This is a genomic window from Legionella spiritensis (genome assembly GCF_900186965.1).
In the GTDB taxonomy this organism is placed as follows: domain Bacteria; phylum Pseudomonadota; class Gammaproteobacteria; order Legionellales; family Legionellaceae; genus Legionella_C; species Legionella_C spiritensis.
This window is the reverse complement of the sequence record NZ_LT906457.1, coordinates 1-57,671: the sequence shown is the minus strand read 5'-3', so window position 1 is coordinate 57,671 and position 57,671 is coordinate 1. Positions and strand designations below refer to the sequence as shown.

The window sequence follows — 57,671 nt, the reverse complement described above, 5'->3', positions numbered from 1 at the left end:
GCTTTGCGTATTGCTCTGGCCAGTTTTCTCGCATATATTCTGGGTCAACTGGGAGATATTGCCCTGTTTCAAAAACTTCGCCGGAAAAAGCAATGGTGGATAGCGCCTTCCGCGGCCAACGTCTTCGGCAACATTCTCGATACCTATTTCTTCTTTTTTGTGGCGTTTTTTCATGGCAGCAACGCGTTTTTAAGCCGGCACTGGCTGGAAATCGCCAGCGTGGATCTGATATTCAAATTATTGATTAGCCAGATATCATTCATTCCACTCTACGGTTTGATCCTGGGCTGGATTCTGCGCCGTCAGCAAGGTGCTTGCACGGCAACAACCGCTTAATGCGTCATGGCCGCCAGGGCAAGGCATCCTTTTCCGGCATGCAATCCTATGCCGGTGGATACAGGTTCAATAAAGGCGGGTTCATGGCCAAACGCTTCCGTGGTCATGATCGCAAATTCCCGCGCTTTTTCAGGAACTCCGGCATGAACGATGCAATAATTATCCAGCCCGTCCGGTTGCGACAAATCACGAACGGCTTGCACCATTGCTACAAGCGCTTTGGTTTCGCTAAACGTCTTGTCGTAGATAATGACTCGTCCGTCAGGGTCAAGGGAAAGAATCGGTTTGACTTGCGAGAACTGGGCGATTTTACCTTTTAACTTACTGACCCGCCCCGAACGGATCAGGGAGTCGAATTGATTAACCATGACAAACATATGTGTTTTGCTCCGTTTAGCCTGCAACGCTTCTTTGATTGCCTCAATGGAATAACCGTCGGCAATCAATTCGGCAGCGTGATTCAATAAAAGTCCCTGGGCACCTGACACATGCCGGGAATTGATGACATGCACGTTGGAGAAAGAACGGGTCGCCTGCACAATAGCATCATGTGTCCCGCTTAAAGCCTGGGCGACACTGACAATAAGCACATGCTCATAATGCCGGGAAAGAATACGAAGTTTTTCGGTAATGATGCCAGGCGACGGGGAAGACGTGGTCGGATAGACGGGCAACCCGGCCAGGTTTTCATATAATAATTCGCTATCCAGACCATATCTGTCCAATAAATCGTGGCCATTTACCTGAATATTAAAGGGAATGAAATGAATCTGGTAATGATCGGCAATATCCTGGGGAATATTCGCACCGGTATCGGTAACCAGCGCTATCGGGTGTTTACGCTGATGCAGTGTTTCATACTGGCGCAGCATATCATCCACTTTCGGGTATTGGATTTTACCTGCGGCATCCAGTGCTGAAAAAACCTGCCACGGCTTGTTGCAATGTATATGCAGCCGGCACAAACGGGCGTTGGCGGTAAGTACAATACTGTCGCCATGCGCCTGAACAAGACTGGTAACGGCGGATTTATCCAGGTTTTCCCCGGCAATCATGGCTTCGGTGCAATAACGCATTTGGGGCGGCTCACTGCTGACGATCTCGTCATCATGATGAGGTTCAAACGCCGGAAAATCCGCTTTTTCAACATGCGGCCTGGGATCATTCAAAAATTCGGCAAATCCCTTCACAAAAAAGGTAAAACCCAGGGCGCCGGCATCCACAACATTCGCTTCCTTTAAAAGGCTCAACGTGTTGACTGTCGATTGCAACGCCTCATCCAGAATGTGGATGGATTGCTTCATAAGCTGATTGAAACAGCCAACCTGTCCGGCCAGTTGTTGCAAACTGGCCGCCCAGGCTTCCATGACTGTAAGAATCGTGCCTTCTACCGGATTGGCTATGGCGGCTCGCACACTTGTTGACGCATTGGCTATCATGCTGGCGAACTCGCGTGTGGATAACGTGAAGGGAAGCGTGATCTTATCGGTAAGGCCATTGAAAAACTGCGAAAAAATCATGCCTGAATTGCCATGCGCCCCCAGAATACCGGCATCGGCAATCGATTTGCAGGTATCTTCCAGGGTCTCTTGCCGGGAAGAATAGGTAATAATAGCTTTTGCGGTAGCAGCCATATTATTTCCGGTGTCGCCGTCAGCCACCGGAAAGACATTGATGGCATTTAAGGTTTCACGGTTTTTGACCAATTCATAACAGGCATGCACTACAGCGGAATGGAGTAATCCCGAGTCGAGTTGCAGTAACGCCATTTTTCTTAATTATTCCGGTAACCATGTTCTTTAGCATACACGCTCTTGCCTTTGTGTTCATCTCCTATTTACATGCGTGAGATAATGACGCTGCAAACTTTACTTGACATCTTACGGAGGTCAACAGAACATAAACCATTTGAATTCCTCTCAAAAATAGGGAAGCAGGGAATGAGGATAATAAAACAAGGGATATTGTTCGCCGCCATCTATGGTCTGTCGGTTGCCGCGTTCGCCGGCGGCGGGGGGCCTGTTTATGCAACAAACGGTGAAAAAATTATAACGCTGAGCGTGGGCCCTGCCTGGTATGCTACGTCATCCGAACAAACACTTGCCTTGCAGCCGGATGTCGTTAAAACGTATATCAATGACGGAGACCCGAGAGCCCTGACCAGTGCCGAGCTGTTTTTTGCCTTGCAGTGCCAGATTGCCAGACAACTGTATGGTCAGCTGGGTATCGCGGTGGCTTACAGTGGTACTGTCCATCTCAATGGCGATATTCTCGAGGACAATGATCCCAATTTCAACAATTATTACTACCATTTCAATGTGAACCACGGACACGTCGGGCTAAAGGGAAAACTCCTGGGTGATTTCGGTTATCGCATTCAACCCTATCTCTCCGCCAGCGTCGCACTCTCCTTCAACCATGCCTATGGCTTTACGATAACGCCGAAAATTATTGAAGAAGTTCCGGCGCCACCTTTCTCTTCCGAAACGTTAACAACCGCCGCATTTACCGTAGGGGCAGGCGGACAAATGGCCATTAACCGGCATTGGCAGGTAGGCGTCGGATATGAATTCGCTTACTGGGGTAAAACCCAGCTAGGCCCGGCTTTTGGCCAGACGATAAACAGGGGCATAGAGTTTACACCGCCCATGACGCAACAGTTGCAATTTAGTTTAAGTTACACCGTTTAAGGAGAATTGCAGTGAATCGACATCATAATATGCTCCGGGTCATTTCAGGCGTGTTGTTTGTCTTGCTTGCGTTTACGGCACAGGCCGGCAGTCAGCCTAAATTTTCCATCATTCCCGTTCTGACACCGCCCACGGAAATCACCATCAATCAGACGGTCAACGCCGCCTATCAGATCACCAATAATACCTTGTTGTTGCGCACCCTGACGATGGTTCCGATTACAGGCGTCACCCAATTGACCAACTTGCCCGGCGTCTGTCCGTCGCCGTTTGTTTTAAACACCGGACAATCCTGTATTCTGGTGCTTGAAATAACAGGCAACGCCATAGGCACAGGCGTTACAACAGGGCCCGAAATCTGTAAAACCCTGCTCTCCGACAACAAGACACCGGATCGATTCCTCTGCTCACAGCCCAATCTTGCTGATATGCTGAACGTTCGAGTCGTGTAAACGGATCTGTCGCGACAAGCCGTCATCAAATGACGGTTTGCTTTCGGTGTTGATATTGATTTCTCTGGATCAGAAAATTAATAACAACGGTGATACCTGCCGTATAGAGAGGAACCGTCAGGATCAAGTGCCACGGCGGACTGAAGGGAATGTTCAACACCACCTCGGCTAAATAGCGGTTAACAAGAATGGCGGTGATGGATGCCAGCAATCCGGCATAAACACCAAGGATAAACGCCTCGCTGGTCCGGATCCACAATAAGGCGTACTGGCGCATGCCCAATACCTTAAGCAACCGGGTTTCCTGCTGTTTGGTACTGCTGAAAGATAAAATAGCCAGCGCCACAATGATCAACCCCGCCAGCAAGGCAAAAAAAGTAATAAAACTAATTGCGTTACCGGCGTCGGTTAAGACGCTTCGAACCTTGTTAATGGCTTGAGTAATATCAATCAGGGTAATATTGGGAAATTGCCGGGTCATTTCAATCAGGATCTCCTGACGGCTCGGGGGGACATACATGCTGGTCAACATCGTCCGGGGAGCATCATCGAGAAAACCGGGTTTGAATAACATAAAAAAATTCGGATTAAACGAACTCCAGTCCACGCGACGAATACTGGTCACCTCCGCCGTCAGTTGCCCGTCACCAAATTGAAAACCAACAAGATCACCCAGTTTCAAACCCAATCTTTCCGCCACGCCTTTCTCCACAGAAACCCAGTTTTTATGCGGATCCCTGACCTGCCAGCGTCCCGCGGTGATCTCATTGCCGGGCGGAAGTTTGTCCGTCCAGGATAAATTGAGTTCCCGGCGCAAGGCGTTGATATTTTTAGCCTCCTCACCAAATCGTTGTTGAACGGATTGATGATTAATAGCGGTCAAACGGGCACGGACTATCGGGTAAAAAGCCGCGTGTTGAATACGATTGGCCGACAACAACCGGTTTATGTCACCGATCTGATCCGGCGCAATATTGATCATAAAAAAATTGGCGGCATCGGGAGGTAACTGGCGCTGCCAGTCTCGCAACAAATCATTCTTGACTATAGTTAAACTCAACATGGCCGTTAACGCCAGACCAATACCAATGATCTGTAAAGCACTGTTTTCCAGATTGCGTCCTATGTTGACGAACCCGAAACGCCAGTTGAGCGGCAAGCGTTGTTTCTGGCCCATAAGCAGCCCGAACACCAGCCATAAACTGCCGACAACCATCGCAATGAAAGCAACACAGGCAAACAGGACGAAACCCGTGATCATCCATGATCCGGTATAAATGAGAGCCAGTACGCCCAGTAATAATAAAGCAAATCCATAGGTGACATAGGTACTGTTTTGCCAAACCACTTGTTGTTGACGAAACATCGTGATAGCGCTTATCTTGCGTAATTGCCAGACATGCCCCGCGGAAAACCCCAGTAAGAGCGTCATCCCGGCAGCCAGGCTGAAAAACAGCGGCGCGAACGTAACGTGCCGCGACACAGGGGGAAGCAAACCGCCTAACCAGTTCAGCAAAACCGGCTGGAGTGCATACCCGATGGCAGCTCCAATAAGACAGGCAGTACTGCCCAGCAAGAACAGACTACCGAGATAGATCCCGAGGATCTGTGATTGTGACGCTCCGAAACAACGTAATAACGCCACCTGTCCGATATGACGCTGGCAATAGCGCAAGGTTGCCATACTAATGGCCACACCGGCTAAAACCAGACTCATTAAAGTACCAAGATGAAGATAACTCAGTGTGCGCTCCGTCGCTCGCACGACGGTCGGATTGTTATTTTGGCTATCGGTCCATTCCTGATGGCTGGTCAGCTTATTGTGCAAATCCTTTTTTAACGCGCTTACGTTTTTTTTCGCCCCGCGAAGCAACCAGGAATAGGTCACTCGGCTGCCGCGCTGAATCACTTTGGTTTTGGCTATGTCTTGCTGATTCATGATGATACGTGGAGAAATGGTAAACCAGTTACCCATTTGCCCGGGTTGTTCAAGAATAACTCCGGCGATTCGCAATCTCGCGGCGCCAATGGTGATGTATTGACCGATGTCGGCGGAAAGCAGGGACAATAACCTGGGTTCCAGCCAGACGTTTCCGGCCGCAGGGATTTGAGCGGGGTGACCGGTCTTATCGGAAATTCTGTCGGCGACCCTCACGGTTCCCCGTAACGGATAGGGAGCGGATACGCTATGAATTTGCGCCAATTGCAAGTGGCCATGATATTCCACCATGCTTAAAAATGTGACACTTGTCGTCTGAGTCAGAGCCAGGCGTGCCGCTTCGTCTCGCCACCGGGAAGGAATGGGAACGCTGCTGACTACAACCGCATCCGCTCCCAGAAGATTAGCCGTACTTTGTTCAAGCTGGCGGTTGATGAGCGTGGTAAAATTGCTGATCGCCGTAACGCAGGCTACGGCGATAATCAACGCCATCAGCAAGAGCGTCAGCTCCCCGCTCTTCCAGTCTCGCAGGGTGGCTTTCAGGGTCAGGGGCAAATTTAACATTTGACCGTTCCGTCAATCAAAGGCCAATGCTCGACACATCGTTTGGCCAGTGCCTCATCATGGGTCACAATAACCAGCGTAGTCTGGTGAAGGCGATTTAAATCAAACAACAAATCGGCAATGATTTTTCCTGTCCGGTTATCCAGATTTCCGGTTGGCTCATCGGCAAACAGGACGGAAGGCGAGATGGCGAACGCTCTGGCTATGGCAACCCGTTGTTGTTCTCCGCCTGATAATTGCAAGGGATAGTGACTGGCTCGTTGCTTAAGACCCACTTTATCCAGCCAGGATAACGCCTCCGTCAGCGCGTCGGCCTGTTGATTGATTTCCAGTGGTAATAACACGTTTTCCAGGGCGGTGAGATTGGGAAGTAACTGGAAGGATTGAAAAATAAATCCGATTTTTCGTGCCCTTAACTGTGCCCGCCGATCTTCATCGGCCAGGGTGATGTCCTCCTCCCCATAAAAAATTTGTCCGGACGTGGGGAGCTCAAGGCCGGCCATTAAATGAAGGAGTGAACTTTTTCCCGAACCGGACGCCCCTGTAATTGCGATACTGGCCCCGGACTTGATAGCAAGATTGATATCTTTCAATATAGGTAATAATTGTTCACCACTTTGTACCGTATAATAGACATCCTGAAGTGTCATCATAACATTATGGAGCGCCATGAAATTCCGTGCTTTATTTCTATTGTTTTTTTTCAGCATAGCATCCTTGCAGGCAAAAACCATTATTGTCCTGGGAGACAGTCTGAGTGCCGGTTATGGTATTGATATTCAAAAGAGCTGGGTTAACCTGCTGAAAGAACGCCTCAACAACCAATACCCTGACTATCGGTTGATCAATCTCAGCACGAGCGGTGATACCACCAGCAATGGCTTGCAGAAGCTTAAAATGGCCATACCAAAATATGATCCTGAAATCATTATCATCGAACTGGGCGCTAACGATGGTCTGCGCGGGCTGCCTGTGGCCGCAATGAAACAAAACCTGGCTAAAATGCTCGACATGAGCCGACAGGCAGGGGCAAAAGCGTTGTTGTTAGGAACCTATCTTCCGCCCAATTATGGCCCTGCCTATCGCAAATTATTCGACAATGTCTATGCACAACTGGCCAGGCAGTACCATGCAGCACTGGTACCCATGTTTCTGGAAGGCGTCGCCGGCCATAATCAATTCATGCAACAGGACGGCCTGCATCCTAACGAACAGGCTCAGCAGCGAATTCTCGACAACATATGGCCTCATTTAACGTCTATACTACAGAAATAATCCAGAATGTTAAAATTAAAGCGCAGCAATGTTTTTGCCGATGCAGGGCTATATGGGACCTGAACATGTTTATTTTTTAATAAAAAACTGGTTAAAGCGACTTTAAAGCCAGAAAAAATAATAAGGGGAATGTTATGATTAAATTACGATTCAGCCTCGCGATCCCGTTGCTATTGATATTAGCGCCTCTTGCGGCGGCCAATCAGCAAAGCTGGCAAAGCTGGGTGGCCGAAGTCCGGCGGGAAGCGATTGGACAAGGTATATCCCCGGCCTTGTTTGACGAAGCGTTCGCAGGCATTCATGAACCAAGCCGCCGCGTGAAGGGCCTGGCTCGCTCGCAGCCGGAACACCGTTTGACCTACCAAAAATACCTGCGCACACGCGCCGACAATTATCGGATCCTGATGGGGCGTAAGAATTACGCGAGAAATAAAGCGTTGATCGATGAAGTGGCTGCGCAATTCGGCGTGGATCCCTGTTTCATTGTTTCATTCTGGGGCATGGAAACGAGCTATGGAACATATATGGGTAATTTTCCAGTGATTAAATCGCTGGCCACGCTGGCATACGATTCCAGGCGCAGTGATTTCTTCCGCAAACAACTGTTTATGGCTCTCCATATTGTCAATGACGGCCATGTGTCCCTGCAAAAATTCAAAGGAGAATGGGCCGGCGCATCAGGACAACCGCAATTTTTGCCGTCGAGCTGGATGAAATATGCGGTAGACTATAACGGCGACGGCCGCAAGGATATTTGGGACACCAAAGCCGATGTGTTTGCCTCCATTGCCAATTATATGAAGCAAAACGGTTGGCGTACAGGCGAACCATGGGCCATCCATGTGAAACTTCCCCGTCACTTCAATATGGATCTGGAAGGCAAGAATATCGTCAAACCGGTCAGCGAGTGGAATGCCATGGGCATACGCACAGTAGACGGGCGCCCCCTACCATACCAGAATCTCAATGCCAGCATCGTGCAACCGTACGGCGGCCCGGTATTTCTGGCTTACCCGAACTACAAAATGATTTTGCGCTACAATAATTCTATCTATTATGCAGGAGCCATTGGTTACATGGCCGATAAAATATGTAACCGTATTAAATAACCGCGGACGCTATCAGGAGAATTCCGTGACGACTTATCTGGATAAAACCGCGAGCCTGACCCCTCTGGCTCGCAAAATCATTTGTGACAAGGCAACGGAATATCCCCATAGCGGTCAATACAACGAACCCTCCGCAAAGGGCAGTTATTTGTGCCGGCGATGCGGCCTGGCGCTTTTTCGCGCAGCCAGTCAATTCCATTCCGGATGCGGCTGGCCAAGCTTTGACGATGACATTGTTCAGGCTGTCAGACAACAACCGGATCCCGACGGGTTACGCACGGAAATTATCTGTGGTCGTTGCGATGCGCATCTTGGCCATGTATTCACCGGAGAACAGTACACAACCAGAAATCTTCGTCACTGCGTGAATTCCGCATCCATTGATTTTGTCCCGGACAGCGAGGTGCTGGATACGGAAGAAGCCATCGTAGCGGGGGGCTGTTTCTGGGGAGTAGACCATTTCCTGCGTCTCATGCCAGGCATTTTAAACGTTGAAGTCGGCTACACCGGCGGCCATGTTCCTGATCCGACCTACGAACAGGTTTGTCAGGGCAACACCGGCCATTATGAAGCGGCCAGAGTGGTATTTGACGTCGGCAAACTGGATTATTACGCCGTTTTGAAACGTTTTTTTGAGATTCATGACCCAACCCAGCGCACGGGACAAGGCCCCGACATTGGACAGCAATATCAAAGCGCGGTTTTTTATTATAACCCGGAACAAAAAGCGGACACACAAGCGTTGTTGAAATTATTACGTGCGCGTGGCTATGATGTGGCCACGAAATTGCTGGAAGTCGGTCCTTTCTGGCCGGCGGAAGGGTATCACCAGAATTATTATGCCAAACACGCCAAGGCGCCCTATTGCCATCGACCTGAACCGAGATTTGGTTAATTGGTTAAAGTGAGGTTCGATAGTATTCTTGCTACGGTTCTGGTATATAAAGTGGATGCCTCTTCAACCGCTTCAGGCTTCTTAATACGAGTTAAGCATGCACACCGCGATTGTTTAAATCTGGCTTCCTTGCTTTTTGTGTTAGCCGAGCAAGAAATACTATCTATGCTTTTAAATTAACCCATATAACCACTGAATGCAAAGAGTGAATTGTTAAATTTGCGAAAAACCAGAGAAAATAAAAGACATATTGTTGATTTTTATAATATTTATATCCGATGCGCCACTGGGAGCTAACGGAGAACTATTATTGATTTTGAATCCCTTTATCAACATTAACCGGTAACCAGTCGGTACCGCCAAGTGCTCTTTCCAGGGTTTTATTACTGGTAATCAATTCGTTCATGATCCGCAGGTATTTTTCGTATTCTTCAGGGTTATGCTCTGCAAAATCGGTCGGAATGGAAAGCTCGCTCAATAAACCCTTTACATCATCGATATAACCGTCAAGTTTGTCACTGATCCCTGATTTATCTTTTAAAAATTCATACATGACTACCGCAAATATACGCCAGGAAGGAGACGATTCTTCATCAACGGCGTCATATAAAAAATTGGATAATATTTCAAAGTGATCAATGTCCTCTGATTTGACTTCCGACGCCTTGATCTCGCCCCTCTCCTTTTTTAACGACGGTAAACCAAGGAAACCGCGAGTATTTAAGTACGTGGATTCCTCACCAAGCTTTAAGCCGGCGGATTCTCGGAATTTATAATTAATAATGGTGTCTTCCTGAATCAGCTTTCGGGCATGAAACTCTTTAATCAGATTGAAGAATTGCTTTATTTTTGGCCCGTAATGTCCGCTGTAATCATCAATATATTTAAGCTGTCCCTTTTCAACCTCCATGGTTCCTCCGTACGCTACAAATCCGCCACGTTCAAAGCTGGAATGATGAAACCGCTTCTCTTCCGTGCTGCCTGCAAATAACTCACCCTGTGGATTAAGCACAAAAATGGCACGGCCATTATCGCGACCATGGGCAATACAATGCCCGGTATCAAAGGGTACTATTTCAAGAGGACTGTCTTCATCCGAGGGTTGACGCAAAGTCCACAGTGCACCATCGGCCGGGAAAATACGGAAAGCCTCTTTTTCAAGATCGCTTAGCATGGTCACGCCATGCAATTCATCCTGCCTTTTATCTTCTTTATTCACCTTTAGTAAATTTTTTTGTTTTAAAGCAAGAAGATGCTCAAGCAGCCTTTGTTTAACCAGATGTTTTCGTTGCACACCGTCCTCTTCCGATGCCAGCTTGAAGGGACGAAGATGTCTGAGAGCTGTATTCGGTAAAAAAACAGGCCACAATTCACGTAAATTTTTCCTTTGCTCAATGACGCCCGCCACGTCTCTGGTATTGGTAATCATGGCGATAAACGCAGTTGTTTGCCGCTTTAACTCATCAACCGCCTCGTTGGCAGGTTGTTGTTTTGCGCAGGCTTCATACAATGCGATCAGAGAATCCAGACGCTCATAAATAGTTGAATTTTTATAAACATTGCTCATTTCATCTGCAATGACGGTGTTTTTTATTCCCTTTGCGCCCCACTCCTTAATCGTGAATAATTTTGGCATAATGATCTAAATTCTTGCCTACATGATCAAATTATACACAAATATGGCGTTATGTAAAAAAATACTTCTATATGTAATATAAAAAAACACATTCCGCATACCGCACAAGATAACCCGTTTGGTGATAGTTATTGACGTCATGAATATTTGTTTGCAATACTATTGTGAGCAAAAATAGGCCGCCAAGGCAAATTACGATGCAAAACGATAATGATGAACTCTGTACTGAAGAAATTACAAGCTACTTGAGTCAGCAACCGGAAGATTATATTAATACGCTGCTCAGTCATTTTCTTGCTTTTGACAACAAAAGTGAAAACGAACTGACGGATCTGTTAAAACAGACGTCGTGTTCCTATATCGAGATTTTCACCGCCATCCTGCAACGATGCAGTGATAATTCCTTTTCCCGGCATTTACCCCTGGAGGAAAAAACCCTGGGTCAATTCGCTCATACACTGCTCAAAAAACTGAGTGGCGGCAAACTCGTTCTCGCGGATATCGATCTGACCACCATTAGCCGGGAACAGTGGCATTTGCTGGGCTGTATCGCTTATTGCAAGGATATTAACCTACTTGATTTATCGAATTGCCGGCTTCACGCCCTGACCGATATCCACTTTAACTATTTTTGCGAATTATTGCTTGTTCTGCAATCAAAAGAACTCTCCCTGGGCAGCAACTGTTTCAGTAAACTTTCCTCGCAACAACTACAATCCTTTTTAACAGCGCTCGGCACAAATTCGCCGGAGCGGCTCAATTTGGCCGATAATTTTTTAGGAAAGCTGTCTCATGAGCAATTGCAGGTCGTTTGTGAATTTTTGCCCCGCACCCAAATAAAATATCTCAACCTGGCTATGAATAACCTGCATCAGCTGTCTGCGGAAAACATCCATAGTTTATTCATGGCCATCGCCAAAAGCGACATCCGGGAACTTCACTTGACAGGAAACCCCCTTGAAAAACTGGATGAAGCACAGTGGCAGGCGCTTCTTGCCGCTTTGAAAACAAGCAAAATCACCAAACTTACCTATCCGCTCAAAAAACTTGACCAGACTCGAATCACTGAACTTGAAGCATCGCTGACCATCAATTTACAACGCTCCTTTGTAGAATCATGGGGCGCCGGCTTACGCGGGCTCGTATTACACTCTCTGGCAAACAAAGGGAAAACCCCGGGCGAACTTCTTAGTGAAGTGGAACCACAATCTAGTCCGGAAGGAGAATACGACTCGAATCACTCGTTATTCGCTTTATTTTCCCAAATCGATAACTATCACAACCTCGGGATCCATCCTCCCGGAAATCAGGGCGGAGCGTCTATTTAGGGTGTGTACTAATCGCGTTCACTGGTAATGTGACAATGAACACGGTTACGTCCGGCACGTTTCCCCTTAAGCAGGGCAATTTCGGCATGGGCAAGCAGGAGATCCGGGTGGGTTATTTCAGGATCAAAGCCGGTATAGCCCAGTGTCGCGCTTAATTCGATCTTTCCATGAGAGCTATCCAGCGAGAGTCCCGCCAAATTCTCGTATATTCTATCAACCACACCTTTAATATTGACGATGGAATCCGTATGAACAAGCACTATAAAATCAGAAAAATCCCCTCGCGCAATCGTGTCTTCGCTGCGACAGGTTCTCATCAAAACTCTGGAGAGGGTTTTTAAAAGCTCATCACCGACTTCAACACCGTATTGTTCATTAATCCGTGTTAAATGATCAATGTCCACAGCCAGTAATCCGAAACCGACACCGCTCTCAATACTTTCCGCAAGTTGAAAAGCCAGTATCTTTCTGAAGCCCGCGACATTCCAGACCCGGGTTTTCTGATCGGTAAAACCAAGACGTTCTTTATAGTCAACTTCTTTTAGTAATAGTTTTTGCGCTTTGGATAAACGGCAATTATTAATTTCCATCTCGATCAATTTAATAATTTCATTCAAATTACTTAAATCGCTCAGACAAAATGATCGCGGTTCGCTGTCCAGTAAAATAATCGCCCCTGTTTTTTGCCTTTTTTTACCATAGATAGGACAGCTTACATAAAAACGCATTTCCACGTCGTCGAGAAATAAGGGGGTTTTCTCAAAACGCAAATCCTTGCGGGTATCCTCAATAATTAGCACATCGTCATTAATGTACAGATCAAAGCCCAAGAGATCCCTTTTATTGCCAAAAAAATCACAGGTATTCAGCAAGCTGAATTTTTGTCTCTTTTCATCAAACATGCTGATAGCAACAACGGGAACAGCAAACGTATGCCTGGTGAGCGCAACCAGCCGCGTCAGGCTTTCCTCGATGGGCGTATCAATAATTTGACTGAGTTGCTGCGTAATTATATGCAAATCCGAGGTAAGACTTCGTTGCCCCATAGTATCCTCTGACTCAAACCTGTTACTAGCAACTATAGCACGGTGTTTCATGGAAAACGGTATGGCCTGGGCATTGTTGTCTATCATGGAACAACCCCGGTTTCATACAGAAGAGCCTGCGCAACGCGTCTGGATGGGCGTTAACCCCTTTAAAAAACGACAACCAGGAAGCGTTAAATTAAATCAAAATGACGCAATATTAGTCTTGACGGCGCAAAATTTCTGGCTGATTATTAAAGTATATGGCGTCAGCAAACGATATAACAATAAATGGTGATGTAGTGGTTCTACCCTGGAGATAAGAGTCATGCAGAACTTTTCTTTATCGGATATGCTGTGTGAACGCATGCAAAGCGTGGAAAACGAGCTTGGATTCGTAGAGCGGATCATTCAACTTGACTGCTCGGAAATTGACACTTGGGAATTCAGGGACAGGAAACCTTTTGAAATCGGCAACATTGATGAACTGGCTTTAAGCATCAAACACAAAGGCCAATGCCAACCGATTGTCGTGGTCAAAACCTCTGATGAATTCAAACCAAAAAGCGACGCCAAGGCCAAATACATTGTCATTGCAGGATTTCGCCGCTGGTCTGCATGTAAGAAACACGCAATTCCCATCAAAGCCATTCTCAGGGATTTGACGTTCAATCAAGCCGTTTCCGTTCTGGTATCTGAAAACGAAAAGGAAAATGTTTCCGACTATTCCAAGGGCATGTTTTATAATACGCTGCTACAAACGGAAAAAATAAATCAGGAACAATTAAGTGAGAAATTAGGGATCAGCGCCACGACATTAAGTAATTTTCTGGCATTTTCACAAGTTCCCGAGGAAATCTGGACGGCGGTTGGTGATTTGTCCCACGTATCCGCAAAATCGGCCTCAATTATTCGCGCCATCGCCAATAAAGGAACGATTTATACCCAGGTACTTTTGGAGATCGCGGATAAAATAGCGAAAGGATATGGTGAAAAACGCATTAAAGCGGCGGTGGAGGAAAGGCTGGATAAAAAGCTGAAACGCTCTTTGGATACGTTTAATAATCACCGGTTCACCCATCATGGCAAGCAACTCATGCACCTTCATCGCGGTCAGATTAAACTGAGCGCATCTCTGGTTCAGCATGAACGCTATGAGGAAGTCGTCGCCGGCATCGAAAAAGTACTCGCTGATTTTGCTGATTTCTATTTTAGGAAATAGGTTGTTTTTCCTGTCGCCGGTCATGAAGGTGAAGCCGCAATGCGGGAAAACGTTCACCCGGATACTCACCTGTTCTCCCATACATAAAACCCGCAATACGGCCGCAGGCCTCCTTACGGGCTACTGTTTTTTCCATTGCCAGGACATTTCCTAAGGCTTGTCATGATTATAAAGGGCATCGGCTTGTTCTGCCTTGCGGGTATTGTCCTGTAGCTGCTGTTCATTGAGCTGCTCCTGCCAGAAATCAGCGAGTCGATTCCGGCAACGATTAAGAATACGAAAGAGCTTTCCCATATGCGTTGCGAGCATGGGTAATTTATTGGGGCCAAATACAATGAGCGCGACGAACAAGGTCAATAATAACTCACCGGCGCTCATGGTTTCGGATCATCCTCTTCATTCAGCGAACGTCTAAAATTCTTAATGGCGTTACCTAAATCCGAGCCGATATTTTTCAGTTTACTGCCGCCGAACAGTGCGACGATAATCAGTAAAATAAGCAATAATGACAACGGGCTGACACCGCTTAGTCCCATATCAACTCCTTTTTGTTTTATTGATAAACGTAATCAGGCCACCAATCAACGCAACGCCAATGGCCAGCGGTGTTAATCGATCCGGTTTGATAAGTTCCAGGTAATTAAAAACACCTAACGCCATCATAGCGGTAAAAACACCGACACCCAAACCCCTGATCCAGTAATTCCGGTTATTTTGATTACCATCATCTTGCTCAGTGTGCGACAAGTCGCGCATTTTCTGTTCCTTGGACAAAATGAGGATGTCGTTCAACAGGCGCGGCATGTGTGGTAATTGTTCCGTGAAAAAAGGCAGATTGTCATGTAATTGTTTGACAAAGGCCCGTGGACCAATTTGCTCTTTTATCCATTTCTCCAGAAACGGCTTCGCGGTTGTCCAGAGATCCAGTTCGGGATAAAGCTGACGCCCAAGTCCCTCTATGGCCAACAGGGTTTTTTGCAGCAACACCAACTGCGGCTGCACTTCCATGTGAAAACGCCTGGCCACCTGAAACAATCGCATCACAACCTGACCAAAGGAAATATCTTTCAACGGCTTTTCAAAAATTGGTTCACAGACAGTACGGATGGCGCTCTCAAATTCGGTGACCCGGGTTGTACGGGCAACCCATCCCGACTCGACATGCAATTGCGCGACACGGCGGTAATCACGATTGAAAAAGGCATACAGGTTTTCAGCCAGATAACGTTTATCTTTGTCACTCAACGTTCCTATGATGCCAAAATCAATGCAAATGTATTGGGGATTATCAGGGTGTTTGGTCGAGACAAAAATATTACCGGGGTGCATGTCCGCATGAAAAAAACAGTCTCGAAACACTTGGGTGAAAAAAATCTCGACGCCTCGTTCCGCCAGCTTTTTAATATCGACCCCATAATCACGCAACGTTTCTATATCAGCGACCGGCACGCCATAAACGCGTTCCATCACCATGACGTTTTCACGAGTATAATCCCAATAGATTTCCGGAACGTATAGCAAGTGAGAATTGTTAAAATTGCGACGGAGTTGTCCGGCATTGGCGGCTTCCCGCTGTAAATCGAGTTCATCAAGCAAATTCTGTTCAAATTCCGCGACAATTTCCTTGGGTTTTAACCGCTTGCTCTCTGACCAGTAGCGATCTGCCAGATACGCGATAGTGTGCATGATACTTAAGTCCTGCTTAATGATTTTAAGCATGTTGGGACGTAAAATTTTAACAACGACTTTTTCGCCGGTTTGCAAAGTGGCCGCGTGGACCTGGGCCATGGAAGCCGAAGCCAGGGGTCTGGTATCAAATTCGGCAAAAATATCAAAAGCGGATTGGCCAAACGCCTCTTCAATAATGGCCAGGGCTTTATCACTGGGAAATGGCGGTACCTTATCCTGTAGCTTGCAGAGTTCCCGGGCGATATCCGGAGGTAAGATATCCGGTCGCGTCGATAACGCCTGACCAAATTTAATGAATATAGGCCCTAACTCTTCCAGCGTTTTTCGTATGGCCTGTCCGCGCGTCAATTGCTCTTTTCGCCACCAGTTCCAGGGATTTAAGTACACAATAAAACGAAAAGGGGAAAAAAGATGAATCGATACAATCAATTGATCAAGGCCATTGCGGGCCAGAACGGTATTGATGTACAAAAGCCGTATTAATTGTCTAATCGATTTCATGGGAAGCCGTTAATAAGTTAATGGTTGCCTGCAGACGTTCAACATCCAGCGCCAATTCATCAATGTCATTAAAAAAATCATTGATTTCCTCGCGGGAAGGAAACAGGCGCGCTTCTTCATGCAAATAATTGGATACATTATGGTGCATGGAATCCATCCATTGATTTTTAAAGGAAATACCCTTGCGAACGATTGATCCGATTTGGTGGGACACCACGTCTCCGGTGAATCGGGCCAAATGACTTTCCCAGTCAATATCCAGTTCATCAAAGAGTTGTTTAACTTCATAACCCAGCTCAGCATCGCCGGACAGTCGAATTTTATCATTAAACAGCGACCGCGCCCTGGAAGCGGGTAAAATACTGAGGCGGATAAGGCCGAGGGGATTGCTGTGAATGATGGTATCAGGATGACCGTCATAACGATCGAGAAGAATGAGCCGCCGCTCATCAAAGGTAATAAAAAAATTGGCCCCTAACGGTGCGATAATGATTTCAAGCACCTTACCTTGCAGGGGATCCAGTTTGGGCGGGCTGGATTCATCCAGTGCCAACGCATGATTTATGGCTTTCTGAAGTAGTTTTAATGAGTATTTTTTTATCATGGTCGCCTCAATATTTATACGCTATGTGCAAGGCAACGATACCGCCACTCAGGTTATGATAGTGACAATCCTCAAACCCCGCGTTTTCAATCATGACTTTCATCGTTTCCTGATCAGGATGACGCCGGATGGATTCGGCCAGATATTGATAACTGGCACTGTCCCCCGCAAACAAAGCGCCAAGTTTGGGTAACACCGTGAAAGAATACCAATCGTAAACCGGTTTTAACCCCGGCATATCAGGCGTTGAAAACTCGAGTATCATCACTTTACCGCCGGGTTTGCAGACGTTATACATGGCGCGCAGCGCCTCGTCCTTATCAGTGACATTGCGAAGACCAAAACCCATAACAATACAATGAAACGTATTATCGGCAAACGGTAACTTCTGGGCGTTAGCCTGGACATACCGGATATTGTTCAGTAATCCCTCATCCAGAAGACGATTTCTACCTACCTCAAGCATGGCCGCGTTAATATCGGCCAGCACCACCATGCCTTTCGGCCCGATTTTCTTACTGATTAAACGGGTCAGATCGCCGCTGCCTCCCGCCAGATCCAGCACAGCCTGTCCGGAACGCACCTGACTTAACTCGATAGTAAATCGTTTCCATAAATGATGGATTCCCAATGACATCAAGTCGTTCATCCGATCATAATTTTCGGCGACGGATTGAAACACGGCGCCGACTTTTTTTTCCTTTTCATCCCAGTTGACTGATTTAAAACCAAAGTGGGTGGTTTTTTGTTCATCACTCATCCGACACCCTTGTGAATAAATAAGTTTTTTAGTTTAACGCAATTATAGAGTAACAATACGTGATTGAGGCAGATTTTTTTATACTACAGAACCTAATATACTGCGCACGCAATATAATAAATTGTTGTTGTCATTTATTTCACAAATTTGGTATAATTTGTCCACTTACATTCGCGGCCCATTTTCAGGTTCGTGCCAACATGCTTGCCTACATTCGGATCACATTCATTCCTCTGCTAAGCCTGTTTATATTTCTTTTGGGCGCCGGTTTTTTTTCAACCCTTCTCGCTTTGAAAATGACGACCAATCACGCCTCTACCATGATGATTGGTTCCATGACCGGAGTATTTTACGCCGGACTGGTTCTGGGTTCTCTACGGGTTGATCGCTTTATTTTGTATTTGGGGCACATTCGAGCCTATGTTCTTTTTTCCTTCCTGCTAGCCGTCACCTGTCTGTTGCACGGCATTTTTTACAACCTGGAATTGTGGCTGTTTTTGCGCTTTGTCGGTGGTTTTGCGACAGCAGGACTGTTTGTGGTCATAGAAAGCTGGCTATTATCCGTCAGCGTCCCCGAAAATCGCGGGCAAGTGCTGTCTTTGTACATGATAAGCCTGTATGGCGCTCAAAGCTTCGGGCAGTTTTTTCTAAATATCGGTGATCCGCAAACCCGGTTACTATTTATTCTGGCGTCCATATTGTGCCTGCTGTCTGTCATTCCTCTTTATGTTTCCTGGGTGGTACCACCCAAATACGACGAACCATCCACTCTGTGTCTTGGTACGATTATGCGACAATCCAAAGCGGGTTTACTGGGTGCGTTAAGCTCGGGCATGATTATGGGTAGCATTTACGGATTAATGCCTACTTATCTGACTCATATTTCAGGAAGCAAAGCGGACGTAGCCAAATATATGTTTGCCATTATTTTCGGGGGCATGCTCTTGCAATACCCTATAGGCAATCTTTCCGACAGGATGGCCCGACGCCTGGTGTTAATGCTTATCTGTCTGGCGACGGTGACCACGTGCCTTGCGGTGATGGCGATCCACAACACCGCCTCACCGGCTTTCTTTTTCCTGATGATCCTGCTGGGCGGCCTGACCTTCACGTTATATCCTGTCAGCGTCAGTTACGCCTGTGATTTTCTGGACCGACGCGATATTGTGGTCGGAACCCAGGGGTTATTACTGGCTTATAGCATAGGCGCGATGATTGGCCCATTTATTGCGCCCATGTTCATGCAAGCGCTCGGACATACCGGTTTGTTTATCTATTTTTGTGCAGTCAGTATTTTGGTCATGCCGTTTTTTATTCCGCGGAGAATCCTGCCGAAAACATCTCTCGACAACGATGAACGGTCTGCCTTACAGGAAGCAAGTTAGGCTCTGTACACTTGTCTTTTACCAGTTGCAAATAATAGTTTCTTGTAGCCCGTCATGAAGGCAAAGCCGTAATGCGGGAACGTTCCCCCGGGTATTCGCCTGATCTCCTGGCACATGAAACCCGCAATACGGCTGAAAGCCTCCTTACGGGCAACTGAGCTTTTGCAAAAAACTTACGGAAAATGGGCGGATTGCGGCTTGTCATGACGCGCAACCGGCTCCATGTCACTTTCAAGCAGCCACTGGATCTGCGCCTGTAAGTCAATGGCGATTTGAGACACCTCCTCCAAATCATGGCTTTCATAGGCGTTTTGCCCGGGATGCGTCTTTTTATATTGTTCCAGGATGTTATCGCGTTGCTGATGCAACCAGGCGATCTGGGGAGCAAACAAATGCAGCATGCCTTCCACCCATTGGTCCAGAATCTGCCAATAGGGATCTTTCAAGGTCATTTTATAGCGACTCACAAATCCCGGAACATGCCGGGCATCGTACCAGACCTCCTGAGAGACCCAACGGTTCACGGTAAACAGACGAATCGGCTGCCCGTAACAATTCAGGGCAATGGCCACAATATGAGTCATGGGATTATTCATGTTTTTATCCCAGTCGGGCAACGGCGTCGGTTTAATGCGCTCGGGGATCCCCTTGTCTCTTAAAAAACAATGGAAATGGCCGTGCTCCATACTGTCAAAATTCTCGCGATGACAGTGGTAGAAATACTGTGCGCCGGTCTGATGATCAATACGATCACCTTTCGGGTAATGGGCCATGGAAACATGCTGTTCCTGATCCTGCAAGGTGTAGTGAAGAATATTTTTTTGCCGCTCAACCATGATAGTGTGCTGAGCCTGTAAAATTCGCCTGGCGTAGCGCAGCATCTTCGTTTTTTTTGTTGGGCTTAATACCGGTAATTTAAAATTCGTTGTCATGGGTAAATATATAATTATTGCTATGAGACAGGGAACGAGTTAATGAAAGCGGCGAATAATTTGCCGCTTTCACAAGAGGTTTAGTTGCCGCTGCAACCGGAACATCCGCTGCAACCAGAGCATCCGCTACAACCGGAGCATCCGCTGCAACCTGCACAGCCTTTACAACCTGCACAGCCCTTGCAACCCTTACAGCCTTTACAACCCTGACAGCCTGCACAGGCAGTTAGCTGGGTATTGGTTGTGCTGGTTGCGTAGGCAGCAGGCACAACAGCAACTGCGGACAATGACGTCAAGAGCGTAGCTACAGCAATAGTTGAATTTTTCATAGCTTTCTTCCTTGCAAAAATTAAGGTTAAGGACATGAATCCAATTTAAGGGTAGCAGAAAATTTCTTTTTTTTCTGTTTTTTAAAAAAAATTAGCAATTAAGTTATTGTTTTAATTTTATAAAAAAAACACACCGCTCAAACCAACCGCTTAATGGCTGCCAGATACGCAACGTCATCGGGAGAACTGTGCTGGCGTTGGGCGTTCCAGAGGCATTCGGCAAACTGATCGATGATGAGATGCTCGACCAACAGGGCGTCCTGGTATTTTTGCAGTAATTGCCGATGCAGATCGGCAATCCCTGTCGGTTTATCGACAGCCAGTTGATCGCGCACGGCCAGATGCAAACCCATGTGCAGAAAGGGATTGGTTTGTCCCATTTCCGGAAAATAGGCCGCCTCGTTATCGGGCATGGGTTTATCCAGCATGGCGTGGTATTCCGGATGATCGAGAATCACGGCAACGATTTGCCGCTCCAGCGGCATTAGAGCTTGTTTTTGCCGATGCTTGTGCCAGCTGGTATAAAAAAACTGCCGGGTATCCCGGATTTGGTCGCCGTAAAACATAAGGAATGAAGTATGCCAAAAGAAACAGTGTAACGCATCCGGCCGATAGCAACAAATGCAATCCGGTAAAACGGTTGACAATTAACCTATTGTTATGAGATAGTCAACCCCGCGAGGTTGGACTTGCTATGTGTCATTCCACTGGGTCAATTGGCGACACACCGATTGGCCCTTTCTATTTCCCCCCATACGAAAAAAAACTTTTTTTTGTTATTATTTTCTTCAATCCGCTTAATAATGTGATTACAATCGAAATTTTGACGTGTTCAATGGAGGGAAGTGTTATGCCTGGAGATAGTGGAGGAGTTGCAAGTAGCGTCCTGAATAGTGCGGTAACATTTTGGAGCTATTGTGTTGGAAGCAATATCTCAGCACCCAAACCGGGGAGAGTCACCCTTCCGGAAGGGGGGTTTGACTATCAATCCGCCAGTCATCTGGAGTTCCTGCAAAATCAGATAAAGCGTTTCTCAGATGCGCAGAAGGCATTACAAAACGTGGATTATCATATCATCGTGTCCGGCGCGGTAAGTGCGGCCGGCTACGTTGGATGCTGGGTTCTTCCCCTGGTCACAGTCACTCTCGCGGCTGGTTGCTGGGCTACCTATAATGCTACGGTTCGCAAACAATACGACAAAGAATATCGCGAAGCTCTGGAAGATTTAACAGTCGTTTATCAGTGGGCGATGGGCAAGGACACCGGCAATCTCTGGTATAAACTGGGCGTCAAGGAAGTATTGGAACTGATAACCACCTTAGGGCCATGGGTAAAAGCCGAAACCATCCATACCTGGAATGAGGACGACTTAAAACCGGGTAAGCTATACTCTCGCGAACATTTCACGAGAGACAAGGAAGTACAATTGCTCCAATTCGCCAGTGGTGTGCAAACGACAAGCTGGTCATACAAATTGTACGGAGAAGACGGCGTCAGGGACGCTCTTGAAACATTGAAAGCCGGCGTGTCCGCGCAGGTTTCAAATGCGTCCGAAGAGGTCATGGAAAGGATTCATGGCAAACGCCTCTGATCTCACCATTGACTGCCAAGCAGTTTCATACTCAAAAAGACCATGAGCAACCCGCTTAACAATTCCACCCGCCGCCATACGGCGGCGCGGGATAACACATCGGAAAAATAGCGGGTGGTTAAGGTCAGTGAACTGAACCAAAGCAGGCTGGACGTCGCCACACCGAGCACGAATGCCTGTCGGTGGCCGGGAAATTGCGCACTGCCGGTGCCGATGATCACCAGACAATCGATGATGGCGTGCGGATTTAACAGGCTGAATCCCAGGGCCAGAAAAATGATTTGCAAGCGGTTACTGGCTTCTGATCCGGCAGCTCCCCGAGTGCTTGCGGCTTGCCAGGCCCGCTTTAACGCCGAACCGCCGTAATATAAAAGAAACGCGACCCCGAACCAGGTTATCCACCGCTGCAAACCGGGATGGCGAGACATAATACCATGCAAACCGGCCACGCTGGCCAATACCAGAATCACATCGCAGAAAAAACAAATGACGGCTGACAGGATCGGGTGGTTACGCATGGCGCCCTGGCGAATCAGGAAAACATTTTGCGGGCCAAGCGCCATGATCAACGATAGTCCCAGTATTAAGCCATTGAGATAGACCAGCATGATTTTCCTGCACGTCGTATAAATTGTGGCAATTATCACCAATTTTGCATTATTATTAAAATTAATAATTTTGATTATCCATAAATTTTACTTATGAAAATTGATCACCGAGGTTTGCAGGCGCTCGACGCCGTTATTCAGACACAAAATTTTGCCGCCGCCGCAAGACTGTTGTTTATCACCCAACCGGCGGTCAGTCTGCGTATCAAGCAGCTGGAGATCGAGATGGGGCAGCCCTTGCTGGTACGAACCCTGCCCTACCACCCCACACCGTTGGGCGAAAAACTGCTTGGCCTGCTGCATCGCATGCAACTGCTTGAATCCCACGTCCTGCAGGAAATCAATCCGGATATCCCGACCCGTTTATCCATCGCCCTTAACCGCGACAGCCTGGAAACCTGGTTTAGCTCTCTTATCGCTGAACTCCGGCTGCTGGAAACCATCAGCCTCGATATCATTACCGACGATCAGGAATTGACCATTGATTATTTTCGTCAGGGAACCGTATCAACGTGCGTAGGCAGTTATGAGAAATCCTTGCCGGGTTGCGAATGTGTGGCATTAGGACACATGGATTATTTGCTCGTGGCCTCACCTTCCTTCATCCGCCGCTTTTTCTCCAATAATAAACCGCTTAAAGACAATATTCGCAAAGCACCCTTACTGGTGTTTGACAGCCGCGATCGCCTGCACGAACAGTATTTTAATCATTTTTTCAACACAACGTGGACACCCGATCGCCACCACATGGTGCCGTCGGTAAGCGCGTTTAAGGAATTCGCCATCCAGGGTTACGGTTTTGGCTTGATACCCGGAATTGATATTCATGATGAGCTGGCCGCCGGTCTTGTTGCGGAAATCTGTCCGGGCAAACGCTGGTTACAGCCTTTGTATTGGCATTACTGGCAACTACCCGCGCCACCCTATCAACGTTTTATTACCCAAATCAGGGAAGGGGCAAAACGGTACCTGATTTGAGGCCGGTTTTATTCCCTGCCGCCCCCGTTATTCCGAATTAAGGAACATCAACTCCTGACGCCGGATATACAACAACCCTCAATGTACAGGCACGGGATGAGAAGGGATCCCATCCATTAGCCCGTGTTGAGAGGATTGAGCCACTTGTCCGGCAATCCCCATTGACGCTTTGGTCAGGTTGTTGGCCGCCTTCAACCCGCTCGTGGTGATCTCTGCCCAGCGACCGATAAAACCCATGGACACGGCCTGAGCGGCAATGCCGCTTAAACCGGCCAGCAGCATGCTGGTTCCTAACAACGCCGTACCTATCACTTCACCAACGGTGGGGGCGGCGCCGAATCGTATCATGTTGTACAGTATGGTACCCATTCTTTTCAAAGCCAGGGGCAATCCAATCATCAGACTCACATGAGCGGCGGTAAACGCAATCACCCCCATGACTGGGGCTAAAGGCGGGATAAAAGACAAGGCCGTGGCTCCAATGGCAATAATGGAAGCGCACAGAGCGACTTTGGATCCGAAATCTTCCAGTTCATTAACCACTTTTGAAAAAGACCTGGATGGTGTTTGAGCGTATTTGAAATTCAAATCATTGACCTGATAATAAAATCCACGCATATGCGACAGATTCCTCAACCACTGATTACGAGCGTCTACAGGGAGATCAGCGGCACGAATTTCTCGCTCTGTTTTTGCCCAGATATCGCTGAATTCCTTGCGGCGGGTCAGTGCGTCAAGACGGGACGATTGAAATGCCACACCTTCTCTTTCGATAATGTCCTGTAATCTTTGAAAATATTGCTGAATAAGCAGGTTACCTGCATTATTCCGTTGACATTGTTCCAGAAAATACCGGCAGGCTGATTGTGCGAACAATATCTGTCCCAGAAGAATCATGCTTTCCAGTCGCTGCTGTTTCTTGTAGCGCTTCTCTTTGTCCTGTTCCTCGTTGATTTGTGCCCTAAGGGTTTTAATGGCGCTTTTTTCCGACTCATTGAAATTGATCGCCGTTTTAGGAGTGGAGATTCTCAGGGGTTGGGCAATAATGGCAGGCCCCATGAAGGCGTTAATGAGCCTCTGGTGCCCTGGAAACAATTCATTAAGTTTTCCGGTGACAATACCGGCAATATCCCGATATTCATTGGTCTTTAATGCAATGGTCATAATAAAAAAATTAGGCAAACTTGTCCAATTTTAGCCATTTACAGCCGGCGGCGCAAGCCCTATAGTTTACAACTAACATGGCTTGGCCACGACGATTCGGCAATATCCGCCCCGGCACTTTTGTCGCGGGAATAATTAACAACCGGAGTTTTTCCGTCGCTAAAGAAAGGGCTGTATCGACTATACGAGCCTTCTATACTTAATGGTTTATCAGAAAAGAATACCGAACAGGTGTGGGGCAACAGTTCAGCAACGCTTTTAGTAGTTCTGAACCTCGAATGGCCATTGACATAACCATGCTCGAGACCCAGGAAAACAAGATAAGGTTTATCACCATGTTCTTTTTCAATAATTTCCGCAGCCAGGCCATTGAAACTTCGCAAACGAACAGACTCTTCATTGTCAAAATAGTTTCGTTTAATCTTGCTCTCCGTTGAAAGAAGACTCGCATAGGAATCCAGGGCAACAACACGAATACCCGCTTTTTTGGCGGCTTTGACTATCTCGGTATAGCCAGAAAAGCAGCACCCGCTTACAACATCCTTATAATGAAGATAGCAAGCCAGTTCCGCGGGAAGTTCGTCGCTTTCACTATTAAAATAGGCGTTCAGTAACGATTGATGCCTGTCATACAGAAGAAATTCAAAGAACAGGGTTTGTATTCCAAGTTTTTTAAAATAATCAAGATTCTCTATGAGGAACTTTTTAGGAAACTGATGATGATGGATTTCATTAACAAATATGCCCTGTCTAACAGGGCATTGCTTTCTTAGCTCTTGCAGGGCATTTTTTATAGCACCTTTTCGTTCCGCACCGGATAAAAAAGCATGATCCTTATCTTTGAATGTCCATATCGAACGGGGATATACCCGACGTTCCGACAAAACTGCAAATTTTTCACATAACCCGTTAATTTCAGCAATATAATGTTCCAATGATCGATAATGCCAAAATTCATAACGATGTCCCTGCCAGGCTTCAGAAAAGGGATACCGGGTATAACTACCCTGTAATTTATTTTCAAACCCGGCATACATAACCAGCGCGTCTATCTCATCCATATGATAATCAAAATGGATCTGACGATTTTCATCATCAAAATAAATACGGATGGATTCTCGCGGGAATCCCTTGTCGATCAAGGCGGTAACAAGGTTTTCATAACACGCTTTGATGCCGGGGTAATCTTCGCTGTCAATGGATTCCGTGTCTTTACCTTTTAAGATACAAATACTCATCTGACGGTCTACTCGTTACAAAAAATGAACCAGGTTGCAGGTTCTTTTCAGAACAATTTTACCCCGATATCCATACCCGGTCTATAATTTAGGCAACAGAGTTCAACATGAGATTGATAATGAAACGGTTTCGCTTCATGATTTTTCTGTGCTGTTGTTTCTGCTACCCGGCTGTAGCCGCCGTTCGCATTGGTATCCCTTTGTTTATTCCACCATACTGCGTTTACGATAAAGTGGAAGGCGCCCGGGGCTTTGATATTGACATCATAAGCGCTATTTGTACCCGGCTAACATGGCAATGCCAATACGTCCCTATGAAAGTCAATAAGTTATTTCCTGCCCTTGCGGCAGGAAAAATTGATTTTGCCATAGGCGGCCTTATCATCACACCGGAGCGACAAAAAGCGTTTCTCTTCAGCCAGCCTTATCTTCCCAGTTATGCCTATTTTCTGGTACTGGTTAATTCTCATGTAAAAAAAATAACCGATCTGGACGGCAAACGGGTAGGCGCGTTACAAGGACGGGAATATATTAATTTTCTCAGGGAGCGCTTCAATAACCGGCTAACCGTTGTTCCCTATAAATTATTTAGCAACCTCGCCCTCGATCTGAAAAACGACAGGGTTGACGCTATTTTTATGAATAACATCACCGCCTTGTTTTTAAAATATCAGCACCCGAATCAAGTGGATATTATTCATCAGAAATTCCAGGTAGGAAATGGCATGGGTATTGCCACCACGCCCGGCAATGAAGAAAAAATGCGCCAGATTAACCGAGTTCTCAATGAAATAGAATCGGATGGAACGTTTGTTCGTATTTATAACTATAATTTCCAGTTTTTCATACCACAATCCACCCGGAAAAAATAATATTTGTCCCGGACAAGCTCCGGGAAGGTTTACGCACAGTAAGGATAAATGAAAGGCGCACCGGATGCTTGCGCAATTTTTTTATTCCAGCCATTTTGTGCATAAAACTTGCTTGAATAATACATTTTTCCAAGCAAACAGGATTTGTAATGAAAACAAAATTATTCGTTCTGTTAGTTAGTCTGCTTACATGGAGCCAGGTTTTCGCCGAGATCCGTGAAATAGCCATAACCATCGATGACTTGCCCTTTGTTGGATCAGCCAACCATGATCCCAGAAAATTACAGCGGGAGCATGATCGGTTCATGAACATCATGCAAGCGTTAATCGATCGCAAGGTGCCCGCTACCGGTTTTATTATCGCAGGCTCCATTGAAAAAGGGCAATGGGAATTGCTGGAAGCGTTTCGCAACCAGGGGTTTGAGCTGGGAAACCATACCTATTCGCATCGCAGTTTAAACAGCGTCAGCGCGGAAAAATACATTGAGGACGTCGCGAAAGCCGACGACATTCTGACCCCCCTGATGACGAGCCCCAAATATTTTCGCTACCCATATCTTGCGGAAAGCAAAGGGGAACGCCGTGATAAAGTTTATGAATTTCTGGCAGACAGCGGTTACATCATTGCTCCGGTAACCGTCGACAGCAAGGATTTCCGCTTTAACAGCCAACTGTTTGCCATTCCTTACCGCCAGAGACCACAACGCCTCAATTATCTGAAAAAACGCTATTTGAATTTTATCTGGCAGCAAACCTTGCGGGCAGAGGCCAAAGCTGAAAAAAAACATCCGGGAGTCAGCCGCCAGATTTTACTGATTCACGCCAATTTACTAAACAGCCATTTCATGGGTGACATCATTGATATGTATCAGGAAAAAGGGTATCGCATCGTACGTCTTGATCAGATTCTGGCTCATACGGAAACCGGTGAGGAAACGGAAAACGGGGACAACGATAAACCGGCGGCCGGTTCCGTCAGCGATGTCGTCAATGATATCTTTCAATGATCACGCTTTCAGCGACCAGGTTTCGTGAACAGGATTTTCTGGCGCCATTTTTTTACAAAAAAACCGTAGCCCGCAAGGAGGCCTGCGGCCGTATTGCGGGGATCATGCTCCAATATTTTGCCAGTAGAACAGGTAAGTAACCGGGGGAGCGTTATCACATTGCGAAAAGTTGGTACGCCGGGTTAGGCACAGAAAATCCAACCTCAAATTTTCGGCTCACGAAACCTATTGTTTGTCAGGATCAAAATGATCAAAATCACCATCAGCCAAAGGATTATATTCCTCTGTCTCGACTATTTTTTGTTGAAGTAAATCACGCAGCGATGATTCATCAAGCGATTGTTCTGATTTTTTGGACTTATCTTTATCGTCCGTTTTTTTCAGACGTTTTAATACACCTTTATTAAATTCCGGCATGACAGTTATCCATAAATACTCTACTTACCTTGAATTGTAGTACGTCATGAAACAATATTCCGCTTCAAACCTCCTCCCAATCACGTTAACATAAGGCTAAAATTCATACGTTAAACCATATCATGCCCATTTATAATCTGGTTGATCGCGTACTCGGAGAGTTTGATACCGCCCTGCGTACCATGCTGCCGCCGCCTCATCGTGAGAGCACCCGCCCTGTACCGGGAGAAACAGTCGACGAGAAGTACACGCTGACCGAGCGGGAAAAAAAAGAGGTTGCCGGATTAATGCGCGTAAACCATGCCGGAGAAGTCTGTGCCCAGGCTCTTTACCAGGGACAAGCGTTAACCGCGAAACTTACCTGCGTGAAAGAACAAATGACCCAGGCCGCTGAAGAAGAAATCGAGCACCTGGCCTGGTGTGAACAGCGCTTGCGGGAACTGGACAGCCGCCCCAGCGTATTAAATCCGTTCTGGTATATCGGTTCACTCCTGATAGGCGCGGCGGCAGGCATCGCGGGTGATCGCTGGAGTCTGGGGTTCGTCGCCGAAACGGAGAGGCAGGTCAGTACCCATTTGCGGCGCCATATGGAAAAAATTCCAGAGCAGGATGAAAGAACCCGCCATATCCTGGAGCAGATGCACGAAGATGAAACACATCATGCCGAAGCAGCTAAAAACGCCGGCGCGGCAGAGTTGCCCAAGGCACTTAAAAATCTGATGGGAATGGTTTCAAAATTGATGACTAAAACGAGCTACTACCTGTGACCCTATTTAATCTGATGCTGATTTTCTTCGGCATGATACTGGTTTTACTCAACGGCTTTTTCGTAGCCGCCGAGTTTGGCATGGTCAAATTACGAAACACCCGGGTCGCATTGATTACCGAACAATATCCTTTGCGAGGGGCTATTCTTGCCAGGATTCATCAACAGCTGGATGCTTATTTATCCGCCTGTCAACTGGGCATTACCCTGGCGTCCCTGGGGCTGGGATGGATTGGTGAACCCGCCTTTGCCCGTCTGCTAAGCCCCCTGTTACCTGTCTTTGGGATCACGAACTCCGCTCTCATTGAGTTTATCTCGTTTCTTTTTGCCTTTTCCCTTATTTCCTTTTTACATATCGTTATTGGCGAATTGATGCCAAAATCTCTGGCCATCCGGCAAAGCGAACAAATTTCTCTATGGACGGCCGTTCCTTTATACGTCTTTTACTGGATGATGTACCCTGCCATCTGGTTACTTAATTTCTGTTCAAATTTCTTCTTGAAATTATTAGGTCTGGATGTGTTTGATCCCACGGAACAATACCATACCAGCGATGAAATCAAATTGATATTACGCTCCAGTCAGATGCACGGCGAATTAACACCCCAGGCAAGCAGTATTCTGGCACACACCCTGGAATTGGCCGATCTGCAAGCCGTAGATTTGATGCGTTCTTCTGATGATATTGTCATGATCAACAGTCCCATCACCAAAAAGAAACTCACAGAAACCACCAATCATCACCGGTTCAGTCGCTATCCTGTTTTTGATCAGGAAAAAAAGCAGATCATTGGCCTGCTGCATGTCAAGGATGTGCCGCTGTTTCTCAATGATTACAAGGATGATGAGCAACTACCGCTGCAATCCCTGATTCGACCCATACCGAAAGTGTCGCATCGACTGCCGGCTCTGGCCTTGTTACGCCAGTTTCAAGGCGGGATGCCCCATTTCGCTCTGGTTTACGGACGCCATGGCACCATGGTAGGTTTCATTACCCTTGATCATCTATTACATCTGGTTATTGGTGTTATCAAGGACGAATTTCATAAAACGCAAGACACCTGGATTAAACACGGAGATGGCTCTTTAACCGTGAAGGGAGATTGCCCGCTCTATGCTCTGGAACGTGCGCTGGGCAAAGAGATCCTCCTGACGACAGAAGAAGAGGAAGAAGTGGCCACCATAGCGGGTTTGATATTATACAGGCTAGGCAGTGTGCCCGGTGAAGGAAAAACCATCGAATTTCCTGATTTTTCAGCCACCGTTGAAAATACGCAGGGCGCTAAAATTACTCAGGTGAAAATTGTGCCAAACGAACAGGATACAAAGAAATCCGGGTCTGTTGACATTTCGTAGATTGAGGTGAAAATGTAGCTGACTGACAATCGTGAAGTCAAAGGTCAACGGGCGTCAAATAGTAAGGAAGGCTCATGACATCCTCCACATTATTTATCCTGCTGGTGATTTTGATTGCTTTTATTTTTGATTTTATCAATGGGTTTCATGATGCGGCCAACTCGATAGCCACCATAGTGACGACTGGTGTCCTGACGCCTCTGCAAGCGGTGATCTGGGCCGCTTTTTTTAATTTTATCGCCTTTCTGGTTTTTAATCTGTCCGTCGCCAATACCATTGGCAGCGGTTTGATAGATAGCGGAGTCGTTAACACACCGCTGATTTTTTCGGCGCTAATCGGTGCCATATTCTGGAATCTGGCTACCTGGTATTACGGTATACCTTCCAGCTCATCCCATGCGTTAATCGGAGGCCTCGCCGGTGCGGCTGTGGCTAAAGCGGGATTTTCTTCCTTGCAGCTCAGCGGTTTTCTAAAGGTTCTCGCCGGTATCGTTATTTCACCGCTCGTCGGGATGTTAACAGGCTGTCTGCTTATGTTGTTTTTCAACCGTGTTACCCGATCCAGTCCCCAGGATAAACACAACAAGCTGTTTCGAGGGTTGCAACTCGCCTCATCGGCTATGCTGAGTCTGACCCATGGCGGAAATGACGCGCAAAAAACCATGGGCATCATTGCGGTGTTACTGTTTTCAGCATCCTGGCTTGGCGATTCGTTTTATGTTCCTTTCTGGGTGGTGATTTCCTGTCACGCCATCATTGCACTGGGTACTTTAGCAGGCGGCTGGCGCATCGTGCATACCATGGGAACCAAAATTACAAAACTGAATACCATGCGCGGCTGTGCCGCTGAAACGGGTGCCGCCATTATGATCTTTGCCGCAACAGAATACGGGATCCCGGTCTCAACCACACATACCGTCACAGGCTCGATAGCCGGAGTCGGGGTGGTCAATGGCTTCTCCGGCACTTACTGGCCTCTTTTATACCGTATTTTCCTCTCCTGGCTGCTCACCGTCCCTGTGGCCGGATTCATTGCGGCCGCGATCATGCTGACCTGGTTTTAGGCTTGTAAAAACCGGGGTCATTCAAAAGGAAAACAAGGCAATAATTCCCCGAGTCAGGGTCGTTAGGAAAAACACATACAAAAAGAAACCCAGGTAGGCAAGAACCAGAAAAACACCGTCCTTTTCAGCAATCCCCAGCCCAAACAAAATAATCAATACGGAAAAGATGAAATTACTCAATGGAATAGGTAACAGCAACAACAAGGCAAGAAAGAGTAAAATAACACCATGTAACCGCTCCATAACCGGCTGGGAAAAGAACCACCATCGTGGTTTCAGGTAACGTTCGGCATAAATCAGGTAAGGCAGCGTTTTATGAATTACCAACAACAGTTTTGGGGTTGCTATGGTGCGCCTTGCCAAAAATTTTGGCAGCCACAACGCCTGCTTCCCCAGGATCAAATGCAAAGAGATAAACAGGACCGGCAAGGCAAAAATAAACGAAACACCCGGAATAACGGACAAAGGCAAAGCCGTAGGCAACGCGAACAGAATGGTCATTAACCCTAGCGCCTGCTCGCCAAACAGGTTTACAAGCTGCCTGTATGTCAAATGAGTATCACTCGGCGGATTTTTGGTAATTTCTTTCAGCAAACGGGCAATGGAGGTTTGTCTGGTCTGTTTTACGATCACGTCCTCTCCGCCTCTTGAAAAAAACGGCTCATCAGGCTTCTTCAATGCGATTCAGATGGCTGGTAAATCGTCCATAACTAAAATACAGCACTATTCCTATCACCATCCAGATAACAAAACGAAGTATGGTAAACCATGGCAGGTTAATGATCAGATACAGGCAGCTTAATACACCTAAAACAGGAACCACGGGCATAAACGGTGTACGAAACGGCCTGTGCAACTCGGGATGGGTGTAACGTAAAATAATGACCCCGGTACACACCGTGATAAACGCGAATAAAGTTCCGATATTGACCAATTCGGCCAAATCGGAAATAGGCACCAAACCGGATATTAAAGCCATGAGAATCCCGCACAACACAATTATACGCACCGGGGTCATCGTATGCGGATTGGTGCGGGCAAAGAAATGGGGCAACAGACCATCCCGGGCCATAGCGAAAAATACCCGGGTTAACCCGTAAAAAAGAACCAGCATCACCGTAGTCAGACCCGCGATCGCTCCCACACCAATCAAACCGGCCACCAATTTGTGACCCAGCAGTAACATCGCGTAACTGATAGGCGATGCGACGTTCAAGGACGAGTAATGCACAATCCCGGTTAGCAGACCGGAAACGATGATATAAAGAATCGTACAAATGATCAGCGATCCTATAATGCCGAGAGGCAGATCACGTTGTGGATTGATGGCTTCTTCCGCCGCCGTGGAAACCGCGTCAAAACCGATGTAGGCAAAGAAAATCAACGACGCGCCTTCCATGACGCCTTTCCAGCCATAAGGCGCAAATGGAGTCCAGTTCCTGGTATCAACGTTGACGCTCGCAACAACGATAAACAGCGCAATCACTGTCAATTTGACAAAGACCATCATGTTATTGGTTCGTGCGCTGGATTTAACACCCAGAACGAGAAGGGCTGTTAACAGAAAAATAATACCCATGGGTAAAATATTGAGATCGCCGCCGTCAATAGGGCCATGTAATAAATAATTGGGTAATTGTATTTTTAACGCCATCAACAAATCATTGAAATACCCGCTCCAGCCCACCGATACGGCCGATACCGCTATCGAATACTCCAACAGGAGATCCCAGCCGACAATCCAGGCAATGAGCTCCCCGAAACCGGCATAGGCATAACCATAGGCACTGCCACAGCCGCCGATGGCCGCCGCCAGTTCCGCATAGGCAAGGGCTGAAAACGCGCAAGCCAGTCCGGCTACAACATAGGAAAAAACAATAGCCGGCCCGGTTTGTGTCGCGGCAACAATACCTGTTAACACAAAAATTCCGGCCCCGATAATGGCTCCAACACCCAGAAAAACAAGGTCAAAAGCCGTCAGGCATTGGGCAAGACAAACGCCACCATTAATTGAATCCTGAATAGCTTTTTTGCGAAACAAGTCCATGTTAGTATGCCTCTGACGTAGATGAACAACGAGTTATGCAGGCAAGAAACGAACCAGCACGTTTCTAGAAACATCTTTTTAAAAACACTATACCATTAAAAAATAGAAAGCAAACCCTTGGAAAATTTGAAATTTGCATGAAAAAATTACGTTTCGCCCTTCTATTGTGTCTGTCGTCGGTGCCGGTTTTTGCTGCCGCATCGACGGCGTGTTCCGGCACGCCGTCTCTTTTCAAAAAATCATGCCTTCGCCTTCATCAAATCTGGAACGAAGGCCATACGGAAGTCTACCTGCCATTCTACGCCTGGCACAATCGTTACACCTACACCGAAGAAAAATTAAGTAAAACCATTTACAATGAAAAGGCATGGGGATTTGGCCTGGGCAAAGGATTTGACGATGAAGACGGCGACTGGCACGGTCTTTATGCGATGGCGTTTCTGGATTCCCACAACCATGTCCAGCCCATTGCCGGGTATGCGTTTCTTAAAACAGCGCACATAAAGGACAGTGCGCGCCTTGGATTAGGCTACTCCGTTTTTCTGACCCAACGCTCGGACATCTTTAATGGCTACCCATTCCCGGGAGCCGCCCCCTGGATCAGCATCGGTTACCGTCAGGCGTCTCTCTCTGCCGCTTATGTACCCGGCGGTACCAACATTGGGAACGTATTGTTTATTTTCGCCAAATGGTCTTTTGAGCAACTTTGACCGACGCCATGAATACTGGCAAAGCCGTAAATTTTCCTTGCATGATCACTTAGCCCTTGTTACGCTGGCGCCGCATTTTGCACTAACAGGAGATTATTACATGACGTTTACAGCCAAAATAGCGGCACTTGCCGGTTCGTTCCTATTTGCCGGCGCCATCTCGGCAGCGACACCCAATTTACCCGCCTGTCCTGATGCCGGAGCCATCAAAGCCCAGGGCTTGTCCATGGCAGAGCAACTGCTTCCAGGCATGTATATTGCCTATGACGTCGGCCAGTACAATACAGAAGGTTTCTGGTTTTTCGGTATAGGCCCGGTTGAGGCAGAAGACGAGAACGCCGCGCTTGTCTCCGGTAATAAGTCGCTGACCACATTATCAGGCCAACCGACGGCCGAACAAGACGAGGACGGAAATATTTATTGTGCCTACAGTCTGAGTGACGCTAACATGCAAGCCTATGCCGTCGAAATTTCCGGCTCGTTATCGAAAGCCCGTTTCCGCCATTATTTTCATAAATAATATCGACGGTTTTGATGCACATGATAACCTGCTTCAGGTTATCATGTGATCGCTCAGGAGATACCAACCCTATGACACGATGCGACTGGTGTGGCAATGATCCGCTGTATATCGCCTATCACGACAGGGAATGGGGGGTGCCGGTGACCTCAGCGGACAAGCTGTTTGAAATGCTCATTCTGGAAGGCATGCAGGCCGGACTGAACTGGCTGACGGTGCTAAAAAAAAGAGAAGCCATGCGTGAGGCGTTTTACAGTTTCTCACCGGAGCGGCTGGCATCTGCAACCGATGCCGATCTGGCGGTCATGCTTGAAAACCCCGGCATTATCCGCAACCGGTTAAAAATACGCTCTGTGCGCACCAACGCCCGGACTTTTCTACGGTTAGCCGAGCAGGAAAACATCGTCGACTATTTTTGGCAATTTACCAATGGTAAAACGTTGCAAACAAACAGACAAACCCTGTCCGAAATCCCGGCCGTCACAAAAGACTCTGAAAAAATGGCCGGCCAATTAAAAAAAGACGGTTTCACTTTTATGGGCCCAACCACTTGCTACGCGTTTATGCAAGCCGTTGGCATGGTCAATGATCACGTCACGTCCTGTTTTCGCTGGCAGCAGCTGACCTGATCTAGATAAGCTGGCTTGCCCGATAAATATCTTCCAGCAAGTCTTGCGTGGTGCTGCGACTCTTGCCATGACATTTAAAAAAATACAGCCCCGTCCCTCGATTTAACATCAAACTATGTTTTTTATTGGCAAGAATATTTCTGGTATGGCCAGCAATATGTTCAACGGCACTTGATGCGAATTTTTCCACCAGTTTTTCAATTTCATTGGCTTTGATATGGGCTTTCACCGAGCGTGTATTCTTTTTTAACTGTTGGCCATACGCTTGTATACAACCAATCGCGTCATCCAGAGCCTTGTTGTTATGATTCATTGTCTCATCAGGTTGCCGCTCTATCTTCGCCGCTGGCAAATGCACCAGCGGATCATGATAAGGCTTATTGGGATAAGGTAATTTTACCCAACATATTTCCCCTTGCGAATGTTGAACCTTGTTAAGCAAATGGTACGTTAAAAAATTGACCGCGTTTTCCCGGCTATCAAAGCGGATCAGGCCATAATTAGTCTCATAGTATTCTATACCGTTACCCACCATTCTCAGGCCCGTAGAATGAAAATTAGCACCACTCACTAAAAAATTAAAATTGAAAACAGATTGATCATCCAATTTTGATAACATAGCCCATAGGGTCTTACGAATTTTTTCTTCTCGCGTCATCACAAAATACCAGTCCTTACGACGAAGCAGAGTATCTCCATAAGTCCAGTTTGCTCTGAACCTGTGATATAGCCCGCGATCAGAAGCAACCGATAATTGCTCCAGGGATTCTTGTGAAACCAGCTTGCCGTAACGATGGGTATGCCCCCAGCAATACCCGATAAAATCAGATCCCTTAAAGGGATCATACGATTGCTCAAACGGTAAAAAATGAGAGGCGTATTGGCGAATCAATGAATAAAAACAAGCATCTTCATCCCGGATATGATTATGTTGTTCTTCCGCCGTTTTTTTAATATCTTGTAAAATTTTTTGTACGTCTGTTAAACAACGATGACTTCCCATGTCCTTGAATAAAGGGTCTTGCAAAAGATTTTCGATACCATGGATAACCAGGGTTATACATTCGTTATCATAAATTTGCCGTAACTCAACCAGTGTTCGTCCACTGTTTTTATTCTTTTTCACATATTGAAAAAAACCTTGTTGATTCACTTCAGATTCTAATTGTTCCATCCGTTGTTTAAACGCATCCAACTGGATTGCGTTTTTTTTATTTCGTGCTTTTTTTAGCAAGGAATAACAATCAGAATAGTGCATCTTAAATTCCCATCACGATGATTCAACTATTAATGGATTATAAAGGAGAAATATTATCAAAAAATTAATAGAGCAGTAGATATTGAGGCAGCAGGGTATCAATAGTGATATCTATTCCCTTGATATTTGGTAGTTTTGGCCAAACTGTGCTAGGTTTTAAATAAAAAGCACCACAAGGAATTAAGGATGAAACCTTTTTTAGAACAGGCACGTTTTTACGCGCAATACCACCAGCAAGCAGCAACCTTTTATACTCATCTCGTTGGCGTACCCATCCTCATCTTCGCTGTGATGATTTTTCTGGGCTTTTTTCATTTGAGAATGCCTAATGTGTTTGATACGACCTTAGCCAGCATTGCTACTTTAATACTATGGCTATACTACCTGCGATTGAACTGGCGGCTAAGTTTGCTGCTTTTACCGGTTTTGGCCTTATTACTGTGGATTAGTTCCATGATAAGTTACGCCGGCCCCACCCGTTCCGCATTATGGCTGTTCGTGATTTTTCTTGTGCTCGGTGTGGTTCTGCAATTAAGCGGCCATTTTATTGAAGGCAGAAAACCGGCCTTTATGGATAATATGAAGCAGGCACTGATTGCTCCTCTCTACCTGACTGCCGAACTATGCTTCATGGCCGGTTTTATGAAATCTCTCCAGGAAACCCTGCATGGCGGTGAAGAAACACGATCCTCCGAGGACACGGAAATCGAGGATACCACGCCAAAAACAAAAGCGAGGGGACGCAAAAAGAAATCTGGCAAAGACTCGATATCCTGAGTGCGTCACGGTCAGGCTATGCACGCTTGATTTTCAGCGACAGGGTTATGAATGTTTGTGGCGAATGACAAAACACCGATGGATGCGCGAATTACGGGCAAAATCGGGATCCAGGGTTTCCTTGCTGATATCCTCGACCTCATATCGCTGACACAGCGGATCCGCCAATCGGAACTGTCGCCGATTGGTGGAGAAATACAAGACACCTGAGGAAGACAAAACGCCCATGGCACCTTGAATCAACATCTCATGATCCCGCTGGACATCCAGTGTGGTCGTCATACGCTTGGAATTGGAAAAACTGGGTGGATCCATAAAAATAACGTCGAACTTATCAGGCGTTATTTTTAACCACTGCAGGCAATCGTAGTGCACGAACTGGTGTCTGTCGAGATCGAGATGATTTAGACGAAAATTATCTTCCGCCCATTTCAAATACGTTTTGGACATATCAACGTTGGTCGTTAAAGCGCCTCCAAGCGCGGCATGCACACTCGCTGTGGCCGTATAACAGAAGCAATTTAGAAAACGACTTCCCGGTTTCAACCCGGAAAATCGCATACGCAAAGGCCGATGATCGAGAAACAATCCAGTGTCCAGATAATCATAAAGATTAACGATGAATTTGGCCCGTCCTTCCGTCACCACCATGGTCTTTTTCGTTTGCGCCAGTTTCTGATATTGCTCCTTGCCTTTTTGCTGTTTCCTTTTTTTAATCACCAGATTGTCCGCTGCAATACCAAGAACCGACGGAACAACCTGAATGACTTCCAGACTGCGCTTTTCCGCTTTGTGTGCCGGAATGGAGGAAGGCGCGGAATACTCCTGCAAAACGGCGTGGTCATTGTATAAATCAATGGCAAACGCATATTCAGGCAAATCCGCGTCGTAAACCCGATAACAACTGATTTGCTGGCGTTTGGCCCATTTCTGCAAATGCTGCTGGTTTTTCTTTAATCGGTTGGCGAACATTTGCGCGCCTTGCGACAACGAACCTCCGGTAGTACCTTTCAGTCGATTATCCTCGCTTAGCGTCAGGTAATACAGTTTACATTCCAACGGTCCGTTATATAACGTGTATTGTTTGTCGGATCTGAGGCCCAGAGCTTTGGCCAGCATAGGATTAGCCGTCAGGATAGCCGCCTCCCAACCCTGGAAATGGGCATGAAGCGTATGACCCAATTGCTGATAGAGAGGAATCAGCTGGGTCGCCTCTCCCATCCGCTCGCCATAAGGCGGATTGCAGATCACCAGACCCTTGCCGCTGGCCGGGCGATTGTCCCCAACTGCCAGATTGTCAAACGCCACTAAAGGCAAAACCCCGGCCTGTTCCGCGTTAGTATGCGCCAGAGCAATCATCTTTTTATTCTGATCGGCGCCCTTGATGGAAATTTTAGGCGGTTTGACCTGTTGCAGAGCCTGTGCTCTGATTTTTTCCCATAAGGACGGCTGATGCTGTACCCAGTGCAGCAAGGATTGATCATGGCGTAGCAAACCAGGCGCTATTTGCGCCGCCATCATGGCCGCTTCGATAACCAGAGTCCCGGAACCGCAAAACGGATCCAGCAAGGAATATCCCCTGGCTGCCCAATGCGGCCACTTTGCCCGGATAAGCATGGCGGCCGCGATTGTTTCCCTAAGCGGCGCACCGCCAGCCTGGGTACGATAACCACGTTGATGTAAACTGTATCCGGTTAAATCAAAACTGACCGTGACCACATCCTGTTTAAGATGGGCATGCAGGCGAATCTGTGGATTTTCCTTGTCAATGCCAGGTCGATGACCTTGCTGACGGCGGAAATGATCGGCAATCGCGTCCTTGACAACCTGCGCGCCAAACATGGTGTTGCGGATGTGTGCCGACGAACCGTGAAACTCAATGGCCAGCGTTTTATCGACCGTAAACACGGTTTGCCATGGAAACTGCGTACATAATTGATATAAGGCTTGTTCATTATGAGCTTCGCCGCTGAATAAAATAAGCTGGACGCGATTGGCCAGGCGAGACCAGACACATAAATGATAAACAACCGCCAGCGTCGCTGTACCAAAAACACCTTGGGGACTAACACGGTTAACCTGTAAACCCAGGTATTTCAGTTCCTCTTCCAGTAGATATTCCAGTCCTTTGGCACAACTGACAAACAAGGAATAATTCATTATAAACAGGACCTTAAAAAACGAAACAGTGCTGTTGACGCACCTGTATTGCGATTGTTTTGCTGATCTTCAGCCACCTTTTTAACCAATTGACGCAACTGTTGCACATCTTGTGGTTGATATTGATTGACAAACTCGGTTAACGCGTCCTTATCCCCGTTAATTAATCGATCACGCCAATGCTCTATTTCATGAAACAAAGCGGTTTGGGATCGGCTGTCCGCCAAAAGCTCTTCATAGGCTGCAATAATAGCATCGCTGTCAGACGCCCTCATCAATTTGCCGATTAATTGCGATTGCCGTCTTACTCCGCCATGCCCTTTTATGGTTTTAGCATCCATAATCGCCTGTCGCAGCGGAGCAGGAAGGGGTAATCTCTCCAGATCCGACACGTTCAAATCAATAAGTTTGACTCCAAATTTCTGCAATGCTTCCGCATCGCGTTTTTTTTGCGATTTACTCTTATGCTCTTCCATCTCGTTAACCTTTGCCAGGGCCGGACGAGTCGTCCGGCATAACAGCCAATAAACCCGCCTCGTCTATCAATTCCCCGGCTTTTTCAGCCAATAATTGATGTATAAACGTCGTCGGATGAACGCGATCCCAGAATAAATAATCATCACAGCGCAATGGTTCTTCCCGCGCGTGTTCAGGAAATAACGCGTAGACATATCCGGTTACCACCGCTTCATGCAATTGCGGATTTGATTTTATCATAGACCATTGCTGCTCCGTGAGATCAGGATGCTGCTCCTTCATCGCCTGATACAACTGATCATCATCCGGCAACATGGCTTTAAGCCAGCCCGTGTAACCACCGAGATAACAAGGGTCGCTGACATTATTAAGACCATAATCACCGGGACTGGCAATGGCTTCGTTAAAATAACGATACGTGTCAAAATAAATGAACGTAACCTCGGGATATTTTGCCCGTAATACCTCAACCTGATAAGCGAGCTTGCTATTATGAGCCAGCGTTAAATCCGTGAGCAATTGCTGGGTCTGGTTGTCTCTGGCCTGTGGCAAACTTCCCAAATCCGGAAGATTGGCAATAAGAAACTTATTGCCGCCATAACCTATCAAACGTTCAATAACATTTCCAATGGCCGCCGTAACACCATCGGTCAACGGTTCAATATTGGTTGGGCCGTTAATGTAATTATTTCCCCCGATCCAGATGGCGTATAATGTGGTCTCCTTGCGGCCATAAGTATGCCAATACAAATAGTTATCCAGTTCAAACGTCAGGGTAAACGGTAAATTTTCCTTGTAGGACAGAACGGCCCCGGCCCCACCAACAGCGTAATCCTGAAAACCTTCCTGATAATCGCCGGGAAAATAATGGCCATATAAATACTCTACCCACAAAGGCCCGTTTGAAAAATGACCTTCAAAATACGGGGGAGACGCCGGCAGGTAATACCAAAGATAACGATAAATATTGCCGTTATCCGACAGGCTGTCGCCGAAAATAACCATGGTGTCAAACTGTTTGTTCGCAGCAAGGCAGGCCAAACTCAACATCAACCCTGCCAATAAACCCGCTATTTTTTTCATAGACTTCTTCCTTAAAGCTCACTTTTTACTTATCAGGTCGCGGCTAATTGCTCGGCTTGAATTCCTGGCCTTAGGCGGAAATAAGTTCGGCTTATCGCATAAAGATTATAAATTAAAATCAAAAGCAGTAACGAATGTAACCAGGTTACGGTCAGATGATTAAATATCGGAATAGTTATAATCACCCCAATGATTCCGGCCAGGCTCAAAACGAGCGTTTTTTTCAACGGAATTCTATCATATTGCAAAAAAACAAGGGTTGTCAGCGGTTGTTGCATGGCGCCTGCCGTGGTCATAATCGGAAACGCGACCATCGGTGAGACATTCAATAAAAATAACACAGCCTGTACCATAACAAACAAGCCGATACCAACCGAGGTTAATGCGCCGCAAATCATCATAGCCACAAAGCCAATGGCCAGTTTATAAGTGTGCAATTCGACCACCTCACCATGAACAGGCATCAAACGCAGCTGATGACAGACAAGCAACACGATGATCAAGGTAAAACAGCACATCATGGCCAGACGAATAGATTGTTTACTCAGACGGCTAACCACCGTACCGCCGATAACGCCACCCAGGCAAGTACCAAAAACCAGTACTAACAAGGTGGCCAGATCGACATCGACAATTTGCATAAAAAATAACGACTCGATAGTACCAGGTATGACCTGGGCGCCGTTATTGACCGCAGGCAATTCATCGTCGGGAAATGTTCCCAATAATTTGGCCAGCGTCACATTAACAGCAAAACTTCCTATTCCAAGCGTATCGGCTATAAAGGCAATAACACCGCTGGCGGTCAATTTGATGTAATCCAGTGGCGACAAGTCAACCCGAGGCTGTTTTTTCAGGCGATAAAACATGGCCGCCACGCAAACCAGCGTGAGTAACAGGATAGAAACAATGATCAGGGAAATCGCCATGAAGCTCTCAACATCAATTTTATGGAATTCTATTCATTAATTCTGAGCAGTCCATTGCAAAATACCAATACCGTCCTTGAGTTATGGAGATGAGAAAGAAGTATAACCCAAGGTTCGCATGACAAACAACGGAATAGTCAGTTTGATTTTTTTAAGAACAAAATATTGGCAAGTCACTAGCATCACTTCCATCTGGTTTTGGCAGGCGCCTGTCATTCCCGCGCAGGCGGGAATCTATGGCTAAATTGGCTCTGTGCTATATCAGGCATAAATTCCCGCCTGCGCGGGAATGACAAGAAATGGCACACTTTGTGCAATGCTACCTGTCAAAACTAAATGGAAACAGTACTAGGTTCCGTGAACAAAATTTCTAATTAGTTGAAAAAAAGGCAGTTTCTATAGTGAAATACGATTTGCCGTCGAAAAATCACTAAAAAACTGCCAAAATGAATAATAACATATCAGAGCAAGTATGGAACCGACTCTATTCTTTTTTGCGAGGAATAAAAGGTCTTCATACACAAGAAGAAAAGAGATTGCGCCGATTTATAGAAGGGATTTGGTATATATTGCGGACGGGATGTCAATGGCGTCTTCTTCCTGATTATTATGGGCATTGGCGCCAGGTTCACAGACGATATAAAGCTTGGTCTGATCGAGGCATTTGGTCTGAATTAATGTGTTCAGTCAGTGATATTGATGATCAGGCCGTTATGATCGATGCAACGATTGTGCGTGCTCATGCTTGCGCATCAGGCTATAGCAAACAAGGAAACGAAGCTCAGGCACTGGGCCGTAGTAAAGGGGGCTTTACTACCAAAATACATGCTGTGGTTGATGGGTTAGGTAACCCTATTCGATTTACTCTAACAGGCGGACACAGAAACGACATTACTCAAGCGGCTGAATTGCTAAAAGAACAGCGCAATACATTAGTACTTGCTGATAAAGGATATGATTCACAGCCATTCATTAGCTCCCTGAAGAGTCATAATTGTTGTCCGGTGATCCCATCGAGAAAGCATGTAAAATGTCCAAGAAAAATTGATAACGAGGTCTATAAAGAGCGGTTCTTAATCGAAACTTTTTTCTCAAAAATAAAGCATTTCCGCAGGGTTTTTTCACGTTTCGATAAAACCATTTCAGCATTCTTAGGGTTTATTCACTTTGCCGGAGCGCTGATATGGATGCGTTAGAAATTTTGTTCACGGAACCTAGGGCGTGTCCTCATTCTGTGAACAAAAAATTTCACAGCTGCAAATGCGGCCAATTGACACCATTTTTTTGCGAAAAGGCCGTAGCCCGTAAGGAGGCCTGCAGCCGTATTGCGGGTTTGCTGTGCCAGTTAGGAACGTTATCCCGCATTACGGCTTCGCCTTCATGACGGGCTACAAGAAATTATTAGTTGTTGCGCAACTATAGTTGTCTTGTTTTCGAGCGGAAAAAATTGGTTCACAGAACCTAGAAACGATTGTTGCGAAAATCGTCCAGAGCGTCCATGACTTCTTCGTGGGTATTCATGACAAAAGGCCCGAGGCGCGCTATCGGTTCTCGCAGTTTTTTAGCAGTGACGAGCAGGCAGTGAACAGGGTTTTCATCCGCGCTGATGGTGATCTGATCACCATCGGTAAGAACCGCAAGCACTTGGGCTTCGACTGACTGCCGCTCAATAAACACGGTCCCATCCAGTACAAACAGGATGGCTTGATGGCCGGGAGAAACCGGTTGTGTGAAGGTTTGTCCGGCAGGCAGGCTGATATCGAGAAACAAGGGGTCGGTCGCAATACCTTTCACCGGTGAAGGCATCCCTGCCGGCGTTTTTCCGGCAATAGCCTTGATACGAACACCTGAGGCCAATGTTTCCACTGGCAATTGATCGGCCGTAAACTCCTGATAGGCAGGCGGTGTCCATTTACGGTCAGCCGGTAAATTCAGCCAGAGTTGCAACCCTCTCATTCGCCCGTTAAGACCCTGCTGCGGCATCTCGGAATGAATAATACCGCTGCCAGCGGTCATCCATTGCACGCCGCCTGCATCTATCGTTCCCTGATGACCATGATTATCCTGATGGGTTATCCGGCCATCAAGCAGATACGTCACCGTTTCAAAGCCGCGATGCGGATGCTGTGGAAATCCGGCCAGGTAATCCATGGGATCGGAGCTGTCAAAAAAATCAAACAGCAAAAAAGGCTCATAAGGATTCTGTCGATCGGCACCTATGTAGCGGTGTAATTTAACGCCGGCGCCTTCCCGCATCAGAGTGCCGGTCAGGAGTTGACTGATTGTGATGGTAACCATGGTACTGCCTCGCAATGGCAAAAGAAATTTTCCAGGGTGACGACGTGACAAAATCGAAGCCGTCCCTTTCTAGCTTAGTCAAAATGATTTGTTTTGACCAGCGGCCTGTTTCTCACCTCATTGCCGGACATAACGCTTTCGCTTATTCTGAAAAATCAGGATAAATCCAGGGAAAAGGAACGTCTTATGAATACACTGGAACACACCGAAGTCGGAAACCACTTACGCATAGATCTTTCGGAGCACAACAATCCTTATCTTTATTACGGCGAACAGGGAGAAATTCGCATACGGCTAATGCGATTTGACCAAACCCTCCCCGAACCCATGGATATAGAACTGTCGACCGGAGAAATTGTGGCGATGGCCGGAGATTATTACACATCCTACCAATGGGATATGAAGCTTAATCTACCGCCTTGCCATGATTTTGACAGTACGGAGGCGCTTGGCCGCCATTTAATTCGTCAACCTGTTCTTCCGGAAGAGCAAAACGCGTTAATGGATGCCTACAACAATCTGGCCGCACCGGATGTCCGCCGCAAGGATATCGACAAAATATATACGATTAGCCAGGCCAGCTACATCCCTTTTTCAACAACACTAAATGATTACGCCAGACAATTGATGATTTACCTGCGGGTAAAAAATTATGGCGAACTCTTAAACCGTAATCAAACCCACTTCACACCCTGGTCCGTACGGGTTTATACCCTCGGCCATCATCTCGCGCTGAATGCCACCCGCATCGCTTACGAACTGTATCAACTTGCCGAAAACGGGGATTATCAACCTCAACACGAAGAAATTCGGGATATATGGAAACAGCTTGAATCCGCACACAGCCCGCTTACCTCCGAAATTATCAGGGATTTGGCCCATCGTTATCATGCTCTGGCTGTAGGTATCGAATGTTTTACCTTTCATTATTTCTCGGATCATTTTGCCGCCGGTCATATGGCGATGATGGGGGATTTGCGGGTGCTGCTTCCACAACGTTTCGGCACAACAATGGGCGGAATTTTGGCCAATAATTTTCATAATGAACTAAACCGGATCGGAGTAAATACCAAACGAATTTATGATCCAACACCGGACAAAAACGCACCAACGACACCCGCGACCGGAGATGACGATTTTGATATCTGCCGCAATTATTTTAACAAAAAGGCCTGTATTGCCGGAATGCAATGCTCCTTACAGGATTTGGAGCGGGTATTAAACGGGGAGGATATTCCTGAACCGCAACAATACGGCGGACTGGAATATTTGCCTGATCTCGATGACAACATTCGTCAGCCCAAACCTTTATTTGTTCCGGGCGATCATGGCGAAATATACGTTCGCAATCCTTTAAACCGGATTCCGGTAATCTCACCGTCGGAGCTTGACGCGATACGCGCCAATCCCAAAGCCTGTGGTTATAAAGAGGTGCGCAATAAACTATCCGCATTCAAGCTTGTTGCGCAATTACGACTGCTTCCGTTTATCTTCGAAGGCAAGGAACAACCTTTAACGGCAGATGAACGGATTCGCATTGAAGAGGATGAGCTGCAGCGCAATCCCCATCGCAAGCCTCTTCCCACGCCACCTTGTGAAACAACCCCAGGGGAGAGTGAAACTATCATCGATTGGCGTAAATCGGCCAGTCCGAATCCACATCGATATGGTCTCGCCAGCCATGGTATGTATCCATCCAGGTCGGAAAAACCTGTTATGGACAACGAAACGGTTGTGGAATCAGCAAGTAATCGCCTGTAATCCCCTGCCAGAAAAGGACTTTCGTAATTTGTCCATTTCTGTGCGAGTCATGCTAAAATGATGACTATTTAACCAAAATCTATTGATACTTTTTAATTTTGACAGAGCGGGTTATCAAATTAGCAACCCAACCTGCCAATTTTTAGATCAGGACACACCCCAGGCTCTGTGAAAATTTTGGTTCACAGAGCCTGACCTAACGGAGAATTTGTCGTGGCATTTTTTAAACGATTACCCCTTTTATTGCTGTTTCTTGCCTTCAACACGGCCATCCATGCCGGTGTTACCCTGACTGATATAGACGGGAGACGCATTTCCTTTGCCGCCTTGCAAGGTAAATGGGTGTTCATAAATTACTGGGCGAGCTGGTGCCAACCCTGTCTCGATGAAATTAAAGAGCTAAACCGGTTTTATCAAAACAGAAAGAGAAAAGTGGCCTTGTTTGCGGTTAACTACGATGCCCTGCCGGTACCGGAGCAAATGAAACTGATTAAACAATACGGCATCACTTACCCCAGTTTACGGCAGGATCCGGGCAACGTCTTGCATTTGGGCGATATACGGGGCGTACCGGCTACCTTTGTATTCAATCCACAGGGACAATGGGTTACAACCCTTTACGGCGGCCAAACACTGGATTCACTTGACGAAGCCATGACGGAAAACCGTAACCAGGGTACCGAATGATTTATATATATTCAAATAGTATTATATATGATCTTAAAGAACGGTAGCCGTATTGCGGGTTTCATGGTCCAATATTGTCCCGGGAGAACAAGTGCGTGCCTAAATGCACGTTTTCCCGCATTTCGGCTTCGCCTTCATGACGGGCTACAGGACTAACCACACACTTTTTTGCAACCGTAAGAAATGTTGTTCACAGAACCTATCCTTCCCCTTCATCGCCATGAATCATAGGTTCCTGAAACAATCGTCGCTTTTGAGCCTGGGTTAGCCGGATTGTCATCTGCCAGTCTCCCTTATCGTCTACGTACTCCGAAACAACGGCGCCTGATTGATAAAGCTGCGCCCTCAATTTCGCGTTCCGGGCTTCGACAAGGATTGTTTCCTCGATGATAACACCATGAAGCTCTGTGGCGATGGCCTTGACCAGCAAATCAAGGCCCGCACCGGTTTTTGCAGACACCCAGACTTTGCAACCGTTTTCCTGTTGATTAAGCTTCGCTTGCCAATCCGGTTGTTGATCAATTTTATTAAACACCTGAATCACCGGCAACTTGTCCACTCCGATTTCATTGAGTACCTGCTCGACGGCGAAAACATTATCCCGCCAGTCCAGATCGGAAATATCAATGACATGCAGCAATAAATCCGCCTGTTCCGTTTCTTCCAGGGTAGCACGAAACGCTTCCACCAGATGGTGGGGAAGATCGCGGATAAAACCTACCGTATCGGCCAGAATGACCGGAGAGGAGCCGGGGAGATCCAGTTTACGCATGGTCGGATCGAGGGTGGCGAACAATTGATCCGCGACGTAGCTGTGACCGGCGGTCAGCGCATTAAAAAGCGTTGATTTACCGGCGTTGGTATAGCCGACCAGCGAGACAGTACATAACGAGGCTTTACGTCGCGCGCGACGATTTTGATCGCGGCTGCGCCGGACTTTTTCCAGACGTTTGTTGATGTATTTAATACGATCACGCAAAAGACGGCGGTCGGTTTCCAGCTGGGTTTCCCCGGGGCCGCGAAGCCCTATTCCTCCCTTTTGCCGCTCCAGGTGCGTCCATCCCCGCACGAGACGGGTGGACAAATGCTGCAATTGCGCCAGTTCCACCTGAAGTTTCCCTTCAAATGTGCGGGCACGCTGGGCGAAGATATCGAGAATCAAACCGCTGCGATCCACAACCCGGCATTGCAATAAACGCTCCAGATTGCGTTCCTGCGAGGGGGACAGTTCGTGATTGACCAAAACCAGTTCGGCCTGGTGATGTTTAACGGCAGCCTGGATTTCTTCTGCCTTGCCAAGGCCGACAAAATATTTCGCCTCAGGCGTGGCCCGAGACCCCGATATACAAGTCATTACTTCCGCATTCGCTGAAAGAGCGAGCTCCTGAAATTCAGCAAGGGCCTTGCCGGCATCAATACCGGGTAAGGCCAGTTGCACCAAAACAGCACGTTCTCCACCTTGCGGGCGCTCAAACAAAATTGCAATTCCACTACAATAAAAGGACGCTAGTCTGCCACATTTTCCTCATCCTCACCAGTGGGTATTTTAACCATACGCGACGGCACCACGGTGGAAATGGCGTGTTTATAAACCATCTGGGTAACCGAGTTTTTTAACATGACGACGTACTGATCAAACGAATCCACCAGTCCATGAAGTTTTATCCCGTTAACCAAAAAAACTGAAACAGGTACCTTTTCCTTACGCAGTTCATTGAGAAAGGGATCTTGTAATAAATGATTTTTTGACATTGCCTTCTCCTTATTTTTTTTATTAAGGCAACCACACATTTTTAGTATAGACCTGTTTGTTTTGTAATTCTTGGTTAGTTTGCATTTTTATTTTTCAAAAAGATAATTTATAAACAAAAAATACGGATGCTTGGATAGAGGGAAACAGCCTGCTACACTCTTCTGTCGTCCAGCTGTTTTAGCTTGCTTTAAAATGATAAGGAGTGTTACATGAAGTATATCAAAGATGAATTATTAACTGATATCCCTGCTGCGGCAAAGAAACTTCTCAAAGATGATTCCCTGGTTGAAAGTGCGGAAGCATTAGACCAGATGGAGAGTCATGAAAAGATCGCCCTGATTTCCGAAATGATCTTTCAATGTGATAAAAATGGACTGAAGGATTTGGTTCATAGTAATGAATCTCTGCGGCATCATGCAGAAAGTGAAGACAGCTTTCATGCCCTTTTGTCAAAGGGTCTTGAAATCGGTCAACGTGCCCAGGCCATGCTGGATAGCCGAAATAAAAATCCTCAGCAATATTTGCTCGGGAAAGAATTCAATGAAGGCGCCTTATTCCATCAGTTTCATCAATTAAGCTGTGATCTTTTTAACAGGGATAGTAAAGCCCTTGCTACACGACTGGTTTTATGTACCCCGGAAGATAGAAAGACTCAACGAGAATTATTGAATAATATTCGAATAGTATTTGAAGGGAGCCAATTTGCAACCGATGTGGGCAGCGCATTTGAATTAAATCGTTATCTTATGAAATTCACCGACGACGCTTCTATCGATGATGCCCTGAGTGAACTGGAGAACATGAAGCAATTGTTGGTCGATTTCCCCGGTATTGTAGAGGGCAGGCTGTCCGGCAAGGAATCCGAGATTGCAGATAGATTAATGGAATCCAAAAGCTATAAACCTTCCGCCATCAACAGAATGCTGGAAACAGTTACGTCTTCAGCGGTCGAGAAAGATCATCCGTTTAGAGCCATCAGTACCTGTCTCGGTAAACTGGCAGAGCAAAGGCGAGAAACGTTAAAAGCCAGTAACGCTCCGGAATCGACATTTTTCCAATCTGCTGAACTGCGGGCGCGTAAATCATCAAAGTCTTCCGCTTCCGAAGAAGATCGTTTACTGGAGGAAGACAAAGATCATAAAAAAACACCCGGTTGCCTTCCTTGCTGGCCATTTTAATTCATCTGCTTTCCATTCCGGTGCCTGTTCTTTGGGCACCTTTTTTTAGTTCAACCAATTACTATTAAAAGCACGCACTGTGTGTTATTATTTTATACATAACGTCTTTAAATTTTACTTTAAATGGCCCGTACAAAAGTAATAGTACAAGGTGTGATTACCGCCCTTCTTCTTCCAACGGGGATATTCTTAAGCCTGGTGTTATCCGCCCTTTTTTTAGCGCTTATGGCCTTGGTTTCACCTGTTCTTGTTGCTGGTCTGGCTATAAGCGGTGCGGCAATAACGTCTAAAAAAATACTGGACAAGCTTTTTCCTCTGGATTTTAATCGCCCTGAACCTAGTCCTCTGAAAATGGTTACCGTTGGCGCTGCAGGAGTATTGCTTGGTTTTGGTTTTATGCTTTTGTATCTGGCTCCATCAACACTACTTGCCCTGGCATTTTTTACCGTAGCGACTTGCGTGATTTTTCCCTATATGAGTGTCATGATACCTTATAGGGGTGCGAAGATGATTGTGGATTTTTTTGAGTCAACTTTTTTTAACTCAAGCAAGCAATCAAAACGACATGACAATCCATTGAGTAGAAACGATTATGTCTCATCAAAAGACAAGGATGATGACAAGGAGACTTTTCTGAAAGCCAACGATGAGTTGCGACAACCAACAACGAATCAAGGGAAGCATCATGGCAGTTACGCATTCGGACTGCTGCGTCGGCTTAGCAGAAGACCATCTACGACAACAATAAAAAATCCGAAGAGTGAAGTACATGGCTATTCTCATGATTTTTCCACATCAACCATGCCTTAAACCCCGATGGTTTTGAGAAATATCTTACAAAGTGCTCATCATAATCCTGCAAGACTTTTTGTCTTTCGTGAGCGATACTTAGATCATACAGGATGACATGGATTGTCTGACAGGAAGTCAACAAAAGGGACCAGCACAATGGATGTGCTTCGCTGCAAGGATGCGGCTTTTTTTGAAGACTGGCAACATAGGTCGCTATTCCATTTTTTCTCACAATAATCAAAAGCGTTTCTTCACTATTTATCCATAAAATTTTAGTCTCTGTACACGTATCTCATCCAAAAATTGGTAGCCGTCGCCGTCATGAAGGCAAAGACGTAATGCGGGATATCATTCGAACAGGTATTTACCTGAACTACTGCAACAATATTGGGAGATCAAACCCGCAATACGCCCGCAGGCCTCCTTACGGGCTACCGTTTTTTTTGCAAAAAATTGCGCAAAAAAACCATTAACATTGCTGTTTATACATCAATATTTCCGGCTTCCAAAGCATTGCTTTCAATAAAATCACGGCGTGGTTCTACATGATCGCCCATGAGCGTAGTAAATATTTCATCGGCGGCAACCGCATCCTCAATATTGACTTGCAACATGCGGCGTACGTCCGGATCCATGGTTGTTTCCCAGAGTTGATCGGGGTTCATTTCACCGAGACCTTTGTATCGTTGAATGGTCTGGCCACGCTTGGCTTCATTCATCAACCACTCCAGCACTTCTTCAAACGTTTCAACCTCTTGTTTTTTATCACCGCGTTTTATGAAGGCACCCTCATCAATTAAGGAAACCAGTTTGGTACCAAGATTGGCCATATCCTTATAATCTTTGGACTGGAAAAATTCGATATTAAATCGATGTTCATGTTCAATACCATGCTGCGTAATGGTTACTTGCGGAAGATATTGATTCGTTTCCTGATTATGGTAAACAAAGACCTTATATTGGTGGGATTTTCCATCGATCTGCTGCAGACTTCGACTCAATTGTTCTGTCCAGTTTGCCATAGCATCCTGACGCGCAAAGTCATCCTCATTAAGTGCGGGCAAATAGGGGATCCGCTTCAATATGGCTGCGTCATAGCGTCTGGAATGACGTTTAATGATTTTTTCAACCCGGCGATATTGCCGTACAAGCTCTTCCAGTACCTGTGCGGCAATAGCGGGTGCGTCGCTGGACGGGAAAAATTCCGCGCCATCCAGCGCGTTCTGAGTCAGATAGTCTGCCAGTGCGTCATCGTCTTTTACGTATTGTTCTTGTTTGCCACGTTTGATTTTATAAAGTGGAGGCTGGGCAATGTAAATGTAACCACGCTCTATCAACTCAGGCGTCTGCCGATAGAAGAAAGTAAGAAGAAGGGTGCGAATATGCGAGCCGTCGACATCGGCATCGGTCATGATGATAATGCGATGATAGCGGATCTTATCGGGATCATATTCATCAGGACCAATCCCGCAGCCTAACGCAGTAATCAATGTTGCTACTTCCTGAGAGGATAACATTTTATCAAAACGGGCTTTTTCCACATTAAGAATTTTTCCTTTCAGAGGAAGGATAGCCTGGAATTTCCTGTCTCTGCCCTGTTTTGCAGAACCGCCGGCTGAATCACCCTCAACAATGTATAATTCCGACAATGCGGGGTCTTTCTCCTGACAATCTGCGAGTTTACCGGGAAGTCCGGCTATATCAAGAGCACCTTTTCTACGTGTCATTTCTCTTGCGCGGCGTGCCGCTTCGCGTGCCCTGGCCGCATCAATAATTTTACCAACAATTGACTTGGCAATAGATGGATTTTCCAGCAGAAAATCATTCAATTTTTCAGCCACCACCGATTCGACAACGGCTTTTACTTCGGAAGAAACCAGTTTATCCTTGGTTTGTGAAGAAAACTTGGGATCAGGTACCTTCACCGACAATACCGCTGTTAATCCCTCACGCGCGTCATCACCGGTTGTAGTTATCTTGGCTTTTTTGGCAAACCCTTCATTTTCAATGTACGTATTCAACGTTCTGGTTAAAGCCGCTCTGAAACCAGCCAAATGGGTTCCTCCATCGCGCTGTGGAATGTTGTTGGTAAAGCAGAAAATGGTTTCCTGGAAAGAATCATTCCACTGCATGGATAACTCAACGCTGATGTTGTCTTTTTCTGCATTTAGTGAAAAAACAACCGGCATGATAGGCGTTTTATTACGATTAAGATGCTCGACAAAAGCCTTGATTCCCCCCTCGTACCGAAATGTATCCTGTTTTTGGGTACGTTCATCAAGAAGATGAATACAAACCCCGGAATTAAGAAAAGACAATTCCCGCAGTCTGCGAGCCAGAATATCATAATGAAATTCAATATTGGAAAATGTGTTGGCGCTGGGCTTGAACCAAACCTGTGTTCCCGTTGCAACAGCGTCACCCGTGACAGCCAGCGGTGCGTCTGGTACCCCGTTACGGTAGTGCTGTTCGTGGACTTTATTATTACGCCGGATGGTGAGATGCAGTTCTTCGGAAAGCGCGTTGACTACGGAAACGCCTACCCCGTGCAAACCTCCGGAAACCTTATAGGAATTATCATCAAATTTGCCGCCTGCATGGAGGATTGTCATAATCACTTCCGCCGCTGATCGCCCTTCTTCCTCATGAATGTCAACAGGAATACCGCGACCATCATCTTTAACAGTGATCGATTCATCAACGTGAATAATGACATTAATTTCCTTGCAATGCCCTGCCAACGCTTCATCAATGGCATTATCAACCACCTCAAAAACCATATGATGCAGGCCGGTTCCATCATCCGTATCGCCAATGTACATTCCCGGTCTTTTTCTGACCGCATCCAGTCCCTTCAAGACTTTAATATTGGACGAATCATAACTAGCATTAACCGACATAAAGAATTCCTCTGTTCCTGATTCCGCTGCAGCAAATAATACATTATACCACTTTTCCCCAGGGTATTATATGATTCATGAGGATATGAAAGACAGGAATACCTTAGGTTCTGTAAACATCATGTTTCATGTTATAGCGGTATTTGTTTCACGTGAAACATAGAACCTGTCACAGCGTTTTATTGATTCTGTCTTGCTGTATATGGAAACGATCCTGGTACTACTAGTGGTATTTTGCAAAGGATCCCTATTTATGTACACATTTTTACTCATTGATTGAGCTCATTTATGCTCATTGCATGTACTCATTTTTACTCATTGATTGTCATCTTTGCGCAGGCGGAGATCTATTTTAACGTGAATGGATTCCCGATTTCTCGGGAATGACAGAACTTACCACGGTAGTACTAGGCTCTGTGAACCAAAATTTTTTGCAGATGTGAAAATTTTGGTTCACAGAACCTAGGTACCTAATCTATAGGTTTGGAAATTGCTGTTGCCAAACAAATTCAACAAAGGCTGGTTGGAATGAGTAGTCAGGAAATACTGCCCATCGTTATCCTTGATGTACTGTAACAACCTGTAAAGGTGATGTTCGTCAAGTTCAGCTGCAACATCATCGATTAAAAAAAGACAAGGTTTATCAAGCAGCAAGGCCTGAGCAAACTTCAAGGCAAAGAGCAGAATTTTTTGCTGACCCCGTGATAAAAAATGCCTGGCCTTGTGCTCATCACATTGAAATAGAATATCAGCCTGATGTGCACCGTAATGAGTGAATTGTCTTTGCAAATCCTGCTCGATGGTGTCGTTTAACACCGATAATAATGATTTTCCGTCCCCACGTTTATCCCAGCCTTTATAATAGTGCAAACGACAAGATACATCAGTTAAACGAGGCAGCATTTTTTGAAAGGTTTGATCCAGTGTATCAACGTAATCCTGACGCATAACATGTAATTGTTCTCCCAATTCTGCCAGTAATTTATTCCAGGGAGCCAACATCGTTGATTGAGCACGCTGTTTTAATAAAATGCTACGTTGCTTAAGCGATCGTTTATAGTTTTTCCATAGCTGATGGTAATCGTGTTTCACGTGAAACAATCCCCAATCCAGCAAACTTCGCCGCACGGAAGGGCCTGCATCAATAATTTGAAAGATATCCTGATAGAAAACCTGGATTGGCAAAAAACGCGCCAATTCACTGTTGCTAAGGCACGGATTCGTATTAATACGAACGGACGTTGGTGCCGATAATGATTTACTTATGGAAATGGTTTGCTCATCGCATGTTTTGGCAAAAACAACCAACTCCGATTGTTGAAACGAAACCAGTGATGATATTTCCCGCGAGCGAAAGGAATGTCCGCATCCAAGCAAATACAAGGCTTCGAGAAAAGAGGTTTTACCGCTGCCATTGACACCTGTAATGACATTAATTTCAGGATGCAGATCCACACGTACCTGGGATAGATTGCGTAAATGATGAATCTGCAACTGGGCAAGGGTCATATTTTCATTGGCATGATAATATATTGATAATTTTCATCCTGCAAAGATTCAACAAGGATGCTTCTATCGGTGGTTGACATGGAAAGTCGTACCAGCCCATCCGGAAAAAAGGTCAGCACGTCCAAAAGATAACTCGCGTTAATACCTATTTTCAATTCATTGCCATCCACATTTGCTTCCAGCAACTCCGTCGCTTCTTCCTGCTCCTGATTATTGGCAATCAATGTCAGGGAGTTGGGCTGTAAATGGATAAGAACGGCACGAGATTTTTCATTGGCGAGAATAACAATACGTGATAAGGCCCGCTTGAGATGATCCCTATCAATAAGCACAAATTTATCATGATCCGTAGGTATGGCCTTGGCGTAAGGAGGGAATCTGGCTTCAATTAATTTCGTTGAAAACGTGTAATGTTCCGTAACGAGTCGAAAATGACCTTTACCCGCCGTTACCGTTATCAATTCATCCGCAATATTATTTAGCAAACGAAGCATTTCCTGAACACCTTTACGTGGTAATAAAAAACGATACTCACCCAAGGATTCATGACACTGGGATTTACAAATAGCCATACGATGACCATCCGTAGCGACTGCAGTCAACGTATGACCGTTAATTTCAAGTAACAGGCCATTTAAGAATATGCGAACATCCTGTTGCGACATGGCAAAATGCGTGGATTGAAATAAATGAATCAAATCATTCCGATTAATGGAAAATTCCGTATCGCTTTTATCCAAATCGCTCACAGGAAATTGCTCCGCTGGCAACGAAGCCAGTTTAAACTGACTTCGTCCTGATTTGATGGCTACGGAACCGGATAACAATTGTACCGTGACATTCGTTTCTTCATCCAGCGAACGTATTATATCAATAAATTTCCTGGCCTGAACAGTAATTTTACCCGTTGACTCAGACGAGGCGCAATTTAAATAGGCGGACATTTCTATTTCCAGATCCGTTGCGGTAAGCACCAGCCGATTGTCCGTGAGATGAAGCAGGATATTAGCCAGAATAGCCAGAGATTGCCGCTTGTCCACAGCACCGGCTACGGTCATTAAAGAAGGTAATAATTTGTTTTTTTCAATGGTTAGTTCAAACATGCTTACTCTCAATCACGACGATAGAATGCGCATCAAATTTTTATGATCTTCCGCAAAATCACTTTCATTCTGAACAAGTTCTTTCACTTTACGGCAGGCATGTATGACCGTGGTATGATCACGCCCTCCAAAATGATCACCTATCTCAGGCAAACTATGGTTAGTGAGTTCTTTTGCCAGTGCCATAGCCATTTGTCTTGGTCTTGCAATGGATCGGCTGCGTCGTTTTGATAACAAGTCAGCGACCTTGACCTTATAGTATTCCGCCACCGTTTTCTGGATGTTTTCAATGGTCACCAGTTTGTCTTGCAATGCAAGAAGATCACGCAACGCCTCATGCACAAAGTCAATGGTAATAAGCTTGCCGGTGAAATGAGCATTGGCGATCACACGCCGTAAAGCACCTTCCAGCTCCCGAACATTAGAGCGTATGCGTTTGGCAATAAAAAAAGCCACTTCATACGGCAATTCAATATTGGATTGTTCCGCCTTGCTGATAAGAATGGCTACCCGTGTTTCCAGTTCGGGAGGCTCAACAGCGACCGTTAATCCCCATCCGAAACGGGATTTTAACCGTTCTTCCACGCCTTCAATTTCCTTGGGATAGCGATCACTGGTTAAAATAATTTGCTGTTGTCCTTCCAGTAACGCGTTAAACGTATGGAAAAACTCCTCTTGTGAACGATCTTTACCGGCAAAAAACTGAATATCATCAATAAGTAACGCATTGAGAGAACGATAGAATCGTTTGAATTCATTAATGGAATTGGTTTGCAGGGCTTTCACCATATCAGCGACAAAACGTTCGGAATGAAGATACAGAACTTTCGCCTCGGGATTGTTTTTCAGGATGGTATTGCCAATGGCATGCATCAAATGGGTTTTACCAAGCCCTACTCCCCCATAAATAAATAATGGATTGTAGGCGTCCCCGGGTCTTTCAGCCACTTGCAGGGAAGCGGCACGTGCCAGTTGGTTGGAATTACCTTCGACAAAGGAGTCAAAATGAAATTTTTTATTCAAATAACTATTTTTATAATCAGCCGTCTTTTTGACGACAGGCCTGGTCTTCTCCGGATTTCTCGTATCGACCAGAGGTGCAGATAACTCGGTTCTGCTGGCAGTTTTACTACCTATTTCAATAATAACGGATGAAATCAGTTCTCCACCGATTTGCGTGGCCAGCTCCTTGATTCTTTCGTAAAAATGCTTTTTTACCCAGTCGACTACAAAACGATTGGGAGCTAATAATATCAGGCTGCTATCCTGCATTTCAGCATGCAACGGTCGTAACCAGGTATTAAACTGTTGAGGAGGAAATTCCTCCTCCAGAAGGCCCAAGCACTTCTGCCACACATTTGCAGACAC

Annotated in this window: 58 protein-coding genes and 1 other RNA gene (1 of these 59 running past the window's edge); 27 read left to right on the top strand and 32 right to left on the bottom strand. The window is 46.2% G+C overall.

Annotated features, from left to right (window positions below; all coding sequences use genetic code 11):
• A protein-coding gene (locus tag CKW05_RS00295) for a 7-cyano-7-deazaguanine/7-aminomethyl-7-deazaguanine transporter (protein ID WP_058484742.1) crosses the window boundary here: on the top strand, nt 1-336 show its 3' portion. 282 nt of this gene lie to the left of the window's left edge; the window shows 336 of its 618 coding nt (coding positions 283-618); its start codon lies off the left edge, out of view; its stop codon occupies nt 334-336.
• On the opposite strand, the gene CKW05_RS00290 is transcribed toward CKW05_RS00295, so the two are convergent.
• The gene (locus tag CKW05_RS00290) at nt 333-2,105 is read right to left on the bottom strand and encodes a DegV family protein (protein ID WP_058484743.1); all 1,773 of its coding nucleotides are present in this window, start codon (nt 2,103-2,105) and stop codon (nt 333-335) included. The genes CKW05_RS00295 and CKW05_RS00290 overlap by 4 nt on opposite strands.
• Nucleotides 2,106-2,276: 171 nt before the next feature.
• Between CKW05_RS00290 and CKW05_RS00285 the strand changes: the two genes are divergently transcribed.
• Together CKW05_RS00285 and CKW05_RS00280 are read left to right on the top strand one after the other, a co-directional pair.
• Nucleotides 2,277-3,026: a porin family protein gene (locus CKW05_RS00285; protein ID WP_058484744.1), complete on the top strand. Its 750-nt coding sequence runs from the start codon at nt 2,277-2,279 to the stop codon at nt 3,024-3,026.
• Between the two features lie 11 nt (nt 3,027-3,037).
• Nucleotides 3,038-3,478 (top strand): hypothetical protein, encoded by a 441-nt coding sequence (locus CKW05_RS00280; RefSeq protein WP_126339263.1) that lies wholly within the window; start codon nt 3,038-3,040, stop codon nt 3,476-3,478.
• Nucleotides 3,479-3,503: 25 nt separating this feature from the next.
• Here the strand turns inward: CKW05_RS00280 and CKW05_RS00275 are convergent, their stop codons facing one another.
• Together CKW05_RS00275 and CKW05_RS00270 are read right to left on the bottom strand one after the other, a co-directional pair.
• A complete protein-coding gene (locus CKW05_RS00275; RefSeq protein ID WP_058484746.1) occupies nt 3,504-5,981 on the bottom strand; it encodes an ABC transporter permease in 2,478 nt (825 codons plus the stop codon).
• Nucleotides 5,975-6,652, bottom strand: a complete 678-nt coding sequence (locus CKW05_RS00270) for an ABC transporter ATP-binding protein (protein WP_058484747.1) — start codon at nt 6,650-6,652, stop codon at nt 5,975-5,977. Before CKW05_RS00270 ends, CKW05_RS00275 begins: the two co-directional genes overlap by 7 nt.
• Between CKW05_RS00270 and CKW05_RS00265 the strand changes: the two genes are divergently transcribed.
• From CKW05_RS00265 to CKW05_RS00255, 3 genes are all read left to right on the top strand, one after another.
• Nucleotides 6,651-7,256, top strand: a complete 606-nt coding sequence (locus CKW05_RS00265; RefSeq protein WP_058484748.1) for an arylesterase — start codon at nt 6,651-6,653, stop codon at nt 7,254-7,256. The genes CKW05_RS00270 and CKW05_RS00265 overlap by 2 nt on opposite strands.
• 134 nt (nt 7,257-7,390) lie before the next feature.
• Nucleotides 7,391-8,365 carry a lytic murein transglycosylase gene (locus CKW05_RS00260; protein WP_058484749.1) on the top strand — a complete coding sequence of 325 codons (975 nt, stop codon included), beginning with the start codon at nt 7,391-7,393 and terminating at the stop codon, nt 8,363-8,365.
• A 25-nt stretch (nt 8,366-8,390) separates the two neighbouring features.
• The gene (locus CKW05_RS00255; RefSeq protein WP_058484750.1) at nt 8,391-9,260 is read left to right on the top strand and encodes a bifunctional methionine sulfoxide reductase B/A protein; all 870 of its coding nucleotides are present in this window, start codon (nt 8,391-8,393) and stop codon (nt 9,258-9,260) included.
• A 16-nt stretch (nt 9,261-9,276) separates the two neighbouring features.
• On the opposite strand, the gene ssrS is transcribed toward CKW05_RS00255, so the two are convergent.
• Both ssrS and CKW05_RS00245 read right to left on the bottom strand, forming a co-directional pair.
• A non-coding RNA gene (gene ssrS, locus CKW05_RS00250) (6S RNA) lies at nt 9,277-9,425 on the bottom strand.
• Nucleotides 9,426-9,567: 142 nt separating this feature from the next.
• The gene (locus CKW05_RS00245; protein WP_058484751.1) at nt 9,568-10,896 is read right to left on the bottom strand and encodes a hypothetical protein; all 1,329 of its coding nucleotides are present in this window, start codon (nt 10,894-10,896) and stop codon (nt 9,568-9,570) included.
• 197 nt (nt 10,897-11,093) lie between these two features.
• Between CKW05_RS00245 and CKW05_RS00240 the strand changes: the two genes are divergently transcribed.
• Nucleotides 11,094-12,224, top strand: coding sequence for a hypothetical protein (locus CKW05_RS00240; RefSeq protein WP_058484752.1), 1,131 nt, complete (start codon nt 11,094-11,096; stop codon nt 12,222-12,224).
• Between the two features lie 8 nt (nt 12,225-12,232).
• Here CKW05_RS00240 and CKW05_RS00235 read toward each other — a convergent pair whose 3' ends face one another.
• Complete coding sequence (locus CKW05_RS00235) at nt 12,233-13,270, bottom strand: sensor domain-containing diguanylate cyclase (RefSeq protein ID WP_058484753.1); 1,038 nt, start codon at nt 13,268-13,270, stop codon at nt 12,233-12,235.
• Between the two features lie 49 nt (nt 13,271-13,319).
• Between CKW05_RS00235 and CKW05_RS00230 the strand changes: the two genes are divergently transcribed.
• A complete protein-coding gene (locus CKW05_RS00230) occupies nt 13,320-13,547 on the top strand; it encodes a hypothetical protein (protein ID WP_058484754.1) in 228 nt (75 codons plus the stop codon).
• 30 nt (nt 13,548-13,577) lie between these two features.
• Nucleotides 13,578-14,471 carry a ParB/RepB/Spo0J family partition protein gene (locus CKW05_RS00225; RefSeq protein ID WP_058484755.1) on the top strand — a complete coding sequence of 298 codons (894 nt, stop codon included), beginning with the start codon at nt 13,578-13,580 and terminating at the stop codon, nt 14,469-14,471.
• Between the two features lie 150 nt (nt 14,472-14,621).
• On the opposite strand, the gene CKW05_RS00220 is transcribed toward CKW05_RS00225, so the two are convergent.
• The 5 genes from CKW05_RS00220 to ubiE are packed head-to-tail and all read right to left on the bottom strand — an operon-like array spanning nt 14,622 to nt 18,025.
• Nucleotides 14,622-14,849, bottom strand: a complete 228-nt coding sequence (locus CKW05_RS00220; protein ID WP_058484756.1) for a Sec-independent protein translocase subunit TatA/TatB — start codon at nt 14,847-14,849, stop codon at nt 14,622-14,624.
• Nucleotides 14,846-15,007 (bottom strand): twin-arginine translocase TatA/TatE family subunit, encoded by a 162-nt coding sequence (gene tatA / locus CKW05_RS00215; protein WP_058484757.1) that lies wholly within the window; start codon nt 15,005-15,007, stop codon nt 14,846-14,848. Before tatA ends, CKW05_RS00220 begins: the two co-directional genes overlap by 4 nt.
• Nucleotide 15,008: 1 nt before the next feature.
• Complete coding sequence (gene ubiB, locus CKW05_RS00210; protein WP_058484758.1) at nt 15,009-16,661, bottom strand: ubiquinone biosynthesis regulatory protein kinase UbiB; 1,653 nt, start codon at nt 16,659-16,661, stop codon at nt 15,009-15,011.
• Nucleotides 16,648-17,265: a ubiquinone biosynthesis accessory factor UbiJ gene (locus CKW05_RS00205; protein ID WP_058484759.1), complete on the bottom strand. Its 618-nt coding sequence runs from the start codon at nt 17,263-17,265 to the stop codon at nt 16,648-16,650. The genes ubiB and CKW05_RS00205 overlap by 14 nt, the downstream gene beginning before the upstream one ends.
• A gap of 7 nt (nt 17,266-17,272) precedes the next feature.
• Nucleotides 17,273-18,025: a bifunctional demethylmenaquinone methyltransferase/2-methoxy-6-polyprenyl-1,4-benzoquinol methylase UbiE gene (gene ubiE, locus CKW05_RS00200; protein ID WP_058484760.1), complete on the bottom strand. Its 753-nt coding sequence runs from the start codon at nt 18,023-18,025 to the stop codon at nt 17,273-17,275.
• Nucleotides 18,026-18,225: 200 nt separating this feature from the next.
• Here ubiE and CKW05_RS00195 point away from each other — a divergent pair, with 200 nt between their 5' ends.
• The gene (locus tag CKW05_RS00195; RefSeq protein WP_058484761.1) at nt 18,226-19,410 is read left to right on the top strand and encodes an MFS transporter; all 1,185 of its coding nucleotides are present in this window, start codon (nt 18,226-18,228) and stop codon (nt 19,408-19,410) included.
• A gap of 173 nt (nt 19,411-19,583) precedes the next feature.
• On the opposite strand, the gene CKW05_RS00190 is transcribed toward CKW05_RS00195, so the two are convergent.
• The 3 genes from CKW05_RS00190 to CKW05_RS00180 form a co-directional block, all read right to left on the bottom strand.
• On the bottom strand, nt 19,584-20,342 hold the full coding sequence (locus CKW05_RS00190) for a DUF6969 family protein (protein WP_058484762.1): 759 nt from the start codon (nt 20,340-20,342) through the stop codon (nt 19,584-19,586).
• Nucleotides 20,326-20,517: a hypothetical protein gene (locus tag CKW05_RS15405; RefSeq protein WP_058484763.1), complete on the bottom strand. Its 192-nt coding sequence runs from the start codon at nt 20,515-20,517 to the stop codon at nt 20,326-20,328. Before CKW05_RS15405 ends, CKW05_RS00190 begins: the two co-directional genes overlap by 17 nt.
• A gap of 291 nt (nt 20,518-20,808) precedes the next feature.
• Nucleotides 20,809-21,237 (bottom strand): DUF1841 family protein, encoded by a 429-nt coding sequence (locus tag CKW05_RS00180; RefSeq protein WP_058484764.1) that lies wholly within the window; start codon nt 21,235-21,237, stop codon nt 20,809-20,811.
• Nucleotides 21,238-21,521: 284 nt separating this feature from the next.
• Here CKW05_RS00180 and CKW05_RS00175 point away from each other — a divergent pair, with 284 nt between their 5' ends.
• A complete protein-coding gene (locus tag CKW05_RS00175) occupies nt 21,522-22,262 on the top strand; it encodes a hypothetical protein (RefSeq protein ID WP_058484765.1) in 741 nt (246 codons plus the stop codon).
• 2 nt (nt 22,263-22,264) lie between these two features.
• Here CKW05_RS00175 and CKW05_RS00170 read toward each other — a convergent pair whose 3' ends face one another.
• A complete protein-coding gene (locus tag CKW05_RS00170) occupies nt 22,265-22,870 on the bottom strand; it encodes a LysE/ArgO family amino acid transporter (protein WP_058484766.1) in 606 nt (201 codons plus the stop codon).
• Nucleotides 22,871-22,963: 93 nt separating this feature from the next.
• On the opposite strand from CKW05_RS00170, the gene CKW05_RS00165 reads away from it, so the two are divergent.
• The gene (locus CKW05_RS00165) at nt 22,964-23,848 is read left to right on the top strand and encodes an ArgP/LysG family DNA-binding transcriptional regulator (protein ID WP_058484767.1); all 885 of its coding nucleotides are present in this window, start codon (nt 22,964-22,966) and stop codon (nt 23,846-23,848) included.
• A gap of 78 nt (nt 23,849-23,926) precedes the next feature.
• Here CKW05_RS00165 and CKW05_RS00160 read toward each other — a convergent pair whose 3' ends face one another.
• Complete coding sequence (locus CKW05_RS00160; RefSeq protein WP_058484768.1) at nt 23,927-25,012, bottom strand: MFS transporter; 1,086 nt, start codon at nt 25,010-25,012, stop codon at nt 23,927-23,929.
• 59 nt (nt 25,013-25,071) lie between these two features.
• Entirely contained in the window at nt 25,072-26,250 is a 1,179-nt protein-coding gene (locus tag CKW05_RS00155) for a TraB/GumN family protein (RefSeq protein ID WP_058484769.1), read from the bottom strand.
• Nucleotides 26,251-26,369: 119 nt separating this feature from the next.
• On the opposite strand from CKW05_RS00155, the gene CKW05_RS00150 reads away from it, so the two are divergent.
• The 3 genes from CKW05_RS00150 (at nt 26,370) to CKW05_RS15260 (ending at nt 28,269) form a co-directional block, all read left to right on the top strand.
• Nucleotides 26,370-27,122, top strand: coding sequence for a transporter substrate-binding domain-containing protein (locus CKW05_RS00150; protein WP_058484770.1), 753 nt, complete (start codon nt 26,370-26,372; stop codon nt 27,120-27,122).
• 149 nt (nt 27,123-27,271) lie between these two features.
• Nucleotides 27,272-28,129 carry a polysaccharide deacetylase family protein gene (locus CKW05_RS00145; protein ID WP_058484771.1) on the top strand — a complete coding sequence of 286 codons (858 nt, stop codon included), beginning with the start codon at nt 27,272-27,274 and terminating at the stop codon, nt 28,127-28,129.
• Nucleotides 28,126-28,269, top strand: a complete 144-nt coding sequence (locus CKW05_RS15260) for a hypothetical protein (protein WP_156413345.1) — start codon at nt 28,126-28,128, stop codon at nt 28,267-28,269. The genes CKW05_RS00145 and CKW05_RS15260 overlap by 4 nt, the downstream gene beginning before the upstream one ends.
• Before the next feature lie 85 nt (nt 28,270-28,354).
• Here the strand turns inward: CKW05_RS15260 and CKW05_RS00140 are convergent, their stop codons facing one another.
• Nucleotides 28,355-28,546, bottom strand: coding sequence for a hypothetical protein (locus tag CKW05_RS00140; protein ID WP_058484772.1), 192 nt, complete (start codon nt 28,544-28,546; stop codon nt 28,355-28,357).
• 122 nt (nt 28,547-28,668) lie between these two features.
• Here CKW05_RS00140 and coq7 point away from each other — a divergent pair, with 122 nt between their 5' ends.
• From coq7 to CKW05_RS00125, 3 genes are all read left to right on the top strand, one after another.
• Nucleotides 28,669-29,313, top strand: coding sequence for a 2-polyprenyl-3-methyl-6-methoxy-1,4-benzoquinone monooxygenase (gene coq7, locus CKW05_RS00135; protein WP_058484773.1), 645 nt, complete (start codon nt 28,669-28,671; stop codon nt 29,311-29,313).
• The gene (locus CKW05_RS00130; protein ID WP_331712930.1) at nt 29,310-30,668 is read left to right on the top strand and encodes a hemolysin family protein; all 1,359 of its coding nucleotides are present in this window, start codon (nt 29,310-29,312) and stop codon (nt 30,666-30,668) included. The genes coq7 and CKW05_RS00130 overlap by 4 nt, the downstream gene beginning before the upstream one ends.
• A gap of 74 nt (nt 30,669-30,742) precedes the next feature.
• On the top strand, nt 30,743-31,732 hold the full coding sequence (locus tag CKW05_RS00125; protein WP_058484774.1) for an inorganic phosphate transporter: 990 nt from the start codon (nt 30,743-30,745) through the stop codon (nt 31,730-31,732).
• A 21-nt stretch (nt 31,733-31,753) separates the two neighbouring features.
• On the opposite strand, the gene CKW05_RS00120 is transcribed toward CKW05_RS00125, so the two are convergent.
• Both CKW05_RS00120 and CKW05_RS00115 read right to left on the bottom strand, forming a co-directional pair.
• A complete protein-coding gene (locus tag CKW05_RS00120) occupies nt 31,754-32,365 on the bottom strand; it encodes an exopolysaccharide biosynthesis protein (RefSeq protein ID WP_231950639.1) in 612 nt (203 codons plus the stop codon).
• Between the two features lie 31 nt (nt 32,366-32,396).
• On the bottom strand, nt 32,397-33,779 hold the full coding sequence (locus CKW05_RS00115) for an amino acid permease (protein ID WP_058484775.1): 1,383 nt from the start codon (nt 33,777-33,779) through the stop codon (nt 32,397-32,399).
• Nucleotides 33,780-33,916: 137 nt separating this feature from the next.
• Here CKW05_RS00115 and pagP point away from each other — a divergent pair, with 137 nt between their 5' ends.
• From pagP to CKW05_RS00100, 3 genes are all read left to right on the top strand, one after another.
• Nucleotides 33,917-34,489 (top strand): lipid IV(A) palmitoyltransferase PagP, encoded by a 573-nt coding sequence (gene pagP / locus CKW05_RS00110; protein WP_058484776.1) that lies wholly within the window; start codon nt 33,917-33,919, stop codon nt 34,487-34,489.
• Between the two features lie 100 nt (nt 34,490-34,589).
• Nucleotides 34,590-35,009 (top strand): DUF4949 domain-containing protein, encoded by a 420-nt coding sequence (locus CKW05_RS00105; RefSeq protein WP_058484777.1) that lies wholly within the window; start codon nt 34,590-34,592, stop codon nt 35,007-35,009.
• A gap of 71 nt (nt 35,010-35,080) precedes the next feature.
• The gene (locus tag CKW05_RS00100) at nt 35,081-35,638 is read left to right on the top strand and encodes a DNA-3-methyladenine glycosylase I (RefSeq protein WP_058484778.1); all 558 of its coding nucleotides are present in this window, start codon (nt 35,081-35,083) and stop codon (nt 35,636-35,638) included.
• A gap of 1 nt (nt 35,639) precedes the next feature.
• Here the strand turns inward: CKW05_RS00100 and CKW05_RS00095 are convergent, their stop codons facing one another.
• A complete protein-coding gene (locus CKW05_RS00095; RefSeq protein ID WP_058484779.1) occupies nt 35,640-36,896 on the bottom strand; it encodes a hypothetical protein in 1,257 nt (418 codons plus the stop codon).
• A gap of 186 nt (nt 36,897-37,082) precedes the next feature.
• On the opposite strand from CKW05_RS00095, the gene CKW05_RS00090 reads away from it, so the two are divergent.
• On the top strand, nt 37,083-37,673 hold the full coding sequence (locus CKW05_RS00090; protein ID WP_058484780.1) for an Mpo1 family 2-hydroxy fatty acid dioxygenase: 591 nt from the start codon (nt 37,083-37,085) through the stop codon (nt 37,671-37,673).
• Nucleotides 37,674-37,718: 45 nt separating this feature from the next.
• Here CKW05_RS00090 and rlmKL read toward each other — a convergent pair whose 3' ends face one another.
• From rlmKL to CKW05_RS00070, 4 genes are read right to left on the bottom strand one after another with little or no spacing between them, the layout of a single operon-like run.
• The gene (gene rlmKL, locus CKW05_RS00085; protein ID WP_058484781.1) at nt 37,719-39,833 is read right to left on the bottom strand and encodes a bifunctional 23S rRNA (guanine(2069)-N(7))-methyltransferase RlmK/23S rRNA (guanine(2445)-N(2))-methyltransferase RlmL; all 2,115 of its coding nucleotides are present in this window, start codon (nt 39,831-39,833) and stop codon (nt 37,719-37,721) included.
• Nucleotides 39,833-40,309, bottom strand: a complete 477-nt coding sequence (yjgA, locus tag CKW05_RS00080; protein WP_058484782.1) for a ribosome biogenesis factor YjgA — start codon at nt 40,307-40,309, stop codon at nt 39,833-39,835. The genes rlmKL and yjgA overlap by 1 nt, the downstream gene beginning before the upstream one ends.
• Nucleotides 40,310-40,313: 4 nt before the next feature.
• Nucleotides 40,314-41,393, bottom strand: a complete 1,080-nt coding sequence (locus CKW05_RS00075) for an SGNH/GDSL hydrolase family protein (protein WP_058484783.1) — start codon at nt 41,391-41,393, stop codon at nt 40,314-40,316.
• 32 nt (nt 41,394-41,425) lie between these two features.
• Complete coding sequence (locus tag CKW05_RS00070) at nt 41,426-42,322, bottom strand: TSUP family transporter (protein ID WP_058484784.1); 897 nt, start codon at nt 42,320-42,322, stop codon at nt 41,426-41,428.
• Between the two features lie 446 nt (nt 42,323-42,768).
• Between CKW05_RS00070 and CKW05_RS00065 the strand changes: the two genes are divergently transcribed.
• Entirely contained in the window at nt 42,769-43,518 is a 750-nt protein-coding gene (locus CKW05_RS00065) for an IS5 family transposase (protein ID WP_058483223.1), read from the top strand.
• Between the two features lie 265 nt (nt 43,519-43,783).
• On the opposite strand, the gene CKW05_RS00055 is transcribed toward CKW05_RS00065, so the two are convergent.
• Complete coding sequence (locus tag CKW05_RS00055; RefSeq protein ID WP_058482236.1) at nt 43,784-44,620, bottom strand: pirin family protein; 837 nt, start codon at nt 44,618-44,620, stop codon at nt 43,784-43,786.
• A 186-nt stretch (nt 44,621-44,806) separates the two neighbouring features.
• Here CKW05_RS00055 and CKW05_RS00050 point away from each other — a divergent pair, with 186 nt between their 5' ends.
• Both CKW05_RS00050 and CKW05_RS00045 read left to right on the top strand, forming a co-directional pair.
• Nucleotides 44,807-46,381, top strand: a complete 1,575-nt coding sequence (locus tag CKW05_RS00050; RefSeq protein ID WP_082642703.1) for a hypothetical protein — start codon at nt 44,807-44,809, stop codon at nt 46,379-46,381.
• Between the two features lie 213 nt (nt 46,382-46,594).
• Nucleotides 46,595-47,068 (top strand): TlpA family protein disulfide reductase, encoded by a 474-nt coding sequence (locus CKW05_RS00045; RefSeq protein ID WP_058482234.1) that lies wholly within the window; start codon nt 46,595-46,597, stop codon nt 47,066-47,068.
• 199 nt (nt 47,069-47,267) lie between these two features.
• Here CKW05_RS00045 and hflX read toward each other — a convergent pair whose 3' ends face one another.
• Nucleotides 47,268-48,545, bottom strand: coding sequence for a ribosome rescue GTPase HflX (hflX, locus tag CKW05_RS00040; RefSeq protein ID WP_058482233.1), 1,278 nt, complete (start codon nt 48,543-48,545; stop codon nt 47,268-47,270).
• A gap of 29 nt (nt 48,546-48,574) precedes the next feature.
• Nucleotides 48,575-48,820, bottom strand: a complete 246-nt coding sequence (gene hfq, locus CKW05_RS00035) for an RNA chaperone Hfq (RefSeq protein WP_058482232.1) — start codon at nt 48,818-48,820, stop codon at nt 48,575-48,577.
• 210 nt (nt 48,821-49,030) lie between these two features.
• Between hfq and CKW05_RS00030 the strand changes: the two genes are divergently transcribed.
• Nucleotides 49,031-49,999, top strand: a complete 969-nt coding sequence (locus CKW05_RS00030) for a hypothetical protein (RefSeq protein WP_058482231.1) — start codon at nt 49,031-49,033, stop codon at nt 49,997-49,999.
• A 123-nt stretch (nt 50,000-50,122) separates the two neighbouring features.
• The gene (locus tag CKW05_RS00025) at nt 50,123-50,809 is read left to right on the top strand and encodes a hypothetical protein (protein ID WP_133141203.1); all 687 of its coding nucleotides are present in this window, start codon (nt 50,123-50,125) and stop codon (nt 50,807-50,809) included.
• Nucleotides 50,810-51,273: 464 nt separating this feature from the next.
• On the opposite strand, the gene gyrB is transcribed toward CKW05_RS00025, so the two are convergent.
• From gyrB to dnaA, 4 genes are all read right to left on the bottom strand, one after another.
• Nucleotides 51,274-53,691, bottom strand: a complete 2,418-nt coding sequence (gyrB, locus tag CKW05_RS00020) for a DNA topoisomerase (ATP-hydrolyzing) subunit B (RefSeq protein WP_058482229.1) — start codon at nt 53,689-53,691, stop codon at nt 51,274-51,276.
• 462 nt (nt 53,692-54,153) lie between these two features.
• The gene (gene recF / locus CKW05_RS00015) at nt 54,154-55,200 is read right to left on the bottom strand and encodes a DNA replication/repair protein RecF (RefSeq protein ID WP_058482228.1); all 1,047 of its coding nucleotides are present in this window, start codon (nt 55,198-55,200) and stop codon (nt 54,154-54,156) included.
• Nucleotides 55,197-56,303, bottom strand: coding sequence for a DNA polymerase III subunit beta (dnaN, locus tag CKW05_RS00010; RefSeq protein WP_058482227.1), 1,107 nt, complete (start codon nt 56,301-56,303; stop codon nt 55,197-55,199). Before dnaN ends, recF begins: the two co-directional genes overlap by 4 nt.
• A gap of 12 nt (nt 56,304-56,315) precedes the next feature.
• Nucleotides 56,316-57,671, bottom strand: coding sequence for a chromosomal replication initiator protein DnaA (gene dnaA, locus CKW05_RS00005; protein WP_058482226.1), 1,356 nt, complete (start codon nt 57,669-57,671; stop codon nt 56,316-56,318).

Coding starts and splice junctions, on each gene's coding strand:
- CKW05_RS00095 (WP_058484779.1), bottom strand. CDS start 36,896: ATGCACTATTCTGATTGTTATTCCTTGCTAAAAAAAGCACGAAATAAA.
- CKW05_RS00275 (WP_058484746.1), bottom strand. CDS start 5,981: ATGTTAAATTTGCCCCTGACCCTGAAAGCCACCCTGCGAGACTGGAAG.
- CKW05_RS00285 (WP_058484744.1), top strand. CDS start 2,277: ATGAGGATAATAAAACAAGGGATATTGTTCGCCGCCATCTATGGTCTG.
- CKW05_RS00100 (WP_058484778.1), top strand. CDS start 35,081: ATGACACGATGCGACTGGTGTGGCAATGATCCGCTGTATATCGCCTAT.
- recF (WP_058482228.1), bottom strand. CDS start 55,200: ATGACCCTTGCCCAGTTGCAGATTCATCATTTACGCAATCTATCCCAG.
- CKW05_RS00290 (WP_058484743.1), bottom strand. CDS start 2,105: ATGGCGTTACTGCAACTCGACTCGGGATTACTCCATTCCGCTGTAGTG.
- CKW05_RS00115 (WP_058484775.1), bottom strand. CDS start 33,779: ATGGACTTGTTTCGCAAAAAAGCTATTCAGGATTCAATTAATGGTGGC.
- coq7 (WP_058484773.1), top strand. CDS start 28,669: ATGCCCATTTATAATCTGGTTGATCGCGTACTCGGAGAGTTTGATACC.
- CKW05_RS00190 (WP_058484762.1), bottom strand. CDS start 20,342: ATGACAACGAATTTTAAATTACCGGTATTAAGCCCAACAAAAAAAACG.
- rlmKL (WP_058484781.1), bottom strand. CDS start 39,833: ATGAATTATTCCTTGTTTGTCAGTTGTGCCAAAGGACTGGAATATCTA.
- CKW05_RS00170 (WP_058484766.1), bottom strand. CDS start 22,870: ATGCTGGTCTATCTCAATGGCTTAATACTGGGACTATCGTTGATCATG.
- CKW05_RS00075 (WP_058484783.1), bottom strand. CDS start 41,393: ATGAAAAAAATAGCGGGTTTATTGGCAGGGTTGATGTTGAGTTTGGCC.
- CKW05_RS00165 (WP_058484767.1), top strand. CDS start 22,964: ATGAAAATTGATCACCGAGGTTTGCAGGCGCTCGACGCCGTTATTCAG.
- CKW05_RS00055 (WP_058482236.1), bottom strand. CDS start 44,620: ATGGTTACCATCACAATCAGTCAACTCCTGACCGGCACTCTGATGCGG.
- CKW05_RS00090 (WP_058484780.1), top strand. CDS start 37,083: ATGAAACCTTTTTTAGAACAGGCACGTTTTTACGCGCAATACCACCAG.
- CKW05_RS00265 (WP_058484748.1), top strand. CDS start 6,651: ATGAAATTCCGTGCTTTATTTCTATTGTTTTTTTTCAGCATAGCATCC.
- dnaN (WP_058482227.1), bottom strand. CDS start 56,303: ATGTTTGAACTAACCATTGAAAAAAACAAATTATTACCTTCTTTAATG.
- CKW05_RS00260 (WP_058484749.1), top strand. CDS start 7,391: ATGATTAAATTACGATTCAGCCTCGCGATCCCGTTGCTATTGATATTA.
- CKW05_RS00065 (WP_058483223.1), top strand. CDS start 42,769: ATGAATAATAACATATCAGAGCAAGTATGGAACCGACTCTATTCTTTT.
- CKW05_RS00125 (WP_058484774.1), top strand. CDS start 30,743: ATGACATCCTCCACATTATTTATCCTGCTGGTGATTTTGATTGCTTTT.
- CKW05_RS00235 (WP_058484753.1), bottom strand. CDS start 13,270: ATGGGGCAACGAAGTCTTACCTCGGATTTGCATATAATTACGCAGCAA.
- CKW05_RS00175 (WP_058484765.1), top strand. CDS start 21,522: ATGCCTGGAGATAGTGGAGGAGTTGCAAGTAGCGTCCTGAATAGTGCG.
- CKW05_RS00180 (WP_058484764.1), bottom strand. CDS start 21,237: ATGTTTTACGGCGACCAAATCCGGGATACCCGGCAGTTTTTTTATACC.
- tatA (WP_058484757.1), bottom strand. CDS start 15,007: ATGGGACTAAGCGGTGTCAGCCCGTTGTCATTATTGCTTATTTTACTG.
- CKW05_RS00155 (WP_058484769.1), bottom strand. CDS start 26,250: ATGAGTATTTGTATCTTAAAAGGTAAAGACACGGAATCCATTGACAGC.
- ubiE (WP_058484760.1), bottom strand. CDS start 18,025: ATGAGTGATGAACAAAAAACCACCCACTTTGGTTTTAAATCAGTCAAC.
- CKW05_RS00230 (WP_058484754.1), top strand. CDS start 13,320: ATGGAAAACGGTATGGCCTGGGCATTGTTGTCTATCATGGAACAACCC.
- CKW05_RS00105 (WP_058484777.1), top strand. CDS start 34,590: ATGACGTTTACAGCCAAAATAGCGGCACTTGCCGGTTCGTTCCTATTT.
- CKW05_RS00240 (WP_058484752.1), top strand. CDS start 11,094: ATGCAAAACGATAATGATGAACTCTGTACTGAAGAAATTACAAGCTAC.
- CKW05_RS00140 (WP_058484772.1), bottom strand. CDS start 28,546: ATGCCGGAATTTAATAAAGGTGTATTAAAACGTCTGAAAAAAACGGAC.
- CKW05_RS00245 (WP_058484751.1), bottom strand. CDS start 10,896: ATGCCAAAATTATTCACGATTAAGGAGTGGGGCGCAAAGGGAATAAAA.
- CKW05_RS00070 (WP_058484784.1), bottom strand. CDS start 42,322: ATGGCGATTTCCCTGATCATTGTTTCTATCCTGTTACTCACGCTGGTT.
- hfq (WP_058482232.1), bottom strand. CDS start 48,820: ATGTCAAAAAATCATTTATTACAAGATCCCTTTCTCAATGAACTGCGT.
- yjgA (WP_058484782.1), bottom strand. CDS start 40,309: ATGGAAGAGCATAAGAGTAAATCGCAAAAAAAACGCGATGCGGAAGCA.
- ubiB (WP_058484758.1), bottom strand. CDS start 16,661: ATGAAATCGATTAGACAATTAATACGGCTTTTGTACATCAATACCGTT.
- CKW05_RS00025 (WP_133141203.1), top strand. CDS start 50,123: ATGGCCCGTACAAAAGTAATAGTACAAGGTGTGATTACCGCCCTTCTT.
- gyrB (WP_058482229.1), bottom strand. CDS start 53,691: ATGTCGGTTAATGCTAGTTATGATTCGTCCAATATTAAAGTCTTGAAG.
- CKW05_RS15260 (WP_156413345.1), top strand. CDS start 28,126: ATGATCACGCTTTCAGCGACCAGGTTTCGTGAACAGGATTTTCTGGCG.
- CKW05_RS00220 (WP_058484756.1), bottom strand. CDS start 14,849: ATGAGCGCCGGTGAGTTATTATTGACCTTGTTCGTCGCGCTCATTGTA.
- CKW05_RS00205 (WP_058484759.1), bottom strand. CDS start 17,265: ATGATAAAAAAATACTCATTAAAACTACTTCAGAAAGCCATAAATCAT.
- CKW05_RS00030 (WP_058482231.1), top strand. CDS start 49,031: ATGAAGTATATCAAAGATGAATTATTAACTGATATCCCTGCTGCGGCA.
- CKW05_RS00225 (WP_058484755.1), top strand. CDS start 13,578: ATGCAGAACTTTTCTTTATCGGATATGCTGTGTGAACGCATGCAAAGC.
- CKW05_RS00195 (WP_058484761.1), top strand. CDS start 18,226: ATGCTTGCCTACATTCGGATCACATTCATTCCTCTGCTAAGCCTGTTT.
- pagP (WP_058484776.1), top strand. CDS start 33,917: ATGAAAAAATTACGTTTCGCCCTTCTATTGTGTCTGTCGTCGGTGCCG.
- CKW05_RS00050 (WP_082642703.1), top strand. CDS start 44,807: ATGAATACACTGGAACACACCGAAGTCGGAAACCACTTACGCATAGAT.
- CKW05_RS00150 (WP_058484770.1), top strand. CDS start 26,370: ATGAAACGGTTTCGCTTCATGATTTTTCTGTGCTGTTGTTTCTGCTAC.
- CKW05_RS00160 (WP_058484768.1), bottom strand. CDS start 25,012: ATGACCATTGCATTAAAGACCAATGAATATCGGGATATTGCCGGTATT.
- CKW05_RS00145 (WP_058484771.1), top strand. CDS start 27,272: ATGAAAACAAAATTATTCGTTCTGTTAGTTAGTCTGCTTACATGGAGC.
- CKW05_RS00270 (WP_058484747.1), bottom strand. CDS start 6,652: ATGGCGCTCCATAATGTTATGATGACACTTCAGGATGTCTATTATACG.